52 protein-coding genes (1 of these 52 running past the window's edge) are annotated in these 57,671 nt (G+C 61.8%); 36 read left to right on the forward strand and 16 right to left on the reverse strand.

The window, feature by feature from the left end; translation table 11 throughout:
* The first annotated feature begins 229 nt into the window (after positions 1-229).
* Entirely contained in the window at positions 230-1,531 is a 1,302-nt protein-coding gene (locus N7422_RS20195) for a sigma 54-interacting transcriptional regulator (RefSeq protein ID WP_279808202.1), read from the forward strand.
* A gap of 75 nt (positions 1,532-1,606) precedes the next feature.
* Here the strand turns inward: N7422_RS20195 and gyrB are convergent, their stop codons facing one another.
* From gyrB to dnaA, 4 genes are read right to left on the reverse strand one after another with little or no spacing between them, the layout of a single operon-like run.
* The gene (gene gyrB / locus N7422_RS20200; protein ID WP_279808203.1) at positions 1,607-4,027 is read right to left on the reverse strand and encodes a DNA topoisomerase (ATP-hydrolyzing) subunit B; all 2,421 of its coding nucleotides are present in this window, start codon (positions 4,025-4,027) and stop codon (positions 1,607-1,609) included.
* Positions 4,028-4,031: 4 nt separating this feature from the next.
* On the reverse strand, positions 4,032-5,135 hold the full coding sequence (gene recF, locus N7422_RS20205) for a DNA replication/repair protein RecF (RefSeq protein WP_279808204.1): 1,104 nt from the start codon (positions 5,133-5,135) through the stop codon (positions 4,032-4,034).
* Between the two features lie 15 nt (positions 5,136-5,150).
* Positions 5,151-6,254: a DNA polymerase III subunit beta gene (gene dnaN / locus N7422_RS20210; protein WP_050707605.1), complete on the reverse strand. Its 1,104-nt coding sequence runs from the start codon at positions 6,252-6,254 to the stop codon at positions 5,151-5,153.
* A 40-nt stretch (positions 6,255-6,294) separates the two neighbouring features.
* Positions 6,295-7,824, reverse strand: a complete 1,530-nt coding sequence (dnaA, locus tag N7422_RS20215) for a chromosomal replication initiator protein DnaA (protein WP_279808205.1) — start codon at positions 7,822-7,824, stop codon at positions 6,295-6,297.
* Between the two features lie 577 nt (positions 7,825-8,401).
* On the opposite strand from dnaA, the gene rpmH reads away from it, so the two are divergent.
* From rpmH to hcnC, 24 genes are all read left to right on the forward strand, one after another.
* Complete coding sequence (gene rpmH / locus N7422_RS20220) at positions 8,402-8,536, forward strand: 50S ribosomal protein L34 (protein WP_003253163.1); 135 nt, start codon at positions 8,402-8,404, stop codon at positions 8,534-8,536.
* Between the two features lie 13 nt (positions 8,537-8,549).
* Positions 8,550-8,954 (forward strand): ribonuclease P protein component, encoded by a 405-nt coding sequence (gene rnpA / locus N7422_RS20225; RefSeq protein WP_138220811.1) that lies wholly within the window; start codon positions 8,550-8,552, stop codon positions 8,952-8,954.
* Positions 8,947-9,192, forward strand: a complete 246-nt coding sequence (gene yidD, locus N7422_RS20230; protein WP_011536514.1) for a membrane protein insertion efficiency factor YidD — start codon at positions 8,947-8,949, stop codon at positions 9,190-9,192. Before rnpA ends, yidD begins: the two co-directional genes overlap by 8 nt.
* Positions 9,193-9,194: 2 nt before the next feature.
* Positions 9,195-10,877, forward strand: a complete 1,683-nt coding sequence (gene yidC, locus N7422_RS20235) for a membrane protein insertase YidC (RefSeq protein WP_279808206.1) — start codon at positions 9,195-9,197, stop codon at positions 10,875-10,877.
* A gap of 87 nt (positions 10,878-10,964) precedes the next feature.
* A complete protein-coding gene (gene mnmE, locus N7422_RS20240; RefSeq protein WP_279808207.1) occupies positions 10,965-12,335 on the forward strand; it encodes a tRNA uridine-5-carboxymethylaminomethyl(34) synthesis GTPase MnmE in 1,371 nt (456 codons plus the stop codon).
* Positions 12,336-12,887: 552 nt separating this feature from the next.
* Positions 12,888-14,780 carry a tRNA uridine-5-carboxymethylaminomethyl(34) synthesis enzyme MnmG gene (gene mnmG / locus N7422_RS20245; RefSeq protein ID WP_279808208.1) on the forward strand — a complete coding sequence of 631 codons (1,893 nt, stop codon included), beginning with the start codon at positions 12,888-12,890 and terminating at the stop codon, positions 14,778-14,780.
* Positions 14,777-15,427 (forward strand): 16S rRNA (guanine(527)-N(7))-methyltransferase RsmG, encoded by a 651-nt coding sequence (rsmG, locus tag N7422_RS20250; protein WP_279808209.1) that lies wholly within the window; start codon positions 14,777-14,779, stop codon positions 15,425-15,427. Before mnmG ends, rsmG begins: the two co-directional genes overlap by 4 nt.
* Before the next feature lie 18 nt (positions 15,428-15,445).
* On the forward strand, positions 15,446-16,237 hold the full coding sequence (locus N7422_RS20255) for a ParA family protein (protein WP_279808210.1): 792 nt from the start codon (positions 15,446-15,448) through the stop codon (positions 16,235-16,237).
* Between the two features lie 9 nt (positions 16,238-16,246).
* A complete protein-coding gene (locus tag N7422_RS20260) occupies positions 16,247-17,119 on the forward strand; it encodes a ParB/RepB/Spo0J family partition protein (protein WP_279808211.1) in 873 nt (290 codons plus the stop codon).
* 149 nt (positions 17,120-17,268) lie between these two features.
* Entirely contained in the window at positions 17,269-17,676 is a 408-nt protein-coding gene (locus tag N7422_RS20265) for a F0F1 ATP synthase subunit I (RefSeq protein WP_279808212.1), read from the forward strand.
* 16 nt (positions 17,677-17,692) lie between these two features.
* Positions 17,693-18,562 (forward strand): F0F1 ATP synthase subunit A, encoded by an 870-nt coding sequence (atpB, locus tag N7422_RS20270; protein ID WP_085676551.1) that lies wholly within the window; start codon positions 17,693-17,695, stop codon positions 18,560-18,562.
* A 145-nt stretch (positions 18,563-18,707) separates the two neighbouring features.
* On the forward strand, positions 18,708-18,965 hold the full coding sequence (gene atpE, locus N7422_RS20275; protein WP_003097235.1) for a F0F1 ATP synthase subunit C: 258 nt from the start codon (positions 18,708-18,710) through the stop codon (positions 18,963-18,965).
* Between the two features lie 58 nt (positions 18,966-19,023).
* Complete coding sequence (locus N7422_RS20280; protein ID WP_023383136.1) at positions 19,024-19,494, forward strand: F0F1 ATP synthase subunit B; 471 nt, start codon at positions 19,024-19,026, stop codon at positions 19,492-19,494.
* 12 nt (positions 19,495-19,506) lie between these two features.
* A complete protein-coding gene (locus N7422_RS20285; RefSeq protein WP_279808214.1) occupies positions 19,507-20,043 on the forward strand; it encodes a F0F1 ATP synthase subunit delta in 537 nt (178 codons plus the stop codon).
* Between the two features lie 21 nt (positions 20,044-20,064).
* Complete coding sequence (gene atpA, locus N7422_RS20290; protein ID WP_279808215.1) at positions 20,065-21,609, forward strand: F0F1 ATP synthase subunit alpha; 1,545 nt, start codon at positions 20,065-20,067, stop codon at positions 21,607-21,609.
* Between the two features lie 48 nt (positions 21,610-21,657).
* On the forward strand, positions 21,658-22,518 hold the full coding sequence (atpG, locus tag N7422_RS20295; protein ID WP_051096516.1) for a F0F1 ATP synthase subunit gamma: 861 nt from the start codon (positions 21,658-21,660) through the stop codon (positions 22,516-22,518).
* Between the two features lie 27 nt (positions 22,519-22,545).
* Positions 22,546-23,922 (forward strand): F0F1 ATP synthase subunit beta, encoded by a 1,377-nt coding sequence (atpD, locus tag N7422_RS20300; protein WP_279808216.1) that lies wholly within the window; start codon positions 22,546-22,548, stop codon positions 23,920-23,922.
* Positions 23,923-23,966: 44 nt separating this feature from the next.
* Positions 23,967-24,386, forward strand: coding sequence for a F0F1 ATP synthase subunit epsilon (locus tag N7422_RS20305; RefSeq protein ID WP_279808217.1), 420 nt, complete (start codon positions 23,967-23,969; stop codon positions 24,384-24,386).
* Between the two features lie 122 nt (positions 24,387-24,508).
* The gene (gene glmU / locus N7422_RS20310; protein WP_279808218.1) at positions 24,509-25,876 is read left to right on the forward strand and encodes a bifunctional UDP-N-acetylglucosamine diphosphorylase/glucosamine-1-phosphate N-acetyltransferase GlmU; all 1,368 of its coding nucleotides are present in this window, start codon (positions 24,509-24,511) and stop codon (positions 25,874-25,876) included.
* A 241-nt stretch (positions 25,877-26,117) separates the two neighbouring features.
* The gene (locus tag N7422_RS20315; protein WP_279808219.1) at positions 26,118-26,885 is read left to right on the forward strand and encodes a DeoR family transcriptional regulator; all 768 of its coding nucleotides are present in this window, start codon (positions 26,118-26,120) and stop codon (positions 26,883-26,885) included.
* A gap of 11 nt (positions 26,886-26,896) precedes the next feature.
* Entirely contained in the window at positions 26,897-28,732 is a 1,836-nt protein-coding gene (glmS, locus tag N7422_RS20320) for a glutamine--fructose-6-phosphate transaminase (isomerizing) (protein WP_279808220.1), read from the forward strand.
* A gap of 163 nt (positions 28,733-28,895) precedes the next feature.
* Positions 28,896-29,210 (forward strand): cyanide-forming glycine dehydrogenase subunit HcnA, encoded by a 315-nt coding sequence (gene hcnA / locus N7422_RS20325; RefSeq protein ID WP_279808221.1) that lies wholly within the window; start codon positions 28,896-28,898, stop codon positions 29,208-29,210.
* The gene (gene hcnB, locus N7422_RS20330) at positions 29,207-30,601 is read left to right on the forward strand and encodes a cyanide-forming glycine dehydrogenase subunit HcnB (RefSeq protein ID WP_279808222.1); all 1,395 of its coding nucleotides are present in this window, start codon (positions 29,207-29,209) and stop codon (positions 30,599-30,601) included. The genes hcnA and hcnB overlap by 4 nt, the downstream gene beginning before the upstream one ends.
* Before the next feature lie 2 nt (positions 30,602-30,603).
* The gene (hcnC, locus tag N7422_RS20335) at positions 30,604-31,854 is read left to right on the forward strand and encodes a cyanide-forming glycine dehydrogenase subunit HcnC (RefSeq protein WP_279808223.1); all 1,251 of its coding nucleotides are present in this window, start codon (positions 30,604-30,606) and stop codon (positions 31,852-31,854) included.
* Between the two features lie 102 nt (positions 31,855-31,956).
* Here the strand turns inward: hcnC and lpdA are convergent, their stop codons facing one another.
* Positions 31,957-33,357, reverse strand: coding sequence for a dihydrolipoyl dehydrogenase (gene lpdA, locus N7422_RS20340; RefSeq protein WP_279808224.1), 1,401 nt, complete (start codon positions 33,355-33,357; stop codon positions 31,957-31,959).
* Positions 33,358-33,568: 211 nt separating this feature from the next.
* On the opposite strand from lpdA, the gene cfaB reads away from it, so the two are divergent.
* The gene (gene cfaB / locus N7422_RS20345) at positions 33,569-34,753 is read left to right on the forward strand and encodes a C17 cyclopropane fatty acid synthase CfaB (protein ID WP_279808225.1); all 1,185 of its coding nucleotides are present in this window, start codon (positions 33,569-33,571) and stop codon (positions 34,751-34,753) included.
* Between the two features lie 39 nt (positions 34,754-34,792).
* On the opposite strand, the gene cls is transcribed toward cfaB, so the two are convergent.
* Positions 34,793-36,232 carry a cardiolipin synthase gene (gene cls, locus N7422_RS20350; protein WP_279808226.1) on the reverse strand — a complete coding sequence of 480 codons (1,440 nt, stop codon included), beginning with the start codon at positions 36,230-36,232 and terminating at the stop codon, positions 34,793-34,795.
* 129 nt (positions 36,233-36,361) lie between these two features.
* Here cls and N7422_RS20355 point away from each other — a divergent pair, with 129 nt between their 5' ends.
* Positions 36,362-36,889 (forward strand): DUF3617 domain-containing protein, encoded by a 528-nt coding sequence (locus tag N7422_RS20355; protein ID WP_279808227.1) that lies wholly within the window; start codon positions 36,362-36,364, stop codon positions 36,887-36,889.
* A gap of 64 nt (positions 36,890-36,953) precedes the next feature.
* On the opposite strand, the gene folE2 is transcribed toward N7422_RS20355, so the two are convergent.
* Positions 36,954-37,835, reverse strand: coding sequence for a GTP cyclohydrolase FolE2 (gene folE2, locus N7422_RS20360; protein WP_279808228.1), 882 nt, complete (start codon positions 37,833-37,835; stop codon positions 36,954-36,956).
* A 25-nt stretch (positions 37,836-37,860) separates the two neighbouring features.
* Complete coding sequence (locus tag N7422_RS20365; RefSeq protein ID WP_279808229.1) at positions 37,861-38,238, reverse strand: glutamine synthetase; 378 nt, start codon at positions 38,236-38,238, stop codon at positions 37,861-37,863.
* Between the two features lie 110 nt (positions 38,239-38,348).
* Between N7422_RS20365 and zigA the strand changes: the two genes are divergently transcribed.
* The 3 genes from zigA to N7422_RS20380 all read left to right on the forward strand — a co-directional run bounded on the left by zigA (position 38,349) and on the right by N7422_RS20380 (position 41,211).
* On the forward strand, positions 38,349-39,557 hold the full coding sequence (gene zigA, locus N7422_RS20370) for a zinc metallochaperone GTPase ZigA (RefSeq protein WP_279808230.1): 1,209 nt from the start codon (positions 38,349-38,351) through the stop codon (positions 39,555-39,557).
* A complete protein-coding gene (locus tag N7422_RS20375) occupies positions 39,554-40,171 on the forward strand; it encodes a DUF1826 domain-containing protein (RefSeq protein WP_279808231.1) in 618 nt (205 codons plus the stop codon). Before zigA ends, N7422_RS20375 begins: the two co-directional genes overlap by 4 nt.
* A 65-nt stretch (positions 40,172-40,236) precedes the next feature.
* Positions 40,237-41,211, forward strand: coding sequence for a CobW-like GTP-binding protein (locus N7422_RS20380; protein ID WP_279808232.1), 975 nt, complete (start codon positions 40,237-40,239; stop codon positions 41,209-41,211).
* Here N7422_RS20380 and N7422_RS20385 read toward each other — a convergent pair whose 3' ends face one another.
* On the reverse strand, positions 41,212-41,604 hold the full coding sequence (locus tag N7422_RS20385) for a DUF3301 domain-containing protein (RefSeq protein ID WP_279808233.1): 393 nt from the start codon (positions 41,602-41,604) through the stop codon (positions 41,212-41,214).
* A gap of 120 nt (positions 41,605-41,724) precedes the next feature.
* Here N7422_RS20385 and pdxY point away from each other — a divergent pair, with 120 nt between their 5' ends.
* Entirely contained in the window at positions 41,725-42,597 is an 873-nt protein-coding gene (pdxY, locus tag N7422_RS20390; RefSeq protein WP_279808234.1) for a pyridoxal kinase PdxY, read from the forward strand.
* Here the strand turns inward: pdxY and N7422_RS20395 are convergent.
* Positions 42,594-43,079 carry an acyl-CoA thioesterase gene (locus N7422_RS20395; protein ID WP_279808235.1) on the reverse strand — a complete coding sequence of 162 codons (486 nt, stop codon included), beginning with the start codon at positions 43,077-43,079 and terminating at the stop codon, positions 42,594-42,596. The two genes, pdxY and N7422_RS20395, sit on opposite strands and share 4 nt — an antisense overlap.
* Before the next feature lie 324 nt (positions 43,080-43,403).
* On the opposite strand from N7422_RS20395, the gene N7422_RS20400 reads away from it, so the two are divergent.
* Complete coding sequence (locus tag N7422_RS20400; RefSeq protein WP_279808236.1) at positions 43,404-45,164, forward strand: cation:proton antiporter; 1,761 nt, start codon at positions 43,404-43,406, stop codon at positions 45,162-45,164.
* A 138-nt stretch (positions 45,165-45,302) separates the two neighbouring features.
* Here the strand turns inward: N7422_RS20400 and N7422_RS20405 are convergent, their stop codons facing one another.
* The 3 genes from N7422_RS20405 to uvrD form a co-directional block, all read right to left on the reverse strand.
* A complete protein-coding gene (locus N7422_RS20405; RefSeq protein WP_279808237.1) occupies positions 45,303-45,710 on the reverse strand; it encodes an SMI1/KNR4 family protein in 408 nt (135 codons plus the stop codon).
* 113 nt (positions 45,711-45,823) lie between these two features.
* Positions 45,824-46,672 (reverse strand): TIM44-like domain-containing protein, encoded by an 849-nt coding sequence (locus tag N7422_RS20410; protein WP_279808238.1) that lies wholly within the window; start codon positions 46,670-46,672, stop codon positions 45,824-45,826.
* A gap of 325 nt (positions 46,673-46,997) precedes the next feature.
* A complete protein-coding gene (uvrD, locus tag N7422_RS20415) occupies positions 46,998-49,181 on the reverse strand; it encodes a DNA helicase II (RefSeq protein WP_279808239.1) in 2,184 nt (727 codons plus the stop codon).
* Between the two features lie 239 nt (positions 49,182-49,420).
* Between uvrD and N7422_RS20420 the strand changes: the two genes are divergently transcribed.
* Complete coding sequence (locus N7422_RS20420) at positions 49,421-52,297, forward strand: EAL domain-containing protein (RefSeq protein ID WP_279808240.1); 2,877 nt, start codon at positions 49,421-49,423, stop codon at positions 52,295-52,297.
* Positions 52,298-52,312: 15 nt separating this feature from the next.
* Here the strand turns inward: N7422_RS20420 and N7422_RS20425 are convergent, their stop codons facing one another.
* Positions 52,313-52,630 (reverse strand): hypothetical protein, encoded by a 318-nt coding sequence (locus tag N7422_RS20425; protein ID WP_279808241.1) that lies wholly within the window; start codon positions 52,628-52,630, stop codon positions 52,313-52,315.
* A gap of 92 nt (positions 52,631-52,722) precedes the next feature.
* Positions 52,723-54,165: a glucose-6-phosphate dehydrogenase gene (gene zwf / locus N7422_RS20430; protein ID WP_279808243.1), complete on the reverse strand. Its 1,443-nt coding sequence runs from the start codon at positions 54,163-54,165 to the stop codon at positions 52,723-52,725.
* Positions 54,166-54,268: 103 nt separating this feature from the next.
* On the opposite strand from zwf, the gene hexR reads away from it, so the two are divergent.
* Both hexR and N7422_RS20440 read left to right on the forward strand, forming a co-directional pair.
* A complete protein-coding gene (gene hexR, locus N7422_RS20435; protein ID WP_279808244.1) occupies positions 54,269-55,135 on the forward strand; it encodes a transcriptional regulator HexR in 867 nt (288 codons plus the stop codon).
* A 125-nt stretch (positions 55,136-55,260) separates the two neighbouring features.
* A complete protein-coding gene (locus N7422_RS20440) occupies positions 55,261-55,479 on the forward strand; it encodes a hypothetical protein (protein ID WP_279808245.1) in 219 nt (72 codons plus the stop codon).
* On the opposite strand, the gene N7422_RS20445 is transcribed toward N7422_RS20440, so the two are convergent.
* On the reverse strand, positions 55,421-56,368 hold the full coding sequence (locus tag N7422_RS20445) for a LysR family transcriptional regulator (protein WP_279808259.1): 948 nt from the start codon (positions 56,366-56,368) through the stop codon (positions 55,421-55,423). The genes N7422_RS20440 and N7422_RS20445 overlap by 59 nt on opposite strands.
* A gap of 203 nt (positions 56,369-56,571) precedes the next feature.
* Here N7422_RS20445 and N7422_RS20450 point away from each other — a divergent pair, with 203 nt between their 5' ends.
* Positions 56,572-57,671, forward strand: partial view of an acetyl-CoA carboxylase biotin carboxylase subunit gene (locus N7422_RS20450; RefSeq protein ID WP_279808246.1) — the 5' portion only. Its footprint extends 316 nt past the window's final position; only the first 1,100 of its 1,416 coding nucleotides appear in the window; it begins with the start codon at positions 56,572-56,574; the stop codon falls past the right edge of the window.

Below are 57,671 nucleotides of genomic sequence, written 5' to 3' on the forward strand. Positions count from 1 at the left end.
ACTCTCCAGTTATCCCGCGCCTCCTTGAAGGCTTAGGCAGTGGAAGGGGTTTTATCAAGATACATGCCAGCCCTTCTGATGGACGCCCGCCCCCTGTGGGAGCGGGCTTGCCTCGCGAGCGGTGTGGCAGTGGATGGCAAAAGTGACAGTCGGTGGCAGTCGACTGTCAGCCAATGGCAGTGTTTGGCAGTCCTTGGTACGCTCGCCTGGTCCTTTATCTGGTGCTGTCATGCTAGTCGCCTCCCATCCCGCGATTCTCGCGCTGGTGTCCTACCTCGAACACGATGTGCTGCCCAGCATCGTGCTGGACACCGACTACAACATCCTCGCTGCCAACGGGGCGTACCGCCGCCAGTTCGGCAACGAGAAACACGCGCCGATCGGCGAGAAATGCCATCGGGTCTCGCACCACTATGCCGTCCCTTGCGACCAGGCCGGTGAGCACTGTCCACTGCGCAAGTCGTTGGACAGCAAGATGCCGGAACGCGTGCTGCATATCCATCACACCCCGCGCGGGCCAGAGCATGTGGATGTGGAGCTACGTCCGATCCTCGACGACGAGGGCAGGGTGGTGGCGTTCGTCGAGCGCCTCACCAGCGTCACCCTGGCGTCGGCCCAACCTCAGCAGCAAGGGCTGGTGGGTCGGGCACCAGCGTTCAAGGCAGCCGTGGCCAGCTTGCAGCGCGCGGCGCCCGCACAGATTCCGGTATTGCTCCAGGGCGAATCCGGCACGGGCAAGGAACTGTTCGCCCGAGCCTTGCACCTGGGCAGCCCCAGAGCCAATGGTCCCTTGGTGGTGGTGGACTGTACCGGGCTGACCGAGTCGTTGTTCGAGAGTGAGTTGTTCGGCTATGAGAAAGGCGCCTTTACCGGCGCGACTCAACGCAAGACCGGCCTGGCCGAAGCGGCCCATGGGGGAACTCTATTCCTCGATGAGATCGGTGAGGTACCACTGGCGATGCAGGTCAAGCTGCTACGCCTGATCGAGTCCGGCAGCTTTCGCCCAGTCGGCAGTACACGCACGGTTCACTCGGACTTTCGCCTGGTTTCGGCCACGCACAAGCCATTGAAAGAGATGACCGCTGACGGAACGTTCCGCGAAGACCTGTATTACCGCATCAGCGGCTTCCCGATCCGCCTGCCGGCGTTGCGTGAACGGGTCGAGGATTTGCCGTTACTCTGCGAAAGCCTGCTGCAACGCATGGCCGGTAAGCACTCGCCCAAGTTGACACCTGAAGCACTTGAGCGCCTGAACCTGCATACATTCCCAGGCAATATCCGCGAGCTCAGGAACATTCTGGAGCGCGCCCGGTTGTTCGCTGATGACGGGCTGATCCGCCCCGAGCATCTTCCAGAGGACATCTATCCGGTAACCAGGCCGGTAGGCTACCGAGGTCGCGGCAAGAACGAGATGGCCGACCTGGCACACGCGCTGGAAACGTTCAACGGATCTCGCAGCGAGCTGGCTGACCATCTGGGCATGAGTGAGCGCACGCTGTACCGCCGACTGAAGGCTTTGGGCATTTCGTAGTTCCACGTGGAACATTTGCGCAGGCGAAAAAAAACCAATCCGTAAGGATTGGTTTTTTTTCGTGCTACCTGCTGATCAGAAGTCCAGGTTGGACACCGACAGCGCGTTGCTTTCGATGAAGTCTCGACGCGGTTCGACCGCATCACCCATCAGGGTGTTGAACAGCTGGTCGGCGGCGATGGCGTCCTCGATGGTCACCTTGAGCATGCGGCGCACGGTCGGGTCCATGGTGGTTTCCCACAGCTGGTCCGGGTTCATCTCACCCAGCCCTTTGTATCGCTGGATGGTGTGGCGCTTGGTGCTTTCGTTCATCAGCCAGTCGAGGGCTTCCTTGAACTCGGTGACAGCCTTGCGGCGCTCACCACGCTGTACGTAGGCACCTTCGCCCAGCAGCGTCGCCAACTTGGCACCGACAGCGACAACGGAGCGGTAGTCATTGCTACCGAAGAAGTCGCGGTTGAAGGTGACGTAGCTGGCCAGACCATGGGAGGTGACTTCGACTTCCGGCAGCCAGATGTTGCGCTCCTTGTCTTCGCGCAGGCGGGCCTGATAGGTCAAGCCGGATTTCTGGCTGTTGCTCAGACGCTCCTGGAACTTGTTCAGCCAAGCCTGCATGCCGGCCTGGTCGGCCAGGTGCTCGAGGGTGACTTCAGGCAGATAGATGAAGTGCTCGGTCAGCTCTTCCGGGTACAGACGCGACAGGCGCTTGAGCGTCTTCATCACCCCGCGGAACTCGTTCACCAGCGCTTGCAGTTGAACGCCGGACACCGCCGGAGCCGCCTCGTCCAGGTGCAGGCTGGCATCCTCCAGGGCCGACTGGGTCATGTACTCTTCCATGGCCTCGTCGTCCTTGATGTACTGCTCCTGCTTGCCCTTCTTCACCTTGTACAGCGGCGGCTGTGCAATGTAGATGTAGCCACGCTCGACCAGCTCCGGAAGCTGACGGAAGAAGAAGGTCAGCAACAGGGTACGGATGTGCGAACCGTCGACGTCAGCATCGGTCATGATGATGATGTTGTGATAACGCAGCTTGTCGATGTTGTACTCTTCGCGGCCGATGCCACAGCCCAGGGCGGTGATCAGCGTGCCGACCTCCTGGGACGAGATCATCTTGTCGAAGCGTGCCTTCTCGACGTTGAGGATCTTGCCCTTGAGCGGCAGAATCGCCTGGGTGCGGCGGTTGCGGCCTTGCTTGGCCGAACCACCCGCGGAGTCACCCTCCACCAGGTACAGTTCGGAAAGAGCAGGGTCCTTCTCCTGGCAGTCGGCCAGTTTGCCCGGCAGGCCGGCGATGTCCAGGGCACCTTTGCGACGGGTCATCTCACGGGCCTTGCGCGCCGCTTCACGGGCACGGGCGGCATCGATCATCTTGCCGACCACAGCCTTGGCTTCGTTGGGGTTCTCCAACAGGAAGTCGGCGAAGTACTTGTTCATCTCCTGTTCCACGGCGGTCTTCACCTCCGAGGAAACCAGCTTGTCCTTGGTCTGCGAGCTGAACTTCGGATCCGGCACCTTGACCGAGATGATCGCGGTCAGGCCTTCACGGGCATCATCACCGGTGGTGGCGACCTTGTTCTTCTTCGCCAGGCCTTCCTGCTCGATGTAGCTGTTCAGGCTACGGGTCAGCGAGGAACGGAAGCCGACCAGGTGGGTACCACCGTCGCGCTGGGGAATGTTGTTGGTGAAGCACAGCAGGTTTTCGTTGAAGCTGTCGTTCCACTGCAGGGCGACTTCAACACCCACGCCATCGTCACGCTGGACATTGAAGTGGAAAACCTGGGAGTTGACCGGGGTCTTGTTGGTATTCAGATACTCAACGAATGCACGCAGGCCACCTTCGTACTTGAAGAACTCTTCCTTGCCGCTGCGCTCATCCTTCAGCAGGATGCCGACGCCGGAGTTCAGGAACGACAGCTCGCGGATACGCTTGGCAAGGATGTCCCAGCTGAAGTGGATGTTCTTGAAGGTTTCAGCCGAAGGCTTGAAGTGGATGTGAGTACCGGTGGTTTCGCTCTCACCCACCACGGCCATAGGCGCCTGAGGCACACCGTGGACGTAGGTCTGTTCCCAGATCTTGCCGCTGCGGCGAACGGTGAGTACCAACTGTTCGGACAGGGCGTTCACTACCGAGACACCCACGCCGTGCAGACCGCCGGATACCTTGTAGGAGTTGTCGTCGAACTTACCGCCGGCGTGCAGCACGGTCATGATGACCTCGGCTGCCGAAACGCCTTCTTCTTTATGCACATCGACCGGAATACCACGGCCGTTGTCACGGACGCTGATGGATTCGTCCGGGTGAATGATGACGGTGATGTCATCGCAGTGCCCGGCCAGGGCTTCGTCGATAGAGTTGTCGACCACCTCGAACACCATGTGGTGCAGGCCGCTGCCGTCATCGGTGTCGCCAATGTACATGCCGGGACGCTTGCGTACGGCATCCAGCCCTTTCAGCACCTTGATGCTGGAGGAGTCGTACGTTTGATTTTCGCTCATGCCTTCACTCCCGATGGTCGTGGGTCTGGGTGATACGGCCTTGTTCCACGTGGAACAAGGCGACTGGCGTTTCCGTCTGCCAGCCTTCCCTCAGAAATTCGTGGTCTACGCAGGTGATGAACACCTGGCAGTTCAATTCTTCAAGCAAGCGGCACAGGGCGCGGCGGTGCTGCTCGTCCAGTTCGGACGGCAAGTCATCCACCAGATAAATACACTGACCGCGACGAACCTGGCTGACCAGGTGCCCTTGGGCGATACGCAGGGCACAGACCACCAGCTTCTGCTGCCCTCGCGAAAGGATGTCGGCCGCGTTGTTCGCGCCCAATCGAAGGCGCAGATCAGCACGCTGTGGCCCGGCCTGGGTATGGCCCATCTGCTGATCGCGAAGGAGAGAGGTTGCGAGGACTTCGTTGAGTTCCCGGTCCTTGTCCCAGCCTCGGTAATAGCTCAGGGTCAGCCCGTCCAGTTCGACCAGCTCGCTCAGGGTTCGCTCGAAGACGGGCTTCAAGGCCTTGATATAGTTGCGACGGTATTCATCTATCTCCGCACTGGCGAGACATAACTCCCGATCCCAGGCGGCTTGCGAAACGGCGTCCAGTGTACCATGCCGCAGCCATGAGTTCCGCTGCCGCAGGGCCTTCTGCAGGCGTTGCCAGGTGACCATGAAGCGGGGTTCCACGTGGAACACACCCCAATCCAGAAACTGCCGGCGTACCTTGGGCGCCCCCTCGAGCAACCTGAAACTGTCCGGGTTGATCAATTGCAGCGGCAGCATCTCGGCCAGTTGCGCGGCGCTGCGCGCATTCTGTCCATCGATGCGGATGGTGAAGTCGCCCTGACGCTCGCGAGAGACCCCAAGGTTGCTGGTACCGCCTTCCGCCAGTTCGACCTGGCCAAATACGGTACACGTCGGCTGGTCGTACTGGATCACCGGATTCAACCGGGTACTGCGAAACGAGCGGGCCAGGCCGAGCAGATGCACAGCTTCGAGCACGCTGGTCTTGCCGCTGCCGTTTGCGCCGTAAAGGATGTTGATGCGGGGGGAGGGTGAGAGGGTCACCGGGTGCAGGTTGCGCACCGCGGTGACCGAGAGACGTCGAAGGGACATGTCGCCTGCTATGGGTTACAGGCGCATCGGCATGACAACGTAGGACGAGTCGTCATTGCCGGCTTCCTGCAGCAGGGCGCTGCTGTTGGAGTCCGACAGAATCAGGCGAACTTGTTCGGTGGTCATGACACCCAGCACGTCCAGCAGGTAGCTGACGTTGAAGCCGATCTCCAGCGAGCTGCCGTTGTAGTCGACGCTGATCTCTTCCTCTGCCTCTTCCTGTTCCGGGTTGTTGGCCTGGATCTTCAGTTGGCCGGCGGCCAGTTGCAGACGAATACCACGGTATTTCTCGTTGGAGAGGATGGCGGTACGGCTGAAAGCTTCGCGCAGGGCTTGGCGATCGCCAATCACCAGCTTGTCGCCTCCTTTGGGCAGGACGCGTTCGTAGTCCGGGAACTTGCCATCGACCAGCTTGGAGGTGAAGGTAAATTCACCCGTGGTGGCGCGAATGTGGTGCTGCCCCAGCACGATGCTGACCATGCCCTCCGGATCGGTGAGCAGACGCGCCAACTCCAGGATACCTTTGCGCGGCACGATGACCTGATGGCGTTCAGCCTGGCCGATGGGAGCCTGCATGGCGCAAAGCGCCAGACGGTGACCGTCGGTGGCTACGGCGCGCAGGGTGTCGGTAGACACTTCCAACAGCATGCCGTTGAGGTAGTAACGCACGTCCTGCTGGGCCATGGCGAAGCTGGTGCGCTCGATGAGGCGGCGCAGCTTGCTTTGCTCCAGGTTGCAGGTCAGCGAACCCGGGCCTTCTTCCACAGTCGGGAAGTCGTTGGCTGGCAGGGTGGACAAGGTGAAACGGCTGCGGCCGGCCTTGACCAGCAGTTTCTGCTCGTCGACCTTGATGTCGATCAGCACGTCGCTGGGCAGGCTCTTGCAAATGTCCATCAACTTGCGCGCCGGGACGGTGATCTCGCCCGGTTCGGCAGGTTCTTCCAGCTGGACACGGCCAACCAGTTCGACTTCCAGGTCGGTACCGGTCAACGACAGCTGCTGGCCTTGGACGACCAGCAGGACGTTGGACAGGACCGGCAAGGTCTGGCGGCGCTCGACGACGCCTGCGACCAGTTGCAGGGGTTTCAACAGGGCTTCGCGTTGAATGGTGAAATGCATGGTCTAGTCCCTTGCCTTCAATTAGCTGCGCAGACGGCCATCAGGTCGTCAGCGTGCGCAGCAGGTTCTTGTAGTCCTCGCGGATGTCCGCGTCGGATTCCTTCAATTCATTGATCTTGCGGCAGGCGTGCAGCACGGTGGTGTGGTCGCGCCCGCCGAACATGTCGCCGATCTCCGGCAGACTGTGGTTGGTCAGCTCTTTCGACAACGCCATGGCTACCTGGCGTGGACGCGCCACCGAGCGCGAGCGGCGCTTGGACAGCAGATCGGAGATCTTGATCTTGTAGTACTCGGCCACGGTGCGTTGGATGTTATCCACACTGACCAGTTTGTCCTGCAGCGCCAACAGATCCTTGAGCGACTCGCGGATCAGCTCGATGGTGATGTCGCGGCCCATGAAGTGCGAGTGGGCAATGACCCGCTTCAGCGCGCCTTCGAGCTCACGTACGTTGGAGCGGATGCGCTGGGCAATGAAGAACGCGGCATCGTGCGGCAGCTCGACCTTGGCCTGGTCGGCCTTCTTCATCAGGATGGCTACCCGTGTTTCCAGCTCTGGCGGCTCGACAGCCACGGTCAGTCCCCAACCGAAGCGCGATTTGAGACGTTCTTCCAGGCCTTCGATTTCCTTGGGATAGCGGTCGCTGGTGAGAATCACCTGCTGACCGCCCTCGAGCAAGGCGTTGAAGGTGTGGAAAAACTCTTCCTGGGAGCGCTCCTTGCGGGCGAAGAACTGGATGTCATCGATCAGCAGCGCGTCCACCGAACGGTAGAAGCGCTTGAATTCGTTGATGGCATTGAGTTGAAGCGCCTTGACCATGTCAGCGACGAAACGCTCGGAATGCAGGTAGACCACCTTGGCATTCGGGTTCTTCTTCAACAGATGGTTACCCACAGCATGCATCAAGTGGGTTTTACCCAGACCCACACCGCCATAAAGGAAGAGCGGGTTGTAACCATGCTTGGGGTTGTCGGCGACCTGCCAGGCCGCGGCACGGGCGAGCTGGTTCGACTTACCCTCGACAAAGGTTTCGAAGGTGAAAGTGCGATTCAGATAGCTGGTGTGCTTCAAGGCACCTTCGACCTGCACCGTGCGCTGCTCGGTGCGTCCGCTGGCCACCGGGGCCGTCGCGGTTTCGCTCATGCTATCGAAACTGTCCCGCGAGGAAGGCTCCTCGAGCTCGGCGACCTGTTGCGCCGGCTCGATCACCGGCGCGCTCACAGGCTCGGCCTGCGGAGCCGCCTGTTGCACCTGCGCTTGCTGCGCAAGGCTTGCGGCCATGGCAGCGCTGACGGGGGCATTGGGCGCCGCGCGCGCGGCAGAGCTGCGGCGGCTACCTATTAATAAGGAGAGGGCGGGGGCGATGCCACTGCCGTGCTCACCCAGCAGCTCGAGCAGGCGGCCAAGGTACTTCTCATTGACCCAATCAAGCACGAAGCGGTTGGGCGCATAGACGCGCAACTCGTCGCCTTCGGCTTCGACCTGTAGCGGACGGATCCAGGTGTTGAATTGCTGGGCAGGCAGTTCATCGCGCAGAAGCTCCACGCACTGCTGCCAAAGTTCCACTGACACGGATATCCCCTGAGTTGAAAGCCGACTGAGGCAAAAACAAACCGCCATTGTACCGGGCGGGCTTCCAGTTATCCACACGTGGCGGTGGTCACAGACAGGGTAAACACGCCAAAAAGCGACTTGAACGCCATCTCTGACTGCGAATAAGCCCTGTGGATAACGCTACCTGAGGTCTATGCACAACCCCACCCTGAGGGCTGTGGATAAAGCAGCTGTGGATAATGTGGTTTTTCACCCACAGCTTGTGCCCACCTCCGACACAGCGAGAGCACCTGTTACGGACAAGGTTATGAATCTCTGTACATGGCGTATCTATTAGCCTACAAGGTGTTATCCACAGAAGGTTATCCACTTAAGATCTATAAGTTCTTCAGAAAAGCTTTTTATATGCCCTTCTGTTTTTTTCAATTGTCCGGTCGTATCGCGAATCGCTGCGCAGTCCCAGAGGAGTCCAGGTAAATGCTCCATGAGAAAGGCTGGTTGGAAATTGACCTATTGGCTTGCTTTCTCTAGAATCGCCGATCTCTTAAAAAGGGGGCCATTCCGGCCCGTTGTCGACAAACCCAGGTAACACGCCATGAAACGTACTTTCCAACCAAGCACCATCAAGCGCGCCCGCACCCACGGTTTCCGTGCCCGTATGGCTACCAAGAACGGCCGTGCTGTTCTGTCGCGTCGTCGCGCCAAAGGCCGTAAGCGTCTGGCCATTTGATTTTCCGGCACAGGTGGTGAGTCAGGACTTCAGTCGGGAAAAGCGACTGCTTACACCCCGGCACTTCAAAGCGGTCTTCGACTCCCCAACCGGCAAGGTTCCAGGGAAAAACCTGCTTATCCTTGCCCGCGAGAACGGCCTGGATCACCCACGCCTCGGCTTGGTGATCGGCAAGAAGAGCGTCAAGCTCGCCGTTCAACGCAATCGCCTGAAACGCCTGATGCGCGACTCGTTTCGCCTGAACCAGCAGCTGTTGGCTGGCCTGGATATCGTGATCGTTGCGCGCAAGGGGTTGGGCGAAGTGGAAAACCCAGAATTGCACCAACACTTTGGCAAGCTCTGGAAGCGACTGGTTCGCAGTCGACCCTCTCCAGCGGTCAATGCCGATCCCGCAGGGGTAGACAGTCACAATGCGTAAACTGGCCCTCGTTCCGATCCAGTTCTACCGTTACGCCATCAGTCCACTGATGGCCAGTCACTGTCGTTTCTATCCCAGCTGTTCCTGTTACGCATACGAAGCCATCGAAAACCATGGCCTGTTGCGTGGTGGGTGGCTGGCCGTTCGTCGCCTGGGGCGCTGTCATCCGTGGAACGACGGCGGTTTCGATCCCGTTCCACCTGCTCCTTCCTCCCGAACTTCTTCGATAGCCGAGTAATCATGGATATTAAACGCACGATCCTGATCGTCGCCCTGGCAATCGTGTCCTACGTCATGGTCCTCAAATGGAACCAGGACTACGGCCAGGCTGCCCTGCCGACTCAGAATACTGCTGCCAGCAATGCTGCCCCGGCCCTGCCGGACACCGTGCCGGCCGGCAACTCCGGTGCAAGCGCCGATGTGCCGAGCGCCAATGCTGAATCCAGCCCTGCGGAACTGGCGCCTGTCGCTGTCAGCAAGGACCTGATCCGGATCAAGACCGATGTCCTGGACCTGGCTATCGACCCGGTCGGTGGTGACATCGTCCAACTGACCCTGCCGAAATACCCGCGTCGCCAGGATCATCCGGACATTCCGTTCCAGTTGTTCGACAACGGTAGCGAGCGTGTATACCTGGCACAGAGCGGCCTGACCGGCACCAACGGTCCTGACGCCCGCGCCACCGGTCGCCCGCTGTACGCCGCCGATCAGAAGAGCTACCAGCTCGCGGACGGCCAGGACCAGATGGTCGTGGACCTGAAGTTCAGCGAGAACGGCGTCAACTACATCAAGCGCTTCAGCTTCAAGCGCGGTGAGTACGACCTGACCGTCAGCTACCTGATCGACAACCAGAGCGGCCAGGCCTGGAGCGGCAACATGTTTGCCCAGCTCAAGCGTGACGCCAGCTCCGATCCGTCCTCGAGCACCGCTACCGGTACCGCCACCTACTTGGGTGCGGCGCTGTGGACTGCGTCCGAGCCGTACAAGAAAGTGTCGATGAAAGACATCGACAAAGGCAGTTTGAAAGAAAATGTGACCGGCGGCTGGGTCGCCTGGCTGCAGCACTACTTCGTGACCGCCTGGATTCCGAGCCACTCGGACAACAATGCCGTGCAGACCCGCAAGGACAGCCAGGGCAACTACATCATCGGCTACACCGGTCCGGCCCTGAACGTGCCTGCCGGCGGCAAGGTCGAAACCAGTGCCATGCTGTACGCAGGTCCGAAGATCCAGTCCAAGCTGAAAGAGTTGTCCCCAGGCCTGGAACTGACCGTCGACTACGGCTTCCTGTGGTTCATCGCCCAGCCGATCTTCTGGCTGCTGCAACATATCCACAGCCTGCTGGGTAACTGGGGCTGGTCGATCATCGTCCTGACCATGCTCATCAAGGGCCTGTTCTTCCCGCTCTCGGCGGCCAGCTACCGCTCGATGGCGCGCATGCGTGCCGTGGCGCCGAAACTGGCCCAGCTCAAGGAACGCTTCGGTGACGATCGCCAGAAGATGTCCCAGGCGATGATGGAGCTGTACAAGAAAGAGAAGATCAACCCGCTGGGCGGCTGCTTGCCGATCCTGGTGCAGATGCCGGTATTCCTGGCCCTGTACTGGGTACTGCTGGAAAGCGTCGAGATGCGCCAGGCCCCGTGGATGCTGTGGATCACCGACCTGTCGATCAAGGATCCTTTCTTCATCCTGCCGATCATCATGGGCGCCACCATGTTCATCCAGCAGCGCCTGAACCCGACGCCGCCGGATCCGATGCAGGCGAAGGTCATGAAAATGATGCCGATCATCTTCACCTTCTTCTTCCTGTGGTTCCCGGCTGGTCTGGTGCTGTACTGGGTTGTGAACAACTGCCTGTCGATCGCGCAGCAGTGGTACATCACCCGCGGTATCGAGGCAGCAGCCAAGAAAGCTGCCGCTTGACGGGCAAGCCTGTTTGCCTGTGAATAAAAACGCCCCCTAGTGGGGCGTTTTTGCTATCCGTCGAATTCGTTGTAGAGGCTTTCGAGCATGAACACTGTGCGTGAAACCATTGCCGCCATTGCCACGGCCCAGGGTCGTGGAGGGGTCGGTATCGTCCGGTTGTCCGGGCCGCTGGCCAGCCAGGCCGGGCAGGCCATCACTGGTCGCACGCTGATTCCCCGGCATGCCCACTACGGTCCGTTTCGCGATGCCGATGGCCTGGTCCTCGATGAAGGCATCGCCTTGTTCTTCCCGGGCCCCAACTCGTTCACCGGTGAAGACGTGCTGGAACTGCAGGGCCATGGCGGCCCAGTGGTCATGGACATGCTGCTGAAGCGCTGCCTGCAGCTGGGCTGTCGCCTGGCGCGCCCGGGCGAGTTCAGCGAACGCGCGTTTCTCAACGACAAGCTCGACCTGGCTCAGGCCGAGGCGATCGCCGACCTGATCGAAGCCAGTTCCACACAAGCTGCGCGCAATGCCCTGCGTTCGCTGCAGGGGGCGTTCTCCAAACGTGTGCACGGGCTCACCGAGGCGCTGATAGCCCTGCGCATCTATGTCGAAGCCGCCATCGACTTCCCGGAGGAAGAGATCGACTTCCTCGCCGACGGCCACGTGCTGCGCATGCTCGACGAAGTGCGCGGCGAGTTGTCCACAGTGCAGCGTGAAGCCGGGCAAGGCGCCTTGCTGCGCGATGGCATGACCGTGGTCATCGCCGGCCGGCCGAATGCCGGCAAATCCAGCCTGCTCAATCAGCTGGCCGGGCGCGAGGCTGCGATCGTCACAGACATCGCAGGCACCACCCGGGACATCCTGCGCGAACATATCCACATCGACGGCATGCCGCTGCATGTGGTCGATACCGCCGGCTTGCGCGATACCGACGATCATGTGGAAAAGATCGGGGTGCAAAGGGCCCTCAAAGCCATCGGCGAGGCTGACCGGGTGCTCCTGGTCGTCGACTCGACCGCGCCGGAAGCCAGTGATCCTTTTGCCCTGTGGCCGGAATTCCTCGATCAGCGCCCTCACGTGGCCAAGGTCACTCTCATCCGCAACAAGGCCGACTTGAGCGGTGAAAGCGTCGGCATGGAACAGAGTGACGACGGACATGTGACGATCACCCTCAGTGCTCGTGAGAGCGCTATGGGCCTGGACCTGCTACGTGACCATCTCAAGGCCTGCATGGGCTATGAGCAGACCGCGGAAAGCAGCTTCAGTGCCCGTCGCCGGCATCTGGAGGCGCTGCGCCAGGCCAGCGAACACCTGGAGCATGGTCGGGCGCAGCTGACTCTGGCCGGCGCGGGAGAGTTGCTCGCAGAGGACCTGCGCCAGGCGCAGCAGGCGTTGGGCGAAATCACCGGGGCGTTCAGTTCGGATGATCTGCTGGGCAGGATCTTCTCGAGCTTCTGCATCGGAAAATAGTCCACAGCAGTGTGATACCAGGGCCGCTCCTATCGGGAGCGGCTTTTTTTTGCCTGTGATTCGACGGTTGTGGGAACGGGCTTTGACCCGCGAACACTGGGCAGCCGTTGCCCTATCTGCAGGGCAAGCCAACCCCACGACGTCATCCACAGATGAAAGTCCTGCTCCGGGAGCCCTGTGGAAAACTCGGCTTCAGCTCCGTTGATAACCGGGCTTTTTTTCTGAGGACAAACCCTCCTGTGGGTAACAGGCACATTAATCCACAGGTTAAACAGCAGTATCCAGAACCCCCAGGCCCATTTCGACACAGGGTTATAATTCTCTGTACATCCCAGAATATCTGGCCTCTAGGCACTTATGCACAGACAGTAGGTCGCCTAAACATAAACATAAAAACAAAGCTTTTTTAAATTTTTCCTCTTTGTTTTCTTTTGCCTGCCACTCATCCACAGCCTGCTCAATTTTTGCTCAGAAGGTTCCTTTGAAGGGGCGGAAGTCCCTATACTTGTCCGCTTACCTTCTCTATTCGCAAAAACAGGCACGAGGTGCGTGGTGGATTTCCCTTCCCGTTTTGAAGTGATCGTCATCGGCGGCGGCCATGCCGGTACCGAGGCTGCGCTTGCGTCCGCACGCATGGGTGTGAAAACCCTGCTGCTGACCCATAACGTGGAAACCCTCGGTCACATGAGTTGCAACCCGGCCATCGGTGGCATCGGCAAGAGCCACCTGGTCAAGGAAATCGATGCGCTCGGCGGCGCCATGGCGCTGGCCACCGACAAGAGCGGCATCCAGTTCCGCGTTCTGAACAACCGCAAGGGTCCGGCGGTGCGCGCCACCCGTGCGCAGGCGGACCGCGCCATCTACAAGGCGGTGGTGCGCGAGATCCTGGAAAACCAGCCGAACCTGTGGATATTCCAGCAGTCCTGCGACGACCTGATCGTCGAACAGGACCAGGTGAAAGGCGTGGTCACGCAAATGGGTCTGCGTTTCTTTGCCGATTCCGTGGTGCTGACCACTGGCACCTTCCTCGGCGGACTTATCCACATCGGCCTGCAGAACTACTCCGGTGGTCGTGCCGGTGATCCACCCGCCATCGCCCTGGCCCACCGCATGCGTGAACTGCCGCTGCGCGTCGGCCGACTGAAGACCGGCACGCCGCCGCGTATCGATGGCCGCTCGGTGGATTTCTCGGTGATGACCGAACAGCCAGGCGATACGCCGATTCCGGTGATGTCGTTCATGGGCAATGCGCAGATGCATCCGCGTCAGGTGAGCTGCTGGATCACCCACACCAATGCCCGCACCCACGAGATCATCGCCTCGAACCTCGACCGCTCGCCGATGTACTCGGGCGTGATCGAAGGCATCGGCCCGCGCTATTGCCCGTCGATCGAGGACAAGATCCATCGTTTCGCCGACAAGCAAAGCCATCAGGTGTTCATCGAGCCGGAAGGCCTGACCACCCATGAGCTGTACCCCAACGGCATTTCCACTTCGCTGCCGTTCGACGTGCAGCTGGAGATCGTCCGCTCGATCCGCGGCATGGAAAATGCCCACATCGTTCGCCCCGGCTATGCCATCGAGTACGACTACTTCGATCCGCGCGACCTGAAGTACAGCCTCGAGACCAAGGTCATCGGCGGTCTGTTCTTCGCCGGCCAGATCAACGGCACCACCGGTTACGAAGAGGCCGGCGCCCAGGGCCTGCTGGCCGGGACCAACGCCGCGCTGCGCGCCCAGGGCCGTGAAAGCTGGTGCCCGCGTCGCGACGAGGCCTACATCGGCGTACTGGTCGACGACCTGATCACCCTGGGTACCCAGGAGCCGTATCGCATGTTCACCTCGCGTGCCGAGTACCGGTTGATCCTGCGCGAGGACAATGCCGACCTGCGCCTGACCGAGAAGGGCCGGGAGCTGGGACTGATCGACGATGAACGCTGGGCCGCGTTCTGCGCCAAGCGCGAAGGTATCGAGCGTGAGGAACAGCGACTGAAGAGCACCTGGGTTCGCCCGGGTACGCCACAGGGCCAAGCCATTGTGGATAAGTTCGGCACGCCGCTGGCCCACGAATACAGCCTGCTCAACCTGCTGGCCCGCCCGGAAGTCGACTACGCTGGGCTGATCGAAGCGACCGGCGGTGAAGTGATCGATTCACAGGTTGCCGAACAGGTCGAAATCAAGACCAAGTACGCCGGCTACATCGACCGCCAGCAGGAAGAGATCGCCCGGCTGCGCGCCAGCGAAGATACGCGTCTGCCTGTGGATATCGACTACACCACGATCTCCGGCCTGTCCAAGGAGATCCAGGGCAAGCTCGAGCAGACCCGCCCCGAAACCCTGGGCCAGGCTTCGCGCATCCCCGGTGTTACCCCGGCGGCGATTTCCCTGTTGCTGATTCACTTGAAAAAACGCGGCGCTGGCCGCGAATTGGAGCAAAGCGCTTGAGTTCCCTGGTCACCCCGCAACACGCCGAAGAGTTGTCCACAGGCGCGCGCCAGCTCGGTGTCGAGCTGAGCACGCAGCAGCATGAACTTCTGCTGGGTTACCTGGCCCTTTTGATCAAGTGGAACAAGGCCTACAACCTGACCGCGGTGCGTGACCCGGACGAGATGGTCTCGCGCCATCTGCTCGACAGCCTCAGCGTCATGCCGTTTATCCACAATGACACCCAGCGCTGGCTGGATGTCGGCAGCGGCGGCGGCATGCCCGGCATCCCGCTGGCGATCCTGTATCCGCACAAGCAGGTGACGGTGCTCGACAGCAATGGCAAGAAGACCCGCTTCCTCACCCAGGTGAAAATGGAGCTCAAGCTGGACAACCTGACGGTTATCCACAGCCGCGTCGAAGAGGTCCAGCCCGCGCAACCGTTCTGCGGAATCATCTCCCGGGCCTTCAGCAGCATGGAGAATTTCACCAACTGGACACGCCACCTGGGGGATGCCCGGACGCAATGGCTTGCAATGAAGGGGCTGCATCCTGCCGACGAACTGGTAGCATTGCCCGCAGACTTCACAGTGGAAAGCGAGCAGGCCCTGACCGTTCCAGGTTGCCAGGGCCAGCGCCATCTGCTGATACTGCGCCGCAAGGCATGACTGGGAACACACGCAACAATGGCTAAGGTATTCGCAATCGCGAACCAGAAGGGTGGTGTGGGCAAGACCACCACCTGTATCAATCTCGCCGCATCGCTGGCCGCGACCAAGCGTCGCGTGCTGCTGATCGACCTCGATCCACAGGGCAACGCCACCATGGGCAGCGGTGTGGATAAACACGAGCTCGAACACTCGGTGTACGACCTGCTGATCGGGGAGTGCGACCTGGCCCAGGCCATGCACTACTCCGAGCACGGCAATTTCCAGCTGTTGCCGGCCAACCGTGACCTGACCGCTGCCGAAGTGGTCCTGCTCGAGATGCAGATGAAGGAGAGCCGCCTGCGCAACGCGCTGGCGCCGATCCGTGACAACTACGACTACATCCTGATCGACTGCCCGCCGTCGCTGTCGATGCTGACGCTCAACGCCCTGGTCGCCTCCGATGGCGTGATCATCCCCATGCAGTGCGAGTACTACGCGCTGGAAGGTCTCAGCGACCTTGTGGACAACATCAAGCGCATCGCCGCGCGCCTGAACCCGGAGCTGAAGATCGAAGGCCTGCTGCGGACCATGTACGACCCACGCCTGAGCTTGAACAACGATGTTTCGGCGCAGCTCAAGGAACACTTCGGCGACCAGCTGTACGACACGGTGATTCCGCGCAACATCCGCCTGGCCGAGGCGCCCAGCTTCGGCATGCCGGCACTGGCCTACGACAAGCAATCCCGGGGCGCGCTCGCCTATCTGGCGCTGGCCGGGGAACTGGTTCGCCGTCAGCGCCGTCCATCACGCACTGCACAAACAACTTAAGGAATCCGCATGGCCATCAAGAAACGCGGTCTCGGACGTGGGTTGGATGCTCTGCTCAGTGGTCCTTCCGTCAGCGCGCTCGAAGAGCAGGCAGTGAAGATCGACCAGAAAGAACTGCAACACCTGCCGGTCGAGCTGATCCAGCGCGGCAAATACCAGCCACGTCGTGACATGGATCCCGAGGCGCTGGAAGAACTGGCGCATTCGATCCGCACCCACGGCGTCATGCAGCCGATCGTGGTCCGTCCGATCGGCGACAACCGCTACGAGATCATCGCCGGTGAGCGCCGTTGGCGCGCTACGCAGCAGGCTGGCCTGGACACTGTACCGGCCATGGTCCGCGAAGTGCCCGACGAAGCCGCCATCGCCATGGCGCTGATCGAGAACATCCAGCGCGAGGACTTGAACCCGCTGGAAGAGGCGTTGGCCCTGCAGCGCCTGCAGCAGGAGTTCGAACTGACCCAGCAGCAGGTGGCCGATGCCGTCGGCAAGTCGCGGGTCACCGTGGCCAACCTGTTGCGCCTGATCTCGTTGCCCGAGGCGATCAAGACCATGCTCGCCCATGGCGATCTGGAGATGGGCCACGCCCGTGCGCTGCTCGGCCTCGAGGAAGATCGCCAGGAAGAGGGGGCGCGTCATGTTGTCGCACGCGGCCTGACCGTGCGCCAGACCGAGGCACTGGTGCGCCAGTGGCTCAACGGCAAACCTGAGCCGGTCGAAGCGAGCAAACCTGATCCGGATATCGCCCGCCTCGAGCAGCGTCTGGCAGAGCGCCTGGGCTCGGCGGTGCAAATTCGCCATGGCAACAAGGGCAAGGGCCAGTTGGTTATTCGCTACAACTCGCTTGACGAGTTGCAAGGCGTGCTTGCTCACATCCGCTGAAACAATTCCCGTTGTAGCGCGCAGTCGGAAATCACTACCGAAGAGTTGAATAGGGGTTAATCCACCCCTATACTCTGCGCGCATTTTGTCGGCACAAATTATGCCAAGTCATTGCTGACTAGGTGGTCGACTTCCGAGGAGCAGTTGAGATGGAAATCCGCACGCCAAACCGCCTGCCTTTCCATCGCTGGGCAGTTTTCCCGGTACTGTTGGCACAATTTGCCGTACTGCTGCTGGCAACGCTGGTGTTGTGGCAGTGGAAAGGGGTGGTCAGTGGATATTCAGGTCTCTGTGGAGGCTTGATTGCCTGGCTGCCCAATGTGTATTTCGCCTGGAAGGCATTTCGCTTCAGCGGAGCCCGGGCGGCGCAGGCCATCGTCAAGTCGTTCTACGCAGGCGAGGCAGGCAAGATGATTTTGACGGCAGTGCTGTTCGCACTGACCTTCGCAGGAGTGAAGCCATTGGCGCCGTTGGCAGTATTCGGCGTCTTCGTGCTGACCCTATTGGTCAGCTGGTTCGCGCCCCTGCTGATGAATAAAAGACTTTCGAGACCTTAGGGCGTTTGAGGCAACCATGGCAGCAGAAACCGCTTCGGGCTATATCCAGCACCACTTGCAGAACCTGACCTACGGTCAACTACCAGACGGCAGCTGGGGCTTCGCCCATTCGGCTGCAGAAGCCAAGGCAATGGGCTTCTGGGCGTTCCACCTGGACACCCTGGGCTGGTCCGTTGCGCTGGGTCTGATCTTCCTGTTCATCTTCCGCATGGCGGCCAAGAAGGCGACTTCCGGCCAACCCGGCGGCCTGCAGAACTTCGTCGAAGTCCTGGTGGACTTCGTCAACGGCAGCGTGAAGGACTCCTTCCACGGCCGCAGCCCGGTGATCGCCCCACTGGCGCTGACCATCTTCGTCTGGGTGTTCCTGATGAACGCCATCGACCTGGTACCGGTCGACTGGATTCCCCAGCTGGCCATCCTGATCTCCGGTGATCCGCACATTCCGTTCCGTGCCGTATCGACCACCGACCCGAACGCGACCCTGGCCATGGCCTTCTGCGTGTTCGCCCTGATCATCTTCTACAGCATCAAGGTCAAGGGCCTGGGCGGCTTCATCGGCGAGCTCACCCTGCACCCGTTCGGCAGCAAGAACATCTTCTTGCAGATCCTGCTGATCCCGGTGAACTTCCTGCTCGAATTCGTCACCCTGATCGCCAAGCCGATCTCGCTGGCCCTGCGTCTGTTCGGCAACATGTACGCCGGCGAGCTGGTGTTCATCCTGATCGCCGTGATGTTCGGCGCCGGCATCCTCTGGCTCAGCGGCCTGGGTATCGTGCTGCAGTGGGCGTGGGCTGTGTTCCACATCCTGATCATCACCCTGCAAGCCTTCATCTTCATGATGCTCACCATCGTCTACCTGTCGATGGCTCACGAAGATAACCATTAAGACCGCCTGGCGTGTCTGATAGCCTTCCCCGCTTGTTCGGGGGGAGGGCTTAAAAAGTCCGCAAGGGCAGCTGTATCAAAAACGATTTGTTTTACCGCTTCAAACTAAAAACCTAACCAATACGACGTAAAAGTCGGGAGGAAAGATGGAAACTGTAGTTGGTCTGACCGCTATCGCTGTTGCTCTGCTGATCGGCCTGGGTGCTCTGGGTACCGCCATTGGTTTCGGCCTGCTGGGCGGCAAGTTCCTGGAAGGCGCTGCTCGTCAGCCAGAAATGGTTCCGATGCTGCAGGTCAAGATGTTCATCGTTGCCGGTCTGCTCGACGCCGTAACCATGATCGGTGTTGGTATCGCTCTGTTCTTCACCTTCGCGAACCCCTTCGTTGGTCAGATCGCCGGCTAATCACTCGTTTCTTACGAGTTGATTGGTGTGATGGACAAAGACCGAGCGAGGTGTTGGCGTGAACATTAATGCAACCCTGATTGGCCAATCCGTTGCTTTTCTGATTTTTGTACTCTTCTGCATGAAGTACGTATGGCCTCCGGTCATCACTGCCCTGCAAGAGCGCCAAAAGAAGATTGCCGACGGCTTGGACGCTGCCAACCGCGCAGCTCGCGACCTGGAGCTGGCCCAAGAGAAAGCGGGTCAGCAACTGCGTGAAGCGAAGGCACAGGCAGCTGAAATCATTGAGCAAAGCAAGAAACGCGCTGCTCAGCTTGTCGAGGAAGCCCGTGAACAGGCTCGCGTCGAAGCTGACCGTGTGAAGGCTCAGGCTCAAGCCGAGATCGAACAGGAACTGAACAGCGTCAAAGACGCCCTGCGTGCCCAAGTGGGTGCCCTGGCCGTTGGCGGTGCTGAAAAGATCCTTGGCGCCACAATCGATCAAAACGCGCATGCGGAGCTGGTTAACAAACTGGCCGCTGAAATTTAAGCGAGGGCGATCATGGCAGAACTGACCACGTTGGCCCGACCTTACGCTAAGGCTGCCTTTGAGTATGCCCAGGCCCATCAGCAACTGGCCAATTGGTCAGCCATGCTCGGCCTGGCTGCTGCGGTGTCGGAAGACGGCACCATGCAGCGCCTGCTCAAGGCCCCGCAACTGACTAGCGCAGACAAGGCCGCCGCATTCATTGAAGTGTGCGGTGACAAGTTCGACGCTCAGGCACAGAATTTCATTCACGTTGCCGCGGAAAACGACCGTCTCCTGCTTCTGCCGGAGATTGCGTCGCTGTTCGACCTGTACAAGGCCGAGCAAGAGAAATCCGTGGACGTGGAAGTCACCAGTGCTTTTGCGTTGAACCAAGAACAGCAAGACAAACTCGCCAAGGTTCTCAGTGCACGGCTCAGCCGGGAAGTGCGCCTGCACGCGACGGAGGATGCCAGCCTGATCGGTGGCGTCGTGATCCGCGCCGGCGACCTGGTAATCGATGGCTCGGTTCGCGGCAAGATCGCGAAACTGGCCGAAGCATTGAAATCTTGAGTTTGAAGGGGCAGCAGAGCAATGCAGCAACTCAATCCTTCCGAAATTAGTGAAATCATCAAGGGTCGCATCGAGAAACTCGATGTCGGCTCCCAAGCCCGCAACGAAGGTACCGTCGTAAGCGTTTCCGACGGTATCGTGCGGATCCACGGTCTGGCCGACGTCATGTACGGCGAAATGATCGAGTTCCCTGGCGGCGTCTACGGCATGGCACTGAACCTGGAGCAAGACTCCGTGGGTGCAGTTGTCCTGGGTGCGTACACCACCCTGGCCGAAGGCATGAGCGCCAAGTGCACCGGTCGCATCCTGGAAGTTCCGGTCGGCAAAGGCCTGCTGGGCCGCGTCGTCGACGCTCTGGGTAACCCGATCGATGGCAAGGGTCCTCTGACCACCACCGAAACCGACGCGGTCGAAAAGGTCGCTCCGGGCGTTATCTGGCGTAAATCGGTAGACCAGCCTGTACAGACTGGCTACAAGTCGGTCGACGCCATGATCCCGGTTGGCCGTGGCCAGCGTGAGCTGATCATCGGTGACCGTCAGATCGGCAAGACCGCCATGGCGGTCGACGCGATCATCAACCAGCGTAACAGCGGTATCTTCTGCGTATACGTGGCCGTCGGCCAGAAGCAGTCGACCATCGCCAACGTGGTTCGCAAGCTGGAAGAAGCCGGCGCCCTGGCCAACACCATCGTGGTTGCCGCCAGCGCCTCGGAATCCGCCGCACTGCAGTTCCTGGCTCCGTACGCCGGCTGCACCATGGGCGAATACTTCCGTGACCGCGGTGAAGACGCTCTGATCGTTTACGATGACCTGTCCAAGCAGGCCGTTGCCTACCGTCAGATCTCCCTACTGCTGCGCCGTCCGCCAGGACGCGAAGCGTACCCAGGCGACGTGTTCTATCTCCACTCCCGTCTGCTGGAGCGTGCATCGCGCGTTTCGGAAGAGTACGTCGAGAAGTTCACCAACGGCGCAGTGACTGGCAAAACCGGTTCCCTGACCGCTCTGCCGATCATCGAAACCCAGGCTGGCGACGTTTCCGCGTTCGTTCCGACCAACGTGATCTCGATCACCGACGGTCAGATCTTCCTGGAATCGGCCATGTTCAACTCGGGCATCCGCCCAGCAGTGAACGCCGGTGTTTCGGTATCCCGCGTAGGTGGTGCCGCTCAGACCAAGATCATCAAGAAGCTGTCCGGTGGTATTCGTACCGCTCTGGCTCAGTACCGTGAACTGGCGGCATTCGCCCAGTTCGCTTCCGATCTGGACGAAGCGACCCGCAAGCAGCTGGAGCATGGTCAGCGCGTTACCGAGCTGATGAAGCAGAAGCAGTACGCGCCGATGTCCATCGCGGACATGGCCCTGTCGCTGTACGCCGCCGAGCGTGGCTTCCTGACCGACGTCGAAGTTTCCAAGGTCGGCAGCTTCGAGCAAGCTCTGATCGCCTACTTCAACCGTGATCACGCCGAACTGATGGCCAAGATCAACGTGAAGGGTGACTTCAACGACGAAATCGACGCTGGCATCAAAGCCGGTATCGAGAAGTTCAAGGCCACCCAGACCTGGTAAGCCGCAGCGGGGGCTCCGGTCCCCGCTTGCTAACCTGATAGGTGATACATGGCAGGCGCAAAAGAGATTCGCAGTAAGATTGCGAGCATCAAAAGCACGCAAAAAATTACCAGCGCCATGGAGAAAGTGGCGGTCAGCAAGATGCGCAAGGCACAACTGCGCATGGCTGCTAGCCGTCCTTACGCGGAGCGTATCCGCCAGGTGATCGGTCATCTGGCCAACGCCAACCCGGAATACCGCCACCCGTTCATGATCGAGCGCCCTGTAAAGCGCGCCGGTTATATCGTGGTGAGCAGTGACCGTGGTCTGTGCGGTGGCTTGAATACCAACCTGTTCAAGGCCCTGGTCAAGGACATGAACGAAAACCGCGAACAGGGCGTGGAAATCGACCTGTGCGTGATCGGCAGCAAGGGTGCGACCTTCTTCCGCATCTTTGGCGGCAACGTCGTAGCCGCGATCAGCCACCTGGGCGAAGAGCCATCGATCAACGATCTGATCGGCTCCGTCAAAGTGATGCTGGACGCCTACCTGGACGGCCGTATCGATCGCCTCTCGGTGGTTTCGAACAAGTTCATCAACACCATGACCCAAAAACCGACGGTAGAGCAGTTGGTACCGTTGGTGGCAACCCCGGATCAGGAACTCAAGCACCACTGGGACTACCTGTACGAACCCGACGCAAAAGAGCTGCTGGACGGCTTGATGGTGCGTTACGTGGAGTCGCAGGTGTACCAGGCGGTGGTCGAGAACAACGCTGCTGAACAAGCGGCCCGGATGATCGCCATGAAAAACGCCACAGACAACGCCGGTGACCTGATCAGCGAACTCCAGCTGATCTACAACAAGGCGCGTCAGGCTGCGATCACCCAGGAGATCTCGGAAATCGTCGGCGGCGCTGCCGCGGTTTAACGGTTCAAATATTCAGAGGATCCAGCTATGAGTAGCGGACGTATCGTTCAAATCATCGGCGCCGTCATCGACGTGGAATTCCCACGTGATGCCGTGCCGAGTGTTTACAACGCGCTGAAAGTACAAGGCGCGGAAACCACCCTGGAAGTTCAGCAGCAGCTGGGCGACGGCGTGGTTCGTACCATTGCGATGGGCTCGACCGAAGGTCTGAAGCGCGGTCTGGACGTCGTCGACACCGGCGCGGCCATCTCCGTTCCAGTTGGTAAGGCCACCCTGGGCCGTATCATGGACGTCCTGGGCAACCCGATCGACGAAGCTGGCCCGATCGGCGAAGAAGAGCGTCGTGGTATCCACCGCGCCGCTCCTTCGTTCGCTGACCAGGCAGGCGGCAACGACCTGCTGGAAACCGGCATCAAGGTTATCGACCTGGTCTGCCCGTTCGCCAAGGGCGGTAAGGTTGGCCTGTTCGGCGGTGCCGGCGTCGGCAAGACCGTGAACATGATGGAACTGATCCGTAACATCGCCATCGAGCACAGCGGTTACTCCGTGTTCGCCGGTGTGGGTGAGCGTACTCGTGAGGGTAACGACTTCTACCACGAGATGAAGGACTCCAACGTTCTCGACAAGGTAGCGCTGGTCTACGGTCAGATGAACGAGCCACCAGGAAACCGTCTGCGCGTTGCGCTGACCGGCCTGACCATGGCCGAGAAGTTCCGTGACGAAGGTAACGACGTTCTGCTGTTCGTCGACAACATCTATCGTTACACCCTGGCCGGTACCGAAGTATCCGCACTGCTGGGCCGTATGCCTTCGGCAGTAGGTTACCAGCCGACCCTGGCTGAAGAGATGGGCGTGCTGCAAGAGCGCATCACTTCGACCAAGGAAGGTTCGATCACCTCGATCCAGGCCGTATACGTACCTGCGGACGACCTGACCGACCCGTCGCCAGCCACCACCTTCGCCCACCTCGACGCCACCGTCGTACTGTCCCGTGACATCGCCTCCCTGGGTATCTACCCAGCGGTCGATCCACTGGACTCGACTTCCCGTCAGCTGGACCCGAACGTGATCGGTACCGAGCACTACGAAACTGCCCGTCAGGTCCAGTATGTTCTGCAGCGCTACAAAGAGCTGAAGGACATCATCGCGATCCTGGGTATGGACGAGCTGTCCGAAAGCGACAAGCAACTGGTTGCCCGTGCTCGTAAGATCCAGCGCTTCCTGTCGCAGCCGTTCTTCGTGGCCGAAGTCTTCACCGGCTCGCCAGGCAAGTACGTTTCGCTCAAGGACACCATCGCTGGCTTCAGCGGCATCCTCAAAGGTGACTACGACCACCTGCCAGAACAAGCGTTCTACATGGTCGGCGGCATCGACGAAGCGATCGAGAAAGCCAAGAAACTGTAATCCCGGCGCCCCGCAAGGGGCGCTAATCAGGTTGAGGCAAGCAGATGGCTATGACAGTCCATTGCGATATCGTCAGCGCGGAAGGAGAGATCTTCTCCGGCTTGGTCGAGATGGTAGTAGCGCACGGCAACCTGGGCGATCTGGGTATCGCTCCAGGCCACGCGCCGCTGATCACCAATCTCAAGCCAGGTCCGATCACGCTGACCAAGCAGGGTGGCACTCAAGAGGTGTTCTACATCTCCGGTGGCTTCCTCGAAGTGCAGCCGAACATGGTCAAGGTTCTTGCCGACACCGTGCAGCGCGCTGCCGACCTGGACGAAGCACAGGCTCAGGCAGCCCTCAAGGCTGCCGAGAACGCACTGAACACGAAAGGCTCGGACTTCGACTACGGTGCTGCCGCCGCACGTCTGGCCGAGGCTGCAGCTCAGCTGCGTACGGTCCAGCAATTGCGCAAAGGCAAGTAATCCGGCTTTGTCCGGTCGCTTTCGGCGCGATTGAGTTAAAGGGTAGCCTCGGCTACCCTTTTTCTTTTTCTGAATTTCCCCTTTGGTCACATCCCTGACCGCCCAGGATTGGTAGCCAGTCAATGTCCCTTGATATCGTCATTCTCGCCGCAGGCCAAGGCACCCGCATGCGCTCCGCGCTGCCGAAGGTCCTGCATCCGGTTGCCGGCAATTCAATGCTCGGCCACGTTATCCACAGCGCGCGTCAGTTGCAGCCCACCGGTATTCACGTGGTTATCGGCCATGGTGCGCAGCTGGTACGTGAGCGCCTGGCCGCCGACGATCTCAATTTCGTCATGCAGGACAAGCAACTGGGCACAGGCCACGCCGTGGCACAGGCGCTGCCTGCCATCACCGCCGACACCGTACTGGTGTTGTACGGCGATGTGCCGCTGATCGAGGTGGAAACCCTGCAGCGCCTGCTGGCCAAGGTCAGCGAGCAGCAGCTGGGTCTGCTTACCGTGACCTTGCAGGACCCGACCGGCTACGGCCGCATCGTGCGTGACACGGCGGGTAACGTGACCGCGATCGTCGAGCACAAGGATGCCAGCGAAGCGCAGAGGGCAATCAAGGAAGGCAACACCGGCATTCTCGCCATGCCTGCCAAACGCCTGGCCGACTGGATGGGCCGGTTGTCCAACAACAACGCCCAGGGCGAGTACTACCTCACCGACGTGATCGCCATGGCCGTGGCCGATGGCCTGGTGGTCGCCACCGAACAGCCCCACGACCCGATGGAAGTGCAGGGCGCCAACGACCGCCGTCAGCTGGCAGAGCTCGAGCGTCACTATCAGCTGCGCGAAGGTCGCCGCCTGATGGCCCAGGGCGTCACGTTGCGCGATCCGGCGCGCTTCGATGTGCGTGGCGAGGTGACGGTCGGCCGCGATGTGCTGATCGACATCAACGTGATTCTCGAAGGCAAGGTAGTCATCGAGGACGACGTGCAGATCGGCCCCAATTGCGTAATCAAGGACAGCACCCTGCGCAAGGGCGTGGTGGTCAAGGCCAACAGTCATCTTGAAGGCGCGGTGATGGGCGAGGGCAGCGATGCTGGCCCGTTCGCCCGCCTGCGCCCGGGCAGCGTGCTGGAGGCCAGGGCGCATGTGGGTAACTTCGTCGAGCTGAAGAACGCGCACATGGGCGAGGGCGCCAAGGCCGGTCACCTGACCTACCTGGGCGATGCCGAGATCGGTGCCCGCACCAACATCGGTGCCGGCACCATCACTTGCAACTACGACGGTGCCAACAAGTTCCGCACGGTGATGGGCGAGGACGTGTTCATTGGTTCCAACAACTCGCTGGTGGCACCTGTGGAAATCCAGACGGGCGCCACTACCGCGGCGGGCTCGACCATCACCCAGACGGTCGAAGCCGGACAGTTGGGCGTGGCGCGAGCGCGTCAGCGCAACATCGAAGGCTGGAAGCGGCCGGAGAAGATCAAGAAGAGCTGAGTTATCCACAGCTTTTTTGCACAGGCCGGCTTATGTGAATAAGCCGGCTTTTTATTTGGTGCCGTATCGCGGCCCCGGCAATTTCTGCTTTGCCCCGAAATCCTTGGGGCCGCTACGCGGCCCTTTCGCGACACAAGGCCGCTCCTAGAGGGACGTGTCAGTGCGCAGAGAAACTTGACGAATCATCCATCTTAGGTTTTGATTGCACCACTTATCTTTCGAATCGAAACTTAAAGCCGACATGTCGAAACGAAATACCCCCCAGCGCCGCCACAACATCCTGGCCTTGCTCAACGAGCAGGGCGAGGTGAGCGTCGACGCCCTGGCCAAGCGTTTCGAAACCTCCGAAGTCACCATTCGCAAGGACCTCGCCGCCCTGGAGGCCAACGGCCTGCTGCTGCGCCGCTACGGTGGCGCGGTGACCATGCCCCAGGAGCTGTTGGGCGATGCCGTGCAACCGGTGTCTCTCTACAAGCAGGCCATCGCTCGTGCAGCGGTCGAACGCATTCGTGAGCATGCTCGCATCATCATCGACAGTGGCAGCACCACGGCGGCGATGATCCCGCAGCTCGGGCGTCAGCCTGGCCTGGTGGTGATGACCAACTCGCTCAACGTGGCCCGGGCCATCAGCGAGCAGGAGCACGAACCGGTGCTGCTGATGACCGGCGGTACCTGGGATCCGCACTCCGAGTCGTTCCAGGGCCAGGTGGCCGAGCAGGTACTACGCTCTTACGACTTCGACCAGTTGTTCATCGGGGCCGACGGTATCGACCTGGAGCGTGGCACCACCACCTTCAATGAATTGCTGGGGTTGAGCCGGGTCATGGCCGAGGTGGCGCGCGAGGTGATCGTCATGGTCGAGTCGGATAAGGTCGGTCGCAAGATCCCCAACCTCGAGCTGCCCTGGGGCAGCGTGAACACCCTGATTACTGATGATCGCCTGCCTACCGAGGCCCGCGACCGGATTCAAGCCCGCGGCGTCACCCTGATCTGCGCCGCTATCAGCTAGGAGCAACATATATGTGTGGAATCGTTGGTGCCGTTGCCGAGCGCAATATCACAGCCATCCTAATCGAAGGCCTCAAGCGCCTGGAGTACCGTGGTTATGACAGCGCCGGCCTGGCGGTCTTCACCCAGCAGGGTGAACTGCAGCGCCGTCGTCGCATCGGCAAGGTCAGCGAGCTGGAAGCGGCTGTTGCCGCTGATCCTCTGGCCGGTCAGCTGGGCATTGCCCACACCCGTTGGGCGACCCACGGCGCGCCAACCGAGCACAATGCCCACCCGCACTTTTCCGGCCATGAGGTGGCGGTGGTGCACAACGGCATCATCGAGAACCACGAGGCCCTGCGCGAAGAGCTGAAGGACCTGGGTTATGTGTTCGTGTCGCAGACCGACACCGAGGTGATCGTTCACCTGCTCCACCACCTGCTCAAGACCACTGCAGACCTGACCGAAGCCCTCAAGGCCGCGGTCAAGCGCCTGCACGGTGCCTATGGCCTGGCCGTGATCAGCGCCAACCAGCCGGATCGCCTGGTCGCCGCTCGCAGTGGCAGCCCGTTGGTGATCGGTCTGGGCCACGGTGAAAACTTCCTGGCCTCCGACCAATTGGCCCTGCGCCAGGTCACCGACCGCTTCATGTACCTGGAAGAAGGCGACATCGCCGAAATCCGCCGCGACCAGGTGCAGATCTGGGACCAGGCCGGCCATCCGGTCCAGCGCGAGACGGTGCAGTACCACGAAGGCGCCGAAGCCGCGGAGAAGGGCAATTACCGCCACTTCATGCTCAAGGAAATCCACGAGCAGCCTACCGTGGTGCAGCGCACCCTCGAAGGGCGCCTGGGCAAGGACCATGTGATGGTGCAAGCCTTCGGCCCACAGGCTGCCGAGCTGTTCGCCAAGGTGCGCAACGTGCAGATCGTCGCCTGCGGCACCAGCTACCACGCCGGCATGGTTGCCCGTTACTGGCTGGAAAGCCTGGCCGGCATCCCATGCCAGGTGGAAGTGGCCAGCGAGTTCCGCTACCGCAAGGTGGTGGTGCAGCCGGACACGCTGTTCGTCTCGATCTCGCAGTCCGGCGAGACCGCCGACACCCTCGCGGCCCTGCGCAACGCCAAGGAGCTGGGTTTCCTCGGCAGCCTGGCCATCTGCAACAAGGGCATCAGTTCGCTGGTGCGCGAATCCGACCTCACGCTGCTGACCTTGGCTGGCCCGGAAATCGGCGTCGCCTCCACCAAGGCGTTCACCACCCAGCTGGTGTCGCTGATGCTGCTGACCCTGGCCCTGGGCCAGGTGCGCGGCACGCTGGAAGCGGGCGTCGAAGCCGAGCTGGTCGACGAGCTGCGCCGCCTGCCGGCCCGCCTGAGCGAGGCGCTGGCGATGGATGGCGTGGTCGAAAAGATCGCCGAACTGTTCGCCGACAAGCACCACACCCTGTTCCTTGGCCGTGGTGCCCAGTATCCGGTGGCGATGGAAGGCGCACTCAAGCTCAAGGAGATCTCCTACATCCACGCCGAAGCCTACCCGGCCGGTGAGCTCAAGCACGGCCCGCTGGCGCTGGTGGACAGCGACATGCCGGTGGTGACCGTGGCACCGAACAACGAGCTGCTGGAAAAGCTCAAGTCGAACCTGCAGGAAGTCCGTGCCCGTGGCGGCGAGCTGGTGGTGTTCGCCGACGAGCAGGCCGGCATGAGCAACGGCGAGGGCACCCATGTGATCAACGTGCCGCACATCAACGATGCGCTGGCGCCGATCCTCTACACCATCCCGCTGCAGTTGCTGTCGTACTACGTGGCCGTGCTCAAGGGCACCGACGTCGACCAGCCACGCAACCTGGCCAAATCGGTGACGGTCGAGTAATCACCGGCGCGGTTCGGTTCAAGCAGACAAGGCCTCCTTCGGGAGGCCTTGTCATTTGTCGGATTGGGAAATTTCCTGCGCGTTCTTAGGACGTGGGTCAATAGAACGTCCTTGTGCTTGACTTACTTTTCCGGGTCCCCGTATCGCCAAGGAAGAGAACCTCATGCAGACAATGGAACGCAGCCACGACATACAACCCCTGCCGCACGCCGATATCACCCTTCAACTCAATGGCCAGCCGGTGCTCGCGGCCGCCGGTGAAACCGTGCTCAGTGTCCTCAATGCAGTGGGCCTGCGCCTGGTGGCGCGCAACGATCACGGCCAGGCCAGTGGCGCGTTCTGCGGCATGGGGGTGTGCCATTGCTGCCTGGTGCAGATCGATGGGCGCCCCAAGCGCCGGGCCTGTCAGACCGTGGTCAAGCCCGGCATGCGCATCGAGACCGAAGTGAACCGCGTGCAAGAGGAGGCCCGCCCATGAGCCTTCGTCCTGTCATCGTCGGTGGTGGCTCCGCCGGCATGGGCGCGGCCATCGAGCTGGCCGAGCACGGCGTGGATTGCCTGTTGTTCGACGAAGCGTCACGCCCTGGGGGCGTGGTGTATCGCGGGCCGTTGCGTGCTGGAGTCGACCTGGGCTACCTGGGGCCGCGCTACAGCAAGGCGCTGAACAAGCTTCACGAAGACTTCACCGCCAGCGCCAGGCATATCGATCTGCGGCTCGAGCATCGCGTGGTGGGCGGTGACGATCAGCGCCTGATGGTGCTCGATGGCGATGAGAAACTGCATGAGATCGACTATTCCCAGCTGTTGCTGGCCGCTGGCTGCCACGAACGCAATGTGCCGTTTCCGGGCTGGACCTTGCCGGGTGTGATCCTGCTCGGCGGCTTGCAACTGCAGATCAAGAGCGGTGTGGTCAAGCCGTTGGGCAGCACCTTGATTGCCGGCACCGGACCGTTGCTGCCGCTGGTCGCCTGCCAGCTGCATGCGGCAGGTGCCAAGGTGGCCGGGGTTTACGAAGCCTGCTCGTTCAACCGCATCGCCAAGGAAAGCCTGGCGCTGATGAACAAGCCGCAACTGTTCCTCGACGGGCTGAGCATGCTGGCTTACATGAAGCTCAACGGCATCCCCATGCACTATGGCTGGGGGGTGGTGGGCGTCACGGGGCAGGGCGGGGTGCAGGAGGTGCAGGTTGCGCCCTACAACCAGGACTGGAAGCCGGACATGACCCGTATCCAGCGCGAGCAGGTCCAGACCCTGGCGGTGGGCTACGGCTTCATTCCCCGTACCCAGCTCAGCCAGCAGCTGGGCCTGACCCACGGTTTCAGCGAGGACGGCTACCTGCGCGCCGAGTGCAACGTGTGGCAGCAGAGCAGCCAGCCGAACATTCACCTGGCGGGTGACATGGCGGGTATCCGTGGCGGCGAGGCCGCCATGCTGACCGGGCGTATCGCGGCGGTGTCGATGCTCCGGCAAATGGGCAAGCTCGACGCCGAGCAGGCGATCGAGCGCCGTGAGCGGTACCTGGGCAAGCTGGCGTCGATCAAGCGCTTCCGCTCCGGGGTGGAGCGCTACACCGCGCGGGGCGCGGCGCAAATCGAGCTGCCTCAGGCCGACACGGTGATCTGCCGGTGCGAGCACGTCACCCGTGATCAGATCGACCTGGCCCTGGAGCAGGGCGTGGAGGACATGGCCAGCCTGAAGATGCGCACGCGGGTGAGCATGGGCGACTGCCAGGGGCGCATGTGCGTCGGCTACTGCAGCGACCGCCTGCGCAGTGCCACCGGGCGCAAGGATGTGGGTTGGCTGCGCCCGCGCTTCCCTGTGGACCCGATACCGTTTTCCGCATTCGAACAACTCGGCACGGAGGCCTGAGCATGAACAAGCACTACGACATCATCATTGCCGGTGGCGGCGTGATCGGCGCGTCCTGCGCCTACCAGCTGTCCAAGCGCGGCAATCTGAAGATCGCGCTGATCGACTGCAAACGTCCGGGCAACGCCACCCGGGCATCGGCCGGCGGCCTGTGGGCCATCGGCGAATCGGTGGGGTTGGGTTGCGGGGTGATCTTCTTTCGCATGATGTCCTCGCGCAACAAGCGGGAGGCCAATGGCGCGGCAGTGGTGGTGGATTCCAGCACGCCGCATATCCTGCCCGAATGCTTCTTCGATTTCGCCTTGCAGTCCAACGCCATTTATCCACAGCTGCACCAGGAACTGATCGAACGCCACGGCATGGACTTCAAGTTCGAGCGCACCGGGCTCAAGTACATCATCCAGGACGAAGAAGACCAGCTGTACGCCGAGCATATCGTCAAACAGATCCCGCACCTGGCCGACCAGGTGCGCTGGCTCGACCGCGACGCGCTGCGTGCCTCGGAGCCGGCGGTAACGCTCAAGGCCAATGGCGCGCTGGAGTTTCTCTGCGATCACCAGGTCAGCCCGTTCCGCCTGGGGGATGCCTACATGGAGGCGGCGCGGCAGAATGGCGTCGACCTGTACCCGAACGTGAACATCACGGGTGTGCTGCATGAAGGTTCGCGGATCAAGGGCTTGCGCACAGCCGAGGCCGGCGAGTTCCACTGTGGCACATTGATCAATGCCGCGGGCGCCTGGGCCGCCGAGCTGAGCGAGTGGGCGACCGGGGAGAGCATTCCGGTCAAGCCGGTGAAAGGCCAGATCGTGCTGACCGAGCGCCTGCCCAAGCTGCTCGATGGCTGCATCACCACCAGCGATTGCTACATGGCGCAGAAGGACAATGGCGAGATCCTGATCGGCAGCACCACGGAAGAGAAGGGTTTCGATGTCAGCAACACCTTCCCGGAGATCAGCGGCCTGGTACAGGGTGCGATCCGTTGCGTGCCGCAGCTGGCGCAGGTGAACCTCAAGCGGACCTGGGCCGGCCTGCGACCGGGGTCACCGGACGAGTTGCCGATTCTCGGGCCTGTGGATAATGTTCAAGGCTATTTCAATGCCTGTGGACATTTCCGTACCGGGATTCTCACCTCGGCCATTACCGGCGTGCTGCTGGACAAGGTTGTCCACAACGAGGCGTTGCCGCTGGATATCACGCCGTTTCTGGCGTCGCGGTTCCGTGAGGATGTGGATAAGCAACGCGCCCATGGCTAAGTAGCGCACTATGCGAGCGGGCTTGTCCCGCGATAGCGTCAGGCCTGCCGACGCCATCGCGAGACAAGCCCGCTCGCACAGGTTGCGTTGCAAGGCCTTGTGTCAGATCTGCATCGCCATGCCGTCCACATTCATCGCCGCCTGGCGCAGGGCTTCGGAGCGGGTCGGGTGTGGGTGGCAGGTGAGGGCGATGTCCTCGGCCGAGGCGCAGAACTCCATGGCCACGCAGAATTCGCCGATCATCTCGCTCACGCTCGGGCCCACCAGATGCACGCCCAGCACCTCATCGGTCTCGGCGTCGGCGATGACCTTGGCGAAGCCTTCGGTCTCGTGGTTGATCTTGGCGCGGCTGTTGGCGGTGAACGGGAACTTGCCGACCTTGTAGGCACGGCCTTCGGCCTTGAGCTGCTCTTCGGTCTTGCCGACGCTGGCCAGTTCCGGGCGGGTATAGATGACGCCGGGGATGAGGTTGTAATTGACCTCGTGGGCCTTGCCGGCGATGCGCTCGATGCACGACACCGCTTCGTCTTCGGCCTTGTGCGCCAGCATCGGGCCCGAGGTGACATCGCCGATCACCCAGACCCCGGGGACGGCGCTGCGATGGTGGTCGTTGGCGAGCATGCCGCGCTTGTCGGTTTCCAGCCCCACGCTTTCCAGGTTCAGGCCCTGGGTGTAGGGGCGCCGGCCGATGGCCACCAGCACATAATCGGCCTGCAGCGTTTCGGCGGCGCCGCCGGCGGCCGGTTCCAGGGTGAGGTTGACACCGTCGGCCGATGCCGTGGCCTGGGTCACCTTGCTGCCGAGCTTGAAGGTCATGCCTTGCTTGGCCAGGGCCTTCTGCAAGGTCTTGGCGGTTTCCTCATCGGTACCTGGACAGATGCGGTCCAGGTATTCGATCACGGTCACTTCGGCGCCCAGGCGGCGCCATACCGAGCCAAGCTCCAGGCCGATCACGCCGGCGCCGATCACGATCAGGTGTTTGGGAACCTGTGGCAGCGACAGGGCGCCGGTGGAGTCGATGATGCGCTGGTTGTCGATGGTCACGCCGGGCAGTGGCGTGGGTTCGGAGCCGGTGGCAATGACGATGTCCTTGGCCTGCAGGGTGGTTTCGCTGCCGTCCTCGGCCTTGGCGATCACCTTGCCGACGCCGTCCAGGCGGCCCCAGCCTTTGACCCAGTCGACCTTGTTCTTGCGGAACAAGTACTCGATGCCCTTGGTCAGGCCGGTCACGCTTTCATCTTTCTGCTTCATCATCTGGGCCAGGTTCAAGGTTGGTTTGACCTCGATACCCAGGTGGGCGAATTCTTCTCCGCTGGCCGCCTCGTACAGCTCGGAAGCATGCAGCAGTGCCTTCGAGGGCATGCAGCCTACGTTCAGGCAGGTTCCGCCCAAGGTCTGACGACCCTCGACACAGGCCACGCTCAGGCCCAGCTGGCCCGCGCGAATCGCTGCGTTGTAGCCGCCGGGGCCGCCGCCGATGATCACCACGTCATAGGATTTCATGGGTTTTACTCCAAGAGTGAGGAAGCGAGAGGGGCACAAGGTTAATCCGGGCGCGGGGGATTGTATACAATCCATTGGCCAGAGGCTGACCAGATAGTTCTAGACTATGGTCGCGATTAACGGAAACTTCGTGCGAATGAACTACCCTGATCCGGTGACGTCCGACAAGTTGAGGCGTGGCGTCCCGTATCTATGAAAGGGAGGGTCATGAATGCTTGCGCAACTTCCACCTGCGTTGCAGAGCCTGCACTTGCCTTTGCGCGTCAAGCTCTGGGACGGTAACCAGTTCGATCTGGGGCCGAGTCCGCAGGTCACCATTCTGGTCAAGGAACCTCAGCTGATCACCCAGCTCACCCATCCGAGCATGGATGAACTGGGCGCGGCTTTCGTCGAAGGCAAGCTGGAACTGGAGGGTGACATTGGCGAAGTCATCCGGGTCTGCGACGAGCTCAGCGAAGCGCTGCTCAAGGATGAAGACGAAACCGTGCCGGTGCGTACCGCTCACGACAAGACCACCGACGCCAAAGCCATTTCCTATCATTACGATCTGTCCAACGAGTTCTACCAATTGTGGCTCGATCCGGACATGGTCTACTCCTGCGCCTATTTCAAGGAGCCGGACAACACACTGGCCCAGGCCCAGCAGGACAAGTTCGATCATCTGTGCCGCAAGTTGCGGCTGCAGGCCGGTGACTACCTGTTGGATGTCGGCTGTGGGTGGGGTGGGCTGGCGCGTTTCGCTGCCCGTGAGTACGGCGCGAAGGTGTTCGGCATCACCCTGAGCAAAGAGCAACTGAAGCTGGGACGGCAGCGGGTCAAGGACGAGGGGCTGGCCGACAAGGTCGACCTGCGGATCCTCGACTATCGTGACTTGCCCCAGGATGGCCGTTTCGACAAGGTGGTGAGCGTCGGCATGTTCGAACACGTAGGCCATGCCAACCTGGAACTGTATTGCCAGCGGCTGTTCGGTGCAGTGCGTGAAGGCGGCCTGGTGATGAACCATGGCATCACCGCCAAGCATGTGGACGGTCGTCCGGTCGGGCGCGGTGCGGGCGAGTTCATCGACCGCTATGTCTTCCCCCATGGCGAGCTGCCGCATATCTCGATGATCACGGCGCGGATCTGCGAAGCGGGCCTGGAAGTGGTGGATATCGAAAGCCTGCGCCTGCATTACGCCAAGACGCTCAACCACTGGAGTGAGAACCTGGAAAACCAGCTGCACCGCGCCGCGGCGCTGGTGCCTGAAAAGACCCTGCGCATCTGGCGCCTGTACCTGGCCGGTTGTGCCTATGCGTTCTCCAAGGGCTGGATCAACCTGCATCAGATCCTTGCCGTGAAGCCTTACGCCGACGGTCACCACGACCTGCCATGGACGCGTGAGGATCTCTATCGCTGACCTGTAGCCCGGCGTGCCTGCCTGGGCACGCCGGTGCGTTTACAGGATCGGTGAGATCAAGCGTGCAATACGCATCCCCAGTTGCTGCAGACGATGGGTATCGCGGCTATCGTCCGCGGTGATCTCCCTGGCCTGGGCGAAATCATTCTCCAACATCTGCTCGACCTGGTCGGCGAAGGCGCGATCCACGGTGAGCAGAGTGATCTCGAAATTCAGCCGGAACGAGCGGTTGTCGAGGTTGGCGCTGCCGATGGCGCTGACCTCGTCGTCCACCAGCACCACCTTCTGGTGCAAGAAGCCAGGTTGATAGCGGAACATGCGCACCCCCGCCCGCACCGCCTCGAAGGCGAACAGGCTGGAAGCGGCATAGACGATGCGGTGGTCGGGTCGTGAGGGAATCAGGATACGCACGTCGACACCCCGCAGGACCGCCAGGCGCAGGGCGGCGAAAATGGCTTCATCGGGAATGAAGTAGGGGCTGGTGATCCACACACGACGGGTGGCCGAGTGGATCGCTTCGAGGAAGAACAGCGCGCAGGTTTCCTGAGGGTCGGCCGGGCCGCTGGCCAGTGCCTGGCACAGCACGCCATCCTCGGGGTAGGTGTCCGGCAGGATCAAGGGCGGCAACTGGCGTGTGGCCCAGTACCAGTCCTCGGCGAATGACTCCTGCAGGCAGGCCAGCACCGGTCCGCTGACCTGGACATGGGTGTCGCGCCAGGGCGACAGCCGGGGGTGTGCCCCCAGGTATTCATCGCCTACGTTGTGGCCGCCGAGAAAGCCTTGCAGGCCATCGACCACCACGATCTTGCGGTGGTTGCGGAAGTTTACCTGGAAGCGATTGAACCAGCCGCGCCGGGTGGCGAAGGCCTCGATCTGCACGCCGCCCTCACGCAGTACCTGGCTGTAGCGTGCCGGCAGGGCATGGCTGCCGACGCGATCGTAGAGCACGAAAACCCGCACGCCCTCGGCAGCCTTGTGCAGCAACAGTTGTTGCAGCTCCCTGCCCAGGGCGTCGTCGTGGATGATGAAGAACTGCACCAGCACGGTGTTTCGCGCATTGCGGATGGCCGAGAAGATCGCCTCGAAGGTAGCCTCGCCATCGATCAGCAATTTCACCTCGTTGTTGGCCAGGCACGGCATGCGCCCCAGTTTGGGCATGGCGCGCAGGGCGGCATAGCTGTCCGATTCCCGCGCGGTGAGTGCCTCCTCCACCCAGGGCCGCCAGTTCAGGTTGGCCATGGCCACGTGCATTTCCTGGTTGGCCTGGCGCCTGGCCTGGATATAGGCATAGAAGGAACGGGCGCCGAATACCAGGTAGGGGATGAGCGTGAGGTAGGGCACGAACAGTAGCGACATTGCCCAGGCGATCGCGCCTTGGGCGGTACGCACGGTGAACACCGCATGCAGGGCGGCGGCGAACCCGAGCAGGTGAATCACGCCGAGCAAGTAACCGAAGAAGTAGGGGCTGTGGTAATCCATACGCATCCTGCTTGCCGAGAGTACTGCCGCTAACAGACCACGTTCGAGGGGTTGCCTGCAACCTGCAGGCGGATTTGGCGTCTAACGCCTCAGTCCGGCCGAAGCCGGTATTTCGAGGAGCTTTCATCCATGAAGATACGTCTGCCATTGCTCGCCCTGACCTTGGGGCTGGGCAGCCCGCTGGTTCACGCGCAGGTGCTGCAACCCGGTTTGTGGGAACTGACCACCAGCAACATGCAGGTCGATGGCAAGCCGCTGCCAGACATGGACTTCATGCTCGGCCAGTTGAAGAACCTGCCGCCCGAGCAACGGGCGATGATGGAAGGCGCCCTGGCCAAGCAGGGCATCACGGTCGGGGGCAAGGGCGTGCGCTCGTGCCTGACGCCGGAACAGGTCAAGACCAATGACATTCCTCTGCAGGACCCGCAGTCGGGGTGCACGCAGAAGATCACCGAGCGCAGTGGCAACGTCTGGAAGTTCCAGTTCAGCTGTCCGAAGGCGCAGGGGCAAGGCCAGGCGACGTTCCTCAGTGATCGTGAGTTTCTGACCAAGGTCAACGGCACCTTCAATGCGTCCGGGGTTCAGCAGCAAGGCAGCATGGACACTCGCGCGGTCTGGCTCGGGAACGATTGTGGAACAGTGAAGCCGCGTACCTGAAGATGCTTTGGTGGGCGCAGGCATGCCGGCGAAGAGGTCAGTGCAACGCGGCTCCCACGGGCTTTCACCACCGATACCGGCTGACCGCCACGGCGTCGTGGGCGTGCAGGCTCTCTGCATGTTCCACGCGCACGCTGAATCCGGCTATCCAGGCGAGCTGGCGCAAGGCCAGATTCAGCCGCCGTGCCGCGTCCTCGCAAAACATCAGATTCTGCCCATTGGCCAAGGCAAAGGCCTGTTCGTCCGCGCGCTTCACGGCTGTCTGAACCGCGGTACCCAATGCAGCCTCGGCAGCGTCGATCAGTTCGATCAGCTTGATTTCACTGCCTTCCAGGCGAACTTTCAGCTTGGCCATGCTGCGTTGACTATGGGGCGTGGCGACGATGCCGCTGCTGCTGCCAAGCCATTGCCTGATGCTTTCCCGGTCCATTGCCTGGTCGGCAAAATCCTTGTCGAACTGTGCCTGGATCAACTGGCGAGCCAATGCCGCAGAGCATGGGCAAGTCGAGGAGTAGGGAATGTGCACGGATAGTTCCACGTGGAACATTTCATTTTCCAGTCGCGCTTCGATGCTCACTGGATAGGCCTTCCAACCTGCTAACGGGCTGATCAATGCTGGGCGCTTGAGCAGGTGATCGAAAGACAGGCGCAGGTAGGCTGTGCTCGAGAGGTTTTCGTGGCTGGTGAGAAAGCGCGCGAGCGTCTGGCGAAGCAACTGGGCGCTCAGCGGTTGTTGCTCGAGTGTTTCCAGCGCCAGGTAGAGCCGCGACATGTGTATCCCCCGCGCCGTGCCATCGTCCAGGCTTACGCCAGCATCGGCGTGTGCATTCAGACTGCGGCCATCGATTTGCAGCGGCAGGGCGATACCGCACATGCCGACCCAGTCCAGGGGGAGTGCCTGCTGGCTGTTTTGTGCGGCGATGTCGGGAAGGGTAAGGCTGGACATGGAGAGAATCCTGAAGTGATGGCGGTCAACGGCAACCGCCGACCAGGCTGCAGTGCAGATCGAAGCGCTGACCGCTGGAGCTGGAGACGCGATTGAGGGTGGTCCAGCCGATACGGCGGCTGTAGCCGACCCAGGCTTCACCGTCACTGGCCAGGCCGGTGAAGAAGGTGAACGTACCGTAGCGGCTGTTGGTTTGTGCCCACAGGCGCTTGCTTGCCACTTCATAGCCGCGCAGGTAGAGGATGCTGCCGTCGGTACGCACGCTGTAGTAGTTGCCCTTGCTGTCCTGGCACGCCAGCAGGGTTGCACTGCGGGTGCACAGCGCAAGGTCGGTACGGGGCATGGCGAGCAGCGGTGAAGGCAGCACGAACAACAACAGTGCAACGACGCCAGGTAGTTTCATGTGGCTCTCCAGACAACCGTTCGGTCAACGCGGCTTGGCGAAATTGTATTGTTATAATATAACATTGTGCAATGCATCGTTTCGAATGCGCCTGCCCGATGAGGTTCGTCATGCCCAACCGTCTTCCTGTCACCGTGCTGTCCGGCTTTCTCGGCGCCGGCAAGAGCACACTGCTCAACCATGTCCTGCTTAACCGCGACAACCTGCGCGTTGCCGTGATCGTCAACGACATGAGTGAAATCAACATCGATGCCAGTGAGGTTCAGCGCAATGTCAGCCTCAATCGCGCCGAAGAAAAACTGGTGGAGATGAGCAATGGCTGCATCTGCTGCACCCTGCGCGAGGACCTGCTGGAAGAGGTGGCGCGACTGGCCGGCGAGGGCCGCTTCGATTACCTGCTGATCGAGTCCACGGGGATCTCCGAGCCGCTGCCGGTCGCCGAGACTTTCACCTTCCGCGATGAACAGGGCCGCAGCCTCTCCGACATGGCGCGCCTGGATACCATGGTCACCGTGGTCGATGGCTTGAATTTCCTGAGCGACTATCAGGCAGCGGACAGTCTGGCCAGCCGCGGCGAGACCCTGGGCGAAGCTGACGAACGCTCGATCAGCGACCTGCTGATCGAACAGGTCGAGTTCGCCGACGTACTGCTGTTGAGCAAGATCGACCTGATCAGCCAGCACGAGCGCGAAGAGCTGATGGCCATCCTGCGCAGTCTCAATGCCCGGGCGCAGATCGTGCCGATGGTCATGGGCCAGGTAGCGCTCTCGCGCATCCTCGACACCGGTCTGTTCGATTTCGACCAGGCCGCCCAAGCGCCCGGCTGGCTGCAGGAGCTGCGTGGCGCGCATGTGCCGGAAACCGAGGAGTACGGCATTGCCGCGACTACCTGGCAGGCACGTCGGCCGTTCCACCCACAGCGCTTCTTCGACTTTATCCACAAGCCTTGGAGCAATGGCCGGCTGCTGCGCTCCAAAGGTTTCTTCTGGCTGGCCAGCAAGTTTCGCGAGGCCGGTAGCTGGTCCCAGGCCGGCGGCATGATGCGCCATGGGCTGGCGGGACGCTGGTGGCGTTTCGTGCCTCGCGAGCAATGGCCCCAGGATGAGGAAAATACCGCAGCGATTCTCAAGCAGTGGACGGTGCAAAGCGGTGACTGCCGCCAGGAACTGGTCTTCATTGGGCAGAACATCGACTTCGCACAGTTATCCACAGAGCTTGAGGCCTGCCTGCTGGATGACGAGGAGATGGAGCTTGGGCCGATGGGCTGGTTGCGCCTGCCCGATCCATTCGGCGCCTGGCATGAGGACGCCGCGGCATGACTGTGGATATCCGCCAGGTTTTCGGTGCATCGCCCCAGGTGATGACGGACATTCTCCAGGATGGCGTCAATCTGGCGGTGTGGCAGCGGCGTTTGCCGGCTCAGGTGGAGGATTTCGCCAACCTGGTGCTCAGCCTTGGCCAGGCGCTGACCGATGAACGGGTGATCGAGGTGGATGAACGCCAGCCGCCCTCGCTTCCAGGCTTGCTCAGGGAGACGGCTGATCTGCACGGCTATGAGGGCTTCGTCGCTGATGTGCACTGGTTGGTGGCGGCATATACCTGCCTGCTGGGCGCCCGCCGGATCGGTGTGCGCCTGCGTGTGCTGGAGGGGGCGATGTGCCCGCGCATGCATGTGGACCATGTGCCGGTGCGCTTGCTCAGCACATATGCCGGTGCCGGCAGTGAATGGCTGGAAGAGGGGGCGATCGACCGTTCAAGGTTGCAGCAGGAGCAACCGTCTGTGGATAACATTCGCCGCTTGGCGGCGGGTGATGTGGCGTTGCTCAAGGGCGAGAAGTGGCTGGGCAACGAAGGCACGGGGCTGGTGCACCGTTCGCCCTCGACACCTGTCGGGGAACGGCGATTGTTGCTGAGCCTGGACTGGTTGGCCTGAATCACGGGCTTGCCCCGCGATCGGGCCGGTATAGACTGCCCTGAATCCACCCCGATGCATGAGCCATGTTGCAGAACATCCCCACCCATGTGATCGCCGGCCCGCTGGGGGCCGGCAAGACCAGCCTGATCCGTCATCTGCTCAGCCAGCGCCCGGCTGGTGAACGCTGGGCCGTGCTGATCAACGAGTTCGGCCAGATCGGCATCGATGCCGCCCTGCTCAGTCGTGACGAAGCAGGAATTGCCATCGGCGAAGTGGCTGGGGGCTGCCTGTGTTGTGTCAATGGCGCGCCGTTCCAGGTCGGCCTCGGTCGTCTGCTGCGCAAGGCGCGGCCGGACCGATTGTTCATCGAGCCCTCCGGGCTCGGTCACCCGCTGCAGTTGCTGGAGCAACTGGGCCAGGCGCCATGGGTCGGGGTGCTGGCGGTGCAGCCGTTGCTGATGGTTCTCGATTGCGCAGCGCTGGCATGCGGGGAGCCTTTGCCTCCTGCGCAGCACCAGGCCATGGAACGGGCGGGATTGTTGATCCTGAACAAATCGAGTGCTGTGGATGAAAGAACTCGGCTGTTGATAACTTCATCGCTGGTGGATGTGCCCCTGCTCTGGACAGAGCAGGGGGGCCTGGCACTCGGCGATCTTCCACGGTTGCCCGGCATGGCGCAAAGCGCTGTCGGGGCGTGCGTATCCCCTGTGGACAGCACGCCGACCGCTTTACCTGCGTTGTGGACAGACCCACGTCAGCCGATCTGCCGGTACCAGCAGGGCGACGGCGGGTGGAGCATTGGCTGGCGCTGGCATCCGAGCCTGCGTTTCGACCAGGAATGCTTGCAAGGATTTCTCGGGCGATGGCCGTGGCGCCGGGCCAAGGGCGTTATCCACAGCGGGGACGCGTGGCAGTCCTTCAATGGCCTCGAAGGCGAGGCATTGGAATGGCGCTCCAGCGAATGGCGCAAGGATTCACGTATCGAGCTGATCTTCGATCAGCCGCAGCCGTTGCAGGCCCTGCAGGCGGCCGTCCCATACTGCGTCCTGGGCGACTGATCAATTGCGCCAGCGGTTGTGTTCCTGGCGCCACTGCTGCATCTCGATGACGTTGTCGCTGCGCGGCGGGGTCTTGATCTCGAAGGGGTAGGGGGCCAGTTCGATCTGCATGGTGTGGGCGCCGAACTGGGTGACCGTGCCGGGATGGCGCTGCTCGCCCGTGACGGTGAACTCGAAGTTGTAGATACGCGCCAGGCGTTTCCTGCCGTTGGCGTCGCGCACGAAGGCGATGCGCTTGAGCGCCACGGCATCGTCGAGCAGTTCCAGGTCGAGCTTGGCGCAATGCTGCTTGACCCGGGCCAGGGCCTTTTCGCGCAGCCCGTGGTTGTGCCACAGCCAGGCGCCTGCGGTCGCCACCAGCATCAGGACGAAAAGGTTTTCCAGGGTCAGCATTTACGTAAGCTCCAGACAGGTCGATCCAGCTTAACTGCGTCTCTGGCCTGTCGTACAGATGGCAATCGGGTTCATACTGCGGGCCGCACATTTATTCACACAGTTTCGGAATCGCCCTGCATGAAACGTACGCCGCACTTGCTCGCCATTCAGTCCCATGTGGTCTTCGGACACGCTGGCAACAGCGCTGCGGTGTTTCCCATGCAGCGGGTCGGGGTCAATGTCTGGCCGCTGAACACCGTGCAGTTCTCCAACCACACTCAGTATGGACAGTGGGCCGGGGAAGTGCTTGCCCCAGCGCAAATTCCCGCGTTGGTGGAAGGCATTTCCAATATCGGCGAACTGGGCCACTGCGACGCGGTGCTGTCGGGCTACCTGGGCAGCGCCGAGCAGGGCCGGGCCATCCTTGCCGGTGTCGAGCGCATCAAGGCGGTGAACCCCAAGGCCCTGTACCTGTGCGATCCGGTCATGGGGCATGCCGAGAAAGGCTGCGTCGTGCCGGCGCAGGTCAGTGAGTTCCTGCTCGAAGAGGCCGCCGCCAAGGCCGACATCCTGTGCCCCAACCAACTGGAACTGGACAGCTTCTGTGGCCGTCGCGCGCAATCCCTGGAAGATTGCGTGGGCATGGCTCGTGGGCTGCTGGAGCTTGGCCCCCAGGTGGTGCTGGTCAAGCACCTGAACTATCCCGGGCGAGCCGATGACGCCTTCGAGATGCTGCTGGTGACCCGCGACGGCAGCTGGCATCTGCGCCGGCCGTTGCTGGCCTTCCCACGTCAGCCGGTGGGCGTGGGCGACCTGACTTCAGGGCTGTTCCTCGCCCGCGTGCTGCTGGGCGACAGCTGGCTGCAAGCCTTCGAATTCACCGCCGCCGCCGTGCATGAGGTACTGCTGGAGACCCAGGCCTGCGCCAGCTATGAACTGCAGCTGGTGCGGGCGCAGGATCGCATCGCCCATCCACGGGTACGCTTCGAGGCGCAGCGTCTTTCGATCTAGATCGAGTCGCTCTTGAGGTCCTGGTAGCGCTGCTCCAGCTCCTGGCGGATCTGGCGGCGCTGCTGGCCCTGCAGGAAGCGGCGCTTTTCTTCGCTGGTCTGTGGCTGGCGCGCTGGAACCTTTACCGGGCGGCGGTCATCGTCGACGGCCACCATGGTGAAGAAGCAACTGTTGGAGTGGCGCACCGAACGTTCGCGGATGTTTTCGGTGACCACCTTGATGCCCACCTCCATCGAGGTGTTGCCGGTGTAGTTGACCGAAGCCAGAAAGGTCACCAGCTCGCCTACGTGCACGGGCTCCCGGAAGATCACCTGGTCCACCGACAGGGTGACGACGTAGCTGCCGGCATAGCGGCTGGCGCAGGCGTACGCGACTTCGTCGAGGTACTTGAGCAGGGTGCCGCCATGTACGTTGCCAGAGAAGTTGGCCATGTCCGGTGTCATCAGGACGGTCATGGTCAGCTGGGCGTTTCCAGGTTCCATAGAGAGCTCACGGTGAGTTTGCGCTGAATCGGGGCGGGTATCTGCAGACACTTCTGTTCCCCTCTTTGAGGTTTCCCATCCTGGTACGGGACGTCGGCTGACGCTCCATCGTCACGCCAATCTTGCCATCGGCGGTGCTGGATCTGCCGATCTGTTTCTGCATATTGCATTGGCAATTTGTGGCAAGGGGCGATGTTAACCTGACGGCGCCCATGCAACGTGGGCTTTTCCGTCTATCAGAACAGTATGTGCCTGCTCCGCGCCCAGGGTTTTCCGGCAGAGGAGCGGTTCGCCCCGTGCATCGAGAACAAGGAGTATCACGCCATGCATGCCATCAGCTTCATCCAGGATTTGGCGGTGATCATGCTGGTCGCCGGGGTGGTCACCATCCTCTTTCACCGCTTCAAGCAGCCGGTGGTGCTGGGCTACATCGTCGCCGGCTTCATCATTGGCCCGCACACACCGCCGTTCGGCCTGATCCACGATGAGGACACCATCAAGACCCTGGCCGAGCTGGGGGTGATCTTCCTGATGTTCTGCCTGGGCCTGGAGTTCAGCCTGCGCAAACTGTTCAAGGTGGGCGCCACGGCATTCATCGCAGCCTTCCTGGAAATCGTCCTGATGATCTGGATCGGTTTCGAGATCGGTCGCTGGTTTGGCTGGAACACCATGGACTCGTTGTTCCTCGGCGCGATCCTGGCGATATCGTCGACCACCATCATCGTCAAGGCACTCAACGACCTGAAGATGAAGAACGAGCGCTTCGCGCAACTGATCTTCGGCGTGCTGATCGTCGAGGACATTCTCGGCATCGGCATCATCGCGCTGTTGTCGGGCATCGCCGTCAGTGGCTCGGTGAGCTCCGGCGAGGTGTTCTCCACGGTTGGCAAGCTGTCGCTGTTCATGATCGTCGCGCTGGTCATCGGCATCCTGCTGGTGCCGCGCTTGCTGGCCTACGTGGCCAAGTTCGAAAGTAACGAGATGCTGCTGATCACCGTGCTGGGCCTGTGCTTCGGTTTCTGCCTGCTGGTGGTCAAGCTCGAATACAGCATGGTGCTCGGCGCCTTCCTGATCGGCGCGATCATGGCCGAGTCGCGGCAACTGTTGAAGATCGAGCGCTTGATCGAGCCGGTTCGCGACCTGTTCAGCGCGATATTCTTCGTCGCCATCGGCTTGATGATCGATCCGAAGATCCTCGTCGAGTACGCCTGGCCGATCGTGGTCATCACCCTGGCGGTGGTGCTGGGCAAGATGTTGTCCTGTGGCCTGGGGGCATTCATCGCCGGGAACGACGGGCGCACCTCGCTACGCGTGGGGATGGGGTTGTCGCAGATTGGCGAGTTCTCTTTCATCATCGCCGCCCTGGGGATGACCCTGCAGGTCACCAGTGACTTCCTCTACCCGGTGGCGGTGGCCGTCTCGGCCATCACCACCTTGCTCACGCCGTATCTCATCCGTGCCGCCGACCCGCTGTCGATCAAGTTGGGCAAGGTGGTGCCGAGTCGCCTGGCGCGGGTGTTGTCGCTGTATGGCGAGTGGCTGCGCAGCATTCAGCCCCAGGGCGAAGGGGCCATGCTGGCGGCGATGATCCGGCGCATCCTGCTGCAGGTCGGGGTCAACCTGGCACTGGTGATCGCGATCTTCTTCAGTGGTGGGTATTTCGCCGGGCGTATCGGTGTCTGGCTCAGCGAATGGGTGGGCGATGTCGGCCAGCAGAAGGCGCTGATCTGGGGCGCGGCCTTGTTGCTGTCGCTGCCATTCCTGATCGCGGCCTATCGCAAGCTCAAGGCGCTGTCGATGCTGCTGGCGGAGATGGGGGTCAAACCGGAAATGGCCGGGCGGCATACCCAGCGCGTGCGGCGGGTGATTGCCGAGGTGATCCCGCTACTGTCGTTGCTGGTGATCTTCCTGTTGCTGTCGGCCCTGTCGGCGAGCATCCTGCCGACCAGCGAACTGCTGCTGATCATCGTGGTGGTGGCGGCGGTGGTGGTGGCGCTGCTATGGCGCTGGCTCATCCGCGTGCATACACGCATGCAGGTGGCCTTGCTGGAGACGCTGGAGAACAATCGCGATCACTCGCACTGAGCGGAAAAGCCTTCTGCGCGAGATTTCACCGTTGTCCGAGGGGATGGAGCGGTAGCGATGTCGCCAGGCGCAGAAAGCCTGGCGATTCTACGAGTGATTGGTAGCTATGAGCCATCACTTTGTGAGGGTATTTCTCATTCAGCTTTCCAGCCAGACATCCCGCACCCAGTGCCAGACCGATTCCCAGCTGTCCTCGGTGACGATCTCTTCCTCGCCGGACCAGAGCACGACGGTGCCGTCTTCCTCGACACAGTAATAATCGTCGCCGTCCTGGCAAATCGGGATCAGGTCTCGTGGAACACCGGCGTCCCAGGCGTTGGCCGCCACTTCCGGCAGGTAGGTGTGGGATTGTGGATCGGTGACGGTCACCGGCTCCAGGGTGCCGTACACCACGTCACTGACGGTCAGCAGGTATTCCTTGAACACGAACGGGATATTGATGAACAGTTGTTCCTCGATCTCGACCAGCTGATCCTCATCCGGCAGGTCCAGCGGCACCGGTACCGGCTCATTGGCTTCACGGAGTTGTTCGATCACTTCTTCCACGGTTCACATCCTCTGACCTTATGACAACGCTGCGCGTTATACCCTAGTAGCCCACTCTGGCAAAAGCAAAAACCCCGGGACAGGCCCAGGGTTTTTTGTGCAACGTGCGACGGTTAACCGTTTTGACGGATACCGGCAACCAGCCAAGGCTGGTTCTCGCCATGGGCGCGAACCATGTGCCAGCTTTCGCTGAAGGCTTCGCCCTGGTCGAAGCGCGAGGTCTTCGACATGCCACGGAAGGTCAGGGTGGCGTCGGTCTGGTCAGTGCGGTCGTCGACACCGTCCAGTTGCACATCGAGGTCATCGATGTAGGTCGACTGGAAGCCTTCACCCAGCTCGGCACGTTCACGCTTGAGGAACTCGAGCATCTGCGGGGTGACGAACTCGGCGATCTTGTCCATCTCGTTGGCGTCCCAGTGCTGCTGCAGCGACTGGAAGTGCGAACGGGCGGCGGCCAGGAAGCTGGCTTCGTTGAACCAGGCCGGGGCGTTGATCACAGGCGAGGCGACCGGTGCGGCAGAACCGCCGAAGATCGACTGCGGAGCAGCCTGCGGCTGGGCTTCGCGCTGGTACGGGGCGTGGCCGGCGGCAGCGTGTTGTGGCTGCTGCTGGCGGCGGCGCGCGGCGATGAAGCGGAAGACCAGGAAGGCGATCAGGCCCATGATCAGGAAGTCGAGGATCTGCATGCCCTGGAAGCCGTCACCCATGAACATGGAGGCCAGCAGGCCACCGGCGGCGAGGCCGGCCAATGGACCCAGCCAGCGCGAAGCACCGCTGGCGGCGGCAGGCGCACGGCCTGGAGCGGTCGGCGCGGCGGCAGGCGTGGTCGGGGTTGCCTGGCGGGTCTGGTGGATTGGCGCGGAGCCCGAGCTCTTGCCGCCACCGAAGCGCTTGGCGTTGGCGTCGAGGCTCAGCGTCAGGCCGACGCAGAGCGCCAGAGCGATGCTAAGAAAACGTTGCATAAGTTGGGGGTTCCCGTTTGTGTGGATTGCACGCGCGTCATGTTGCACATGAACTGTCAGACATAGCCAGCGACAAGATGTTTCGAGCTTTTGCCTGACTGACCGGATTTACCCGTTCACCTGTAGGCGATTGCCCAGCCCTTTGGGCTGCGCTGTCGCACAGGTAACTATCCCCCTGTGGGAGCGGCCTTGCCGAGGCGTCGGACCGGTCGGAAAGGGCTGCGCAGCAGCCCCAGCAGTTTCAATGGTGGCTCGGAATCTGGGGCCGCTGCGCGCCCCTTTCGCGACGCAAGGCCGCTCCTACAGACCGTGCCGTTCAGCCCGGTCAGATAGCTTCGAGCTTGGCGTAACCCAACATCAGCCACTTGCTGCCTTCGGAGAAGTTCACCTGCACCCGCGCCTGGGCGCCGGAGCCCTCGAAGTTGAGGATCACGCCTTCGCCGAACACCGCATGCTGCACCCGCTGGCCAAGACTGAAGGCGGTCTGCGGGATGCTGGCGTTGGCGAACAGGCTGCTGGCCGGCGCCTTGGCGCCGCCGAACGGGCGGCTGACGGTGTTCGACAGGCGCACTTCCTGCACCAGTCCGGCCGGAATCTCCCGCACGAAACGCGACACCTTGTTGTAGGTTTCGCTGCCGTACAGGCGGCGGGTTTCGGCGTAGGTCATGACCAGCTGGCGCATGGCGCGGGTGATGCCCACATAGGCCAGGCGGCGCTCCTCTTCAAGGCGCCCGGGCTCCTCCAGGCTCATCTTGTGCGGGAACAGGCCTTCTTCCATGCCCACCAGGAACACATAGGGGAACTCCAGGCCCTTGGCGCTGTGCAAGGTCATCAGCTGGATGCTGTCCTCGTGCTCGTCGGCCTGGGTATCGCCGGCCTCCAGCGAGGCGTGGCCGAGGAAGGCCGACAACGGCGACAGATCGGCATCCTCGTCGCTGGTCTCGAAGTTGCGTGCCGCGCTGACCAGTTCCTCGAGGTTTTCCACCCGGGCCTGGCCTTTCTCGCCCTTTTCTTCCTGGTGATAGATGATCAGCCCGGACTGTTCGATGACCGTCTGGGTCATCAGGTGCAGGGGCATGTCCAGCACCTTGGCGGCCAGGTTCTCGATCAACTCGATGAACGCGCCCAGCGCGCTGGCGGCGCGACCCTTGAGGGCCTTGGCGGCCAGCAGTTGGCACATGGCTTCCCACATCGACAGCTGGCTGTGACGGGCGTGCTCGCGGATGGCCTCGACGGTCTTCTCGCCAATGCCCCGTGGCGGCACGTTGATCACCCGCTCCAGGGCCGCGTCGTTGCCACGGCCTTCGAGTAGGCGCAGGTAAGCCATGGCGTTCTTGATCTCGGCGCGCTCGAAGAAGCGCTGGCCACCGTAGATGCGGTAGGGGACGCGTTCGCGCAGCAGGGCCTCTTCCAGCACCCGCGACTGGGCGTTGGAGCGGTACAGGATCGCGATCTCGTTACGTGCGCTGCCCTGTTTGACGATGCTTTCGATGGTCTCGACCACGTAGCGTGCTTCGTCGTGCTCGTTGTATGCGGCGTAGAGCGTGAGCGGCTCGCCTTCGCCCATGTCGGTCCACAGTTCCTTGCCCAGGCGCCCGCTGTTGTTGGCGATCAGGGCGTTGGCGGCCTTGAGGATACCGCCGGTGGAGCGGTAGTTCTGCTCCAGGCGGATCAGCTCGGCATCCGGGAAGTCGGCGGTGTACTGATGGATGTTCTCGATCTTGGCGCCGCGCCAGCCGTAGATCGACTGGTCGTCGTCGCCTACCGCCATCAGGCTGTCGCCTCCGCTAGCCAGCAGGCGCAGCCACGCGTACTGCACGGCGTTGGTGTCCTGGAACTCGTCCACCAGGATATGACGGAAGCGCCGTTGATAGTGCTTGAGCAGGTCTGGATGGTCGCGCCACAGGTCCAGGGCGCGCAGCAGCAGCTCGGAGAAGTCGATGACCCCGGCGCGGTCGCAGGCCTGTTCGTAGGCTACATAGATGTCGCGCATGGTGGCCAGGAACAGGTCGCCGCTGGCCTGGATGTGCCGCGGTCGCAGGCCTTCGTCCTTCTGGCCGTTGATGAACCACTGGACCTGGCGCGCGGGCCACTTCTGCTCGTCCAGGCCCATCTCGCGGATCACCCGCTTGATCAGGCGCTGCTGGTCGTCGCTGTCGAGGATCTGGAAGTTCTGCGCCAGCCCCGCTTCCTGCCAGTGGGCGCGCAACAGGCGGTGGGCCAGGCCGTGGAAGGTGCCGACCCACATGCCGGCCGGGTTGATGCCCAGCAGTTGCTCGATACGCTGGCGCATTTCCGCCGCGGCCTTGTTGGTGAACGTCACCGACAGGATCGAATGCGCCGAGGCCTGTTCGACCTGGATCAGCCAGGCGATACGGTGCACCAGCACACGGGTCTTGCCCGAGCCGGCGCCGGCCAGCACCAGTTGGCGCCCCACGGAGGCCGCTACGGCCTGGCGCTGGGCGTCGTTGAGGGAGTTCAGCAGGAGGGAGAGGTCGTCATTGTGCATCCGGGCATTCTATGGGTGTGCGGGGGCAGGGGCAAACGCACGCGATGCAAATCGCCGAAGAGGCCTGCGACCATTCGTCGGTGAGATTACACAGGCAGCGTGGTTGAGCGGTCGCACTGCGACGGACGGGACATTTTCGAATTCATGACCTGGAGCAGTTTGGTCCGGCGCGACGCTTGTGTATGCTCGCTGCACATTTGCGGTCAGCCATAACAAGAACTCGACAAGAATCCAGCCATATGACCCAGGATTGCACGGCGATCGACACATCGCCGCAGACGTCACGGAGCGTTCGCAGGCAATTCGCCATGCAGCTTTCGATCGAACGTACTCGTCTGCTGTACCAGGGCTCCCTGCTGCCCACTCTGTTCATGTTGCTCAACGGCCTGCTTTGCGCCTGGTTGCTGTGGAGCCCTGCACGCTACCTGCTGGTTGGCGTATGGATGGCCTGGCTGCTGGCGCTGGTCGCCCTGCGGGTGATCCAGGTGGCGGCTTTCGAGGCGGCTGCGCCGGCCCGGCAGGCCAGGCCGGCCTGGCGGCGCATGTTCCTGCTGGGCTCGGCATTCAGCGGCTTCACGCTGGCCAGTGCGGCGATCGCGCTGACACCGGTAGACAACTTCGTGCAACAGGCGTGGGTCTTCGGCCTGCTCGGCGCGGCGGCACTGTCGGCCAGCGTGGCCTATGCAGTCAGCCTGACGGCGTTTCTCAGTTTCGCCGTGCCCTGTCTGCTGCCACCGATCGCTTTCCTGTTCTTCTACGATGCCGGGCAGCAGCGCGGGTGGGGCTGGCTGGGCCTGATCCTCCTGGGGGCGTTGATGGTGGTTGCCTGGCAGGTCAACCGCCTGATAGAGCGTGGGCTGCTGCGGCGCTTCCAGAACCAGGCACTGATCGAGCACCTGCAGAGTGCCCAGCATCATGCCGAAGACCTCAACCACCAGCTCAGTGCCGAGGTGCGTCAGCGCCGCCGGGCCGAGGATGAACTGCGCCAGGCCCATGCAGGCCTCGAGCAGCGCGTGGCCCAGCGCAGCCACGAACTGGATCTGGCGAACCAGGCCTTGAGCAAGAGCGAGCAGCGCCTGGCCTTGGCCCTCGAAGCCAGCGAGCTGGGATTGTGGGACTGGAATCTGCACGACGACGAGGTCCACCACACCCAGCTGCATGCACTGTTCGGCATTGATGCCGAGCAGGTCCGTTCCGTACGGTCCGATCTCAAGCCACTGTTGCACCCCGAGGACCTGTCGTTGGTGCGGCGTACGCTGGTCGAGCACCTGAAAGGCCGGACCGAGGACTATCGGGTCGAATACCGGGTACGCCATGCCCAGGGCCACTGGTGCTGGATCGAGGATCGTGGCCGGGCGGTGGAGACCGATGCCGCTGGCAAGGTCGTGCGCATGCTCGGTACCCGACGGGACATCACTGCGCAAAAGGAGCAGGAAGAACAGCAGCGTCTGGCTGCCACGGTGTTCGAGGCCGCCAGCGAAGGTATCGCCATCCTCGATGCTGGTTTCCAGCTGCTGGCGGTCAATCAGGCCTTCTGTGATGTCACAGGACATGGCCGTGCCGAGCTGATCGCCCGCAATGTCCTTGAGCTGCCCTGCAGTCGTGACGTACGACGCCACAGCCATGCCATCGATCAGGCGCTGGAGCAGCAGGGCCGCTGGCAGGGCGAGCTGGTGGAGGCGCGCAAGAACGGCGAGCTCTATCCCCAATGGCTGCAGCTCAACAGCGTGAGCGATGCGCAAGGCAGGATCGTCAATATCGTCGGTTTCTTCACCGACCTGTCGGCTCGCCGCGAGTCGGAGGAGCGTCTGCGCTACCTGGCCCACTACGACGACCTTACCGGGCTGGCCAACCGTGCCCTGTTCCGCCTGCGCTTGCACGAGGCGGCGCAGCGTGTGCGCCTGAACGGGCGCAACCTGGCGTTGCTGCATGTGGACCTGGATCGCTTCAAGCAGCTCAACGAGAGCCTCGGCCATGAGCTGGCCGACCAGTTGCTCAAGAAGATGGCCCAGCGCCTGGCCAATGCGGTGCCAGAGGCCGACACCGTGGCGCGTCTGTCGGGTGACGAGTTCGCCGTGCTGTTCGATGGCTACACCAACCTGTCGAGCCTGGTGCGGGTGTCCACGCGCCTGCTGGACAAGCTGCGGGTGCCCCAGCGGGTGGGCGGGCATGAGGTGGTGATCAGCGCTTCGGTGGGGATCAGCGTGCTGTCGGACGCCACCCTCGATGTGAATGCGCTGGTCAGCCAGGCCGACATGGCCAAGCAGCACGCCAAGCACCTGGGCGGTGACAATTTCCAGTTCTACACCGAAAGCCTGCGTGCCGGCACCCTGGAGCGCCTGCAGCTGGAAAACCAGCTGCGCAAGGCCATCGACGAGCGCCAGCTGCTGGTCTATTACCAGCCCAAGCTGTGTTTGCGCACAGGTCAGCTGCATGCGGCCGAGGCACTGGTGCGCTGGCAGCATCCTGAATGGGGCATGGTGCCGCCAGGCGAGTTCATCGGCCTGGCGGAGGAGACCGGGCTGATCGCGCCGATGGGCGAGTTCGTCCTGCGCCAGGCATGCTGGCAGGCGTGCGAGTGGCTTCGGCAGGGGGTGCAGATTCGCGTATCGGTCAACCTGTCGGTATATCAGTTGCGCCAGGGCAAGCTGGTCAGCCTGGTTCGCCAGGTATTGCAGGAGTCGGGGCTTGCGCCTCACCTGCTGGAGCTGGAACTGACCGAGAGTCAGTTGCTGGACAGCGTCGAGCACATCATCGCCACGTTCCAGCAGTTGCACGCGCTAGGGGTGAAACTGGCCATCGACGACTTCGGCACCGGTTACTCGTCCCTGAGTTATCTCAAGCGCTTTCCGGTCGATTACGTGAAGATCGACCAGACCTTCATCCGCGGTCTGCTCGAAGGCAGCCAGGACGCCGCCATCACCCGGGCGATCATCGCCATGGCCAAGAGCTTGCAGCTCAAAGTGGTGGCCGAAGGGGTGGAAACCCTGGAGCAACTGGCATTCCTGCGTGAGCATGGCTGCGACGAAGTCCAGGGCTATCTGATCAGCCGGCCGGTGGACGCGGTGGCGTTCCAGGCCTTGCTGGAACGGCCCATGAGGCACCTGATGGGCTGAGCATGGGCCGCATGATCAGTGGGTTTCGACGATGTTGGTGATGCTGGCGATCAGTTCGTCGTTGTAGAAGATGTCCACTTTCGGGATGTTGCTGTGATCGCCGGGCATTTCGAAGGTCACGGGTTTGCGGTCGAGAGCTTGCAGGTAGTTACCTGGCAGTTGCTGCGATTCGAGATCCAGCGCCAGGGCGAAGGACTTGTCCTGAATGGCGCGTGGCTTGAGGGTTACCTGGAAGCCTGGGTGCGGGACGGTCACGGTGCCGTAGACGCGGAAGCCCATGTCTCCTGGCATCTTGTCGTTTTGTGCAACCCAGCCTTTGGTTTCGATGATCATTCCTTGGATCCTTCAATCAGGGGCGATGCGAAGTGCATCGCCGTGGATCCAATATTCGACCGCTCACCCTTTGCCTGGCAGCGGGAAGCCTTTCAGCTGTGCCAGTGCCTGCCTTGGTGCGCCAACAGGCTGTTGGCCTGCTCCGGGCCATTGCTGCCGGCCGGATAGGGGCGCGGGGCCTGGAAGTGCTCTTCCCAGCCTTGCAGGATCGGGTCGATCCAGGCCCATGCGGCCTCGACCTCGTCGCGGCGCATGAACAGCGTCGAGTCGCCTTCCAGCACGTCCAGCAGCAGGCGTTCGTAAGCCTCCCAGCGACGGGTCTGAGCGAACGCCTTGGCCAGGTTCAGGTCCAGTTCGACCGGCGCCAGACGCATGCCCTTGCCTGGGCTCTTGGTCATCATGCGCAGGCTGATGTGCTCATCCGGCTGCAGCTGGATGAGCAACTGGTTGACCTGGCCGCCGTTGAACAGCTCGTGGGGCACGGGCTTGAACTGAATGACGATCTGCGAGGAACGTCGCGCCATGCGCTTGCCGGTGCGCAAATAGAACGGCACCCCGGCCCAGCGCCAGTTGTCGATCTGGGCCTGGACGGCGACGAAGGTCTCGGTGTCGCTGTCGTTGTCCACGTCCTTCTCGAAGTAGTAGGCCGGTACTTCCTGGCCACCGATCTTGCCGGCACCGTACTGGCCGCGCACGGTCTTGTCCTGCACGTCCTGGCCGGTGATGGGCTTGAGCGCGCGCAGGATCTTCACCTTTTCATCGCGTACCGCTTCGGCCTCGAACTGCGCCGGGGGCTCCATGGCCACCAGACAGAGCAGTTGCAGCAGGTGGTTCTGCAGCATGTCGCGGGTGGCGCCGGCGCGGTCGTAGTAGGCGCCGCGGTTTTCCACACCGAGGGTTTCGCAGACGCTGATCTGCACATGGTCGACCTGGCCGTTGCGCCACACCGGTTCCAGCAGGGCGTTGGCGAAACGCAGGGCCATGAGGTTCTGCACGGTCTCCTTGCCCAGGTAGTGGTCGATGCGAAATACCTGGGATTCGTCGAACACCGCGCCGATCGCTTCGTTGATCGCGGTGGCCGATTCCAGCGAGTGGCCGATGGGTTTTTCCAGGACGATGCGTGCCTCGCTGTCGGCCAGGCCGGCGATGCGCAGGTGGTTGGCGATGGGCACGAACAGCTTGGGCGCGGTGGCCAGGTAGTAGATGCGGGTCAGTCCGCCGGGCTCGCCCAGGTAGCGGGCCAGACGGCCGAAGTCGGCGCTCTGCGCGGCATCCATGGGGAAATAGTCCAGCCGGGCGGAAAAACGCTGCCACACGTCTTCGTCGAAGTCCTGGCGGGCGACCTGTGCCCGGCAATGGCGTTCGGCAAGCTTGAGGTAGTCGTTGCGCGGCAGGTTGCGCCGGGCCAGGGCGATGATCCGCACGGCGTTGTGCAGGCGGTCCTCGCGATACAGGTGGTAGAGCGCCGGCAGCAGCTTGTGCAGGGCCAGGTCGCCGGTGCCGCCGAAAACCAGGATGTCGCAAGGAATCGTCAAACCACCGCTCTCCACGTTCGTTTAGCTGGGCGGGTTGGCAAGCATGTAGTATAACTACAAGAAAGCTACATCCCGGCACGCCGATCATAACCGAGTCCAGCCCGTGAATCTGTTGCAACATATCGACCAATCGCGCCACCTGCTGCGCAAATCGGAACTGAAAGTGGCTGACCATGTGCTGCTCGATCCGGCTGCCGTCATGCACAGCTCGATGGCCGATCTGGCGCACAGCGTGGGGATCAGCGAACCGACCATCGTGCGCTTCTGCCGGGCGATCGGTTGCTCGGGCTTCCAGGATCTCAAGCTCAAGTTGGCGCAAAGCCTGGCCGCCGGCGCCAGCTTTGGCCAGTTCGCGATCCATGAAGACGACTCGGTCGCCGACTACAGCCTGAAGATCTTCGACACCACCCTGCATACCCTGATGGAAGTGCGTGAGCACCTCGACCCTCAGGCTCTGCAGCAGGCGGTGACCGCCATGGCCCAGGCCCAGCGGGTGGAGTTCTATGGTTTCGGTGCCTCCGGTGCGGTGGCCGCGGATGCGCAACACAAGTTCTTCCGCCTGCTGCTCAGCGCCGCGGCGTATTCCGATCCGCACATGCAGGCGATGTCGGCGGTCACCCTGAAGCCAGGAGATGTAGCGGTTTGCATCTCGCAGTCGGGGCGCTCGAAGGATCTGCTGATCACCGCCAACCTGGTGCGTGAAAGCGGTGCCAACCTGATCACCCTGTGCCCGAGCCAGACGCCGCTGGCCGAGTTGTCGACGGTCAACCTGGCCATCGACGTGCACGAAGACACTGAAATCTACACGCCGCTGACCTCGCGTATCGCCCACCTGGTGGTGATCGATGTGCTGGCCATGGGCGTGGCCATGGCCCGTGGGCCGAGCCTGGTCAACCACCTCAAGAGCGTGAAGCGCAGCTTGCGCAGCCTGCGTTTGTCGCCGAAGTCGATCAAGGCCACCGAAGACTGAGATCGGTTGCCCGCGAACAGGCTCACAGGCAGCGAAAATTCACGATTCTGTCACCATTCCAGCGCCAAACCGTAAAGCGCCAAGGCCAGTCTGAAACTCCCCGCATCCTATCTGGGAGACAGGCAATGGCACGTGATCACGACGGTTCGTTCCAACCTAACGCCAAGGCTCGCAAGCAGCAGGAAAAGGACCAGCGCCGGATGGAATTCCGTCGCGCCATCGAAAGCTACTGCGACCAGCGCCAGCTGCTGCGCGATATCGCCGACTACCCCGACCTGCAAGACATCACGGTGTGGCAGGTATCGGCGGCAACTTCCCCGAGAAACGTTCCACAAGCGCGCTGATCTGCGCACGTTCGGCGCGGATGAATGCATGGAAAGCCAAGGCCACTGGTGATTGCCGCTTGGCCTTGGATTGCACCAGGCACCAGCTTCGGTACAGCGGCAGTTCCTCCACCGGCAGTTCCCTGAGCACCCCGGTGGCCAGCTCCAGGTTCACTGCGTGGCGGGTCAGCAGCGCGATGCCAAGTCCGGCGACCACGCACTCACGTTGCGAGTCGGTGGAAGCGACCTCCAGCGTCTGGGTGAAGTGCACGCGCTTGTCCTTGAAGTATTCCTCGCAGGCCTTGCGTGTCCCCGACCCTTGTTCACGGATCAACAGTGTATGAGGCTCAAGATCCTGCAGGCGCAGGCTGTCTGGCTTGCACAACGGATGGTCCGGCGGTGCCACGGCAACGATCGGGTTGTTGAGGAACGGCAGGAACTCCAGGCCCATGTCCTGGGGCACCATGGACATGATGGTCAAGTCGTCGCGGTTATCGGACAGGCGCCGGATCGCCTGGGCCCGGTTGACCACCGTCAGCGTGAGGTTGACCTCCGGGTGGCGCTGCTTGAAGGCGGCGAACAGGTGTGGCACGAAGTACTTGGCGCTGGATTCGATCGCCAGTTTCAACTGCCCCTGCAATGAGCCCTGCATGTCCGACAATTGCATGTCGAGGTTCTCCAGGCGCCCGAAGATATCCCGGCTGGCGCGTTGCAGCGCTTCGGCCGCCTCGGTCAGGTAAAGCTTCTTGCCGACGTACTCGAACAGCGGCTGGCCGACCAGCTCCTCGAGCTGGCGGATCTGTAGACTAACGGCGGGTTGCGTCAGTGCCATCTCCTCGGCGGCCCGGCTGTAGGAGCGCAGATCACACACCTCATTGAAGACCTGCAGTTGACGCAAAGTCATACGCATCAATGACTTACGCATTTTTCCCGAACTCCGGCAAAACCTTGTTACCTCACTATAAGCTTTTGCTAATACTGCCTCTAACAAATATTGATTTTTGTTTATCGACCTTCAGCGCTAGGGTGAATATGCGACTGGCCAGCGACGTCTGGTCACGCGCCGACCGGTAGAACCGGATCGTCTGTTCCTACGGCTTTGGGAAGACTCCAGTGATAAAAAAAATCCTGATCGCCAACCGGGGTGAAATCGCAGTTCGGATCGTGCGTGCCTGCGCCGAAATGGGCATTCGCTCGGTGGCGATCTATTCCGACGCCGACCGTCACGCCTTGCACGTCAAGCGCGCCGACGAGGCGTACAGCATCGGTGCCGAACCGCTGGCCGGGTACCTGAACCCGCGCAAGCTGGTCAACCTCGCTGTGGAGACCGGCTGTGACGCTCTGCATCCGGGCTATGGTTTCCTGTCGGAAAACGCCGAACTGGCGGAGATCTGCGCCGAACGCGGGATCAAGTTCATCGGCCCCGCCGCCGATGTGATTCGCCGCATGGGCGACAAGACCGAAGCGCGCCGTACCATGATCGCAGCCGGTGTGCCGGTCACCCCCGGCACCGAAGGCAATGTCGCCGATATCCACGAAGCCCTGCGCGAAGGCGACCGTATCGGTTACCCGGTGATGCTCAAGGCCACTTCGGGTGGCGGTGGGCGCGGCATCCGCCGCTGCAACAGCCGTGAGGAACTGGAACAGAATTTCCCCCGGGTGATTTCCGAGGCCACCAAGGCCTTCGGCTCCGCGGAAGTGTTCCTGGAGAAGTGCATCGTCAATCCCAAGCACATCGAGGCGCAGATCCTCGGTGACAGCTTCGGCAACGTGGTGCACCTGTTCGAGCGCGACTGCTCGATCCAGCGCCGCAACCAGAAACTCATCGAGATTGCCCCGAGCCCGCAACTGACGCCTGAGCAGCGCGCCTACATTGGCGACCTGGCGGTGCGCGCGGCGAAGGCGGTGAACTACGAGAACGCCGGTACCGTGGAGTTCCTGCTCGCCGATGGCGAGGTGTACTTCATGGAGATGAACACCCGGGTGCAGGTCGAGCACACCATCACCGAGGAAATCACCGGCATCGACATCGTCCGCGAGCAGATCCGCATCGCGTCCGGCCTGCCGCTGTCGATCAAGCAGGAAGACATCCAGCACCGCGGCTACGCCTTGCAGTTCCGCATCAATGCCGAGGATCCGAAGAACAACTTCCTGCCAAGCTTCGGCAAGATCACTCGCTACTACGCTCCGGGCGGCCCGGGCGTGCGTACCGA

Origin of the sequence: Pseudomonas sp. GD04091 (assembly GCF_029836165.1) — a bacterium.
In the GTDB taxonomy this organism is placed as follows: domain Bacteria; phylum Pseudomonadota; class Gammaproteobacteria; order Pseudomonadales; family Pseudomonadaceae; genus Aquipseudomonas.

Bases quoted from the DNA above. Each gene is read 5' to 3' on its own strand.
- N7422_RS20195 (WP_279808202.1), top strand. From the start codon at position 230: ATGCTAGTCGCCTCCCATCCCGCGATTCTCGCGCTGGTGTCCTACCTC.
- gyrB (WP_279808203.1), bottom strand. From the start codon at position 4,027: ATGAGCGAAAATCAAACGTACGACTCCTCCAGCATCAAGGTGCTGAAA.
- recF (WP_279808204.1), bottom strand. From the start codon at position 5,135: ATGTCCCTTCGACGTCTCTCGGTCACCGCGGTGCGCAACCTGCACCCG.
- dnaN (WP_050707605.1), bottom strand. From the start codon at position 6,254: ATGCATTTCACCATTCAACGCGAAGCCCTGTTGAAACCCCTGCAACTG.
- rpmH (WP_003253163.1), top strand. From the start codon at position 8,402: ATGAAACGTACTTTCCAACCAAGCACCATCAAGCGCGCCCGCACCCAC.
- yidD (WP_011536514.1), top strand. From the start codon at position 8,947: ATGCGTAAACTGGCCCTCGTTCCGATCCAGTTCTACCGTTACGCCATC.
- yidC (WP_279808206.1), top strand. From the start codon at position 9,195: ATGGATATTAAACGCACGATCCTGATCGTCGCCCTGGCAATCGTGTCC.
- mnmE (WP_279808207.1), top strand. From the start codon at position 10,965: ATGAACACTGTGCGTGAAACCATTGCCGCCATTGCCACGGCCCAGGGT.
- N7422_RS20255 (WP_279808210.1), top strand. From the start codon at position 15,446: ATGGCTAAGGTATTCGCAATCGCGAACCAGAAGGGTGGTGTGGGCAAG.
- N7422_RS20260 (WP_279808211.1), top strand. From the start codon at position 16,247: ATGGCCATCAAGAAACGCGGTCTCGGACGTGGGTTGGATGCTCTGCTC.
- N7422_RS20265 (WP_279808212.1), top strand. From the start codon at position 17,269: ATGGAAATCCGCACGCCAAACCGCCTGCCTTTCCATCGCTGGGCAGTT.
- atpB (WP_085676551.1), top strand. From the start codon at position 17,693: ATGGCAGCAGAAACCGCTTCGGGCTATATCCAGCACCACTTGCAGAAC.
- atpE (WP_003097235.1), top strand. From the start codon at position 18,708: ATGGAAACTGTAGTTGGTCTGACCGCTATCGCTGTTGCTCTGCTGATC.
- N7422_RS20285 (WP_279808214.1), top strand. From the start codon at position 19,507: ATGGCAGAACTGACCACGTTGGCCCGACCTTACGCTAAGGCTGCCTTT.
- atpA (WP_279808215.1), top strand. From the start codon at position 20,065: ATGCAGCAACTCAATCCTTCCGAAATTAGTGAAATCATCAAGGGTCGC.
- atpG (WP_051096516.1), top strand. From the start codon at position 21,658: ATGGCAGGCGCAAAAGAGATTCGCAGTAAGATTGCGAGCATCAAAAGC.
- atpD (WP_279808216.1), top strand. From the start codon at position 22,546: ATGAGTAGCGGACGTATCGTTCAAATCATCGGCGCCGTCATCGACGTG.
- N7422_RS20305 (WP_279808217.1), top strand. From the start codon at position 23,967: ATGGCTATGACAGTCCATTGCGATATCGTCAGCGCGGAAGGAGAGATC.
- glmU (WP_279808218.1), top strand. From the start codon at position 24,509: ATGTCCCTTGATATCGTCATTCTCGCCGCAGGCCAAGGCACCCGCATG.
- N7422_RS20315 (WP_279808219.1), top strand. From the start codon at position 26,118: ATGTCGAAACGAAATACCCCCCAGCGCCGCCACAACATCCTGGCCTTG.
- glmS (WP_279808220.1), top strand. From the start codon at position 26,897: ATGTGTGGAATCGTTGGTGCCGTTGCCGAGCGCAATATCACAGCCATC.
- hcnA (WP_279808221.1), top strand. From the start codon at position 28,896: ATGCAGACAATGGAACGCAGCCACGACATACAACCCCTGCCGCACGCC.
- hcnB (WP_279808222.1), top strand. From the start codon at position 29,207: ATGAGCCTTCGTCCTGTCATCGTCGGTGGTGGCTCCGCCGGCATGGGC.
- hcnC (WP_279808223.1), top strand. From the start codon at position 30,604: ATGAACAAGCACTACGACATCATCATTGCCGGTGGCGGCGTGATCGGC.
- lpdA (WP_279808224.1), bottom strand. From the start codon at position 33,357: ATGAAATCCTATGACGTGGTGATCATCGGCGGCGGCCCCGGCGGCTAC.
- cfaB (WP_279808225.1), top strand. From the start codon at position 33,569: ATGCTTGCGCAACTTCCACCTGCGTTGCAGAGCCTGCACTTGCCTTTG.
- cls (WP_279808226.1), bottom strand. From the start codon at position 36,232: ATGGATTACCACAGCCCCTACTTCTTCGGTTACTTGCTCGGCGTGATT.
- N7422_RS20355 (WP_279808227.1), top strand. From the start codon at position 36,362: ATGAAGATACGTCTGCCATTGCTCGCCCTGACCTTGGGGCTGGGCAGC.
- folE2 (WP_279808228.1), bottom strand. From the start codon at position 37,835: ATGTCCAGCCTTACCCTTCCCGACATCGCCGCACAAAACAGCCAGCAG.
- N7422_RS20365 (WP_279808229.1), bottom strand. From the start codon at position 38,238: ATGAAACTACCTGGCGTCGTTGCACTGTTGTTGTTCGTGCTGCCTTCA.
- zigA (WP_279808230.1), top strand. From the start codon at position 38,349: ATGCCCAACCGTCTTCCTGTCACCGTGCTGTCCGGCTTTCTCGGCGCC.
- N7422_RS20375 (WP_279808231.1), top strand. From the start codon at position 39,554: ATGACTGTGGATATCCGCCAGGTTTTCGGTGCATCGCCCCAGGTGATG.
- N7422_RS20380 (WP_279808232.1), top strand. From the start codon at position 40,237: ATGTTGCAGAACATCCCCACCCATGTGATCGCCGGCCCGCTGGGGGCC.
- N7422_RS20385 (WP_279808233.1), bottom strand. From the start codon at position 41,604: ATGCTGACCCTGGAAAACCTTTTCGTCCTGATGCTGGTGGCGACCGCA.
- pdxY (WP_279808234.1), top strand. From the start codon at position 41,725: ATGAAACGTACGCCGCACTTGCTCGCCATTCAGTCCCATGTGGTCTTC.
- N7422_RS20395 (WP_279808235.1), bottom strand. From the start codon at position 43,079: ATGGAACCTGGAAACGCCCAGCTGACCATGACCGTCCTGATGACACCG.
- N7422_RS20400 (WP_279808236.1), top strand. From the start codon at position 43,404: ATGCATGCCATCAGCTTCATCCAGGATTTGGCGGTGATCATGCTGGTC.
- N7422_RS20410 (WP_279808238.1), bottom strand. From the start codon at position 46,672: ATGCAACGTTTTCTTAGCATCGCTCTGGCGCTCTGCGTCGGCCTGACG.
- uvrD (WP_279808239.1), bottom strand. From the start codon at position 49,181: ATGCACAATGACGACCTCTCCCTCCTGCTGAACTCCCTCAACGACGCC.
- N7422_RS20420 (WP_279808240.1), top strand. From the start codon at position 49,421: ATGACCCAGGATTGCACGGCGATCGACACATCGCCGCAGACGTCACGG.
- N7422_RS20425 (WP_279808241.1), bottom strand. From the start codon at position 52,630: ATGATCATCGAAACCAAAGGCTGGGTTGCACAAAACGACAAGATGCCA.
- N7422_RS20440 (WP_279808245.1), top strand. From the start codon at position 55,261: ATGGCACGTGATCACGACGGTTCGTTCCAACCTAACGCCAAGGCTCGC.
- N7422_RS20445 (WP_279808259.1), bottom strand. From the start codon at position 56,368: ATGCGTATGACTTTGCGTCAACTGCAGGTCTTCAATGAGGTGTGTGAT.